The sequence below is a fragment of the Dongia sp. agr-C8 genome, assembly GCF_054658695.1.
Map to the genome: position 1 here is coordinate 57,672 of NZ_BAAGHZ010000005.1, position 55,266 is coordinate 112,937.

The 55,266-nt window shown below is 66.4% G+C and carries 58 protein-coding genes, 1 tRNA gene and 2 riboswitches (2 of these 61 running past the window's edge); of the genes, 31 read left to right on the forward strand and 28 right to left on the reverse strand.

Translation table 11 applies throughout. The features are described 5' to 3' along the window. Positions 1–445 carry the 5' portion of a 4'-phosphopantetheinyl transferase family protein gene (locus tag ACYQ4T_RS24540; RefSeq protein ID WP_459859257.1) on the reverse strand. The gene continues 239 nt to the left of window position 1, outside the view, so the window shows 445 of its 684 coding nt (coding positions 1–445); the start codon lies at positions 443–445; its stop codon lies beyond the left edge, outside the window. Between the two features lie 246 nt (positions 446–691). Between ACYQ4T_RS24540 and ACYQ4T_RS24545 the strand changes: the two genes are divergently transcribed. The 12 genes from ACYQ4T_RS24545 to ACYQ4T_RS24600 are packed head-to-tail and all read left to right on the forward strand — an operon-like array spanning position 692 to position 10,652. Beyond that, a complete protein-coding gene (locus tag ACYQ4T_RS24545; protein WP_459859258.1) occupies positions 692–1,381 on the forward strand; it encodes a beta-ketoacyl synthase chain length factor in 690 nt (229 codons plus the stop codon). Beyond that, positions 1,371–2,147, forward strand: a complete 777-nt coding sequence (locus ACYQ4T_RS24550) for a lysophospholipid acyltransferase family protein (protein WP_459859259.1) — start codon at positions 1,371–1,373, stop codon at positions 2,145–2,147. The genes ACYQ4T_RS24545 and ACYQ4T_RS24550 overlap by 11 nt, the downstream gene beginning before the upstream one ends. Next, a complete protein-coding gene (locus ACYQ4T_RS24555) occupies positions 2,140–2,424 on the forward strand; it encodes a phosphopantetheine-binding protein (protein WP_459859260.1) in 285 nt (94 codons plus the stop codon). The genes ACYQ4T_RS24550 and ACYQ4T_RS24555 overlap by 8 nt, the downstream gene beginning before the upstream one ends. Then, on the forward strand, positions 2,411–2,659 hold the full coding sequence (locus ACYQ4T_RS24560) for an acyl carrier protein (RefSeq protein WP_459859261.1): 249 nt from the start codon (positions 2,411–2,413) through the stop codon (positions 2,657–2,659). Before ACYQ4T_RS24555 ends, ACYQ4T_RS24560 begins: the two co-directional genes overlap by 14 nt. Continuing rightward, on the forward strand, positions 2,640–3,221 hold the full coding sequence (locus ACYQ4T_RS24565; RefSeq protein ID WP_459859262.1) for a COG4648 family protein: 582 nt from the start codon (positions 2,640–2,642) through the stop codon (positions 3,219–3,221). Before ACYQ4T_RS24560 ends, ACYQ4T_RS24565 begins: the two co-directional genes overlap by 20 nt. Then, on the forward strand, positions 3,218–4,909 hold the full coding sequence (locus ACYQ4T_RS24570) for an AMP-binding protein (RefSeq protein ID WP_459859263.1): 1,692 nt from the start codon (positions 3,218–3,220) through the stop codon (positions 4,907–4,909). The genes ACYQ4T_RS24565 and ACYQ4T_RS24570 overlap by 4 nt, the downstream gene beginning before the upstream one ends. After that, on the forward strand, positions 4,906–6,603 hold the full coding sequence (locus ACYQ4T_RS24575; protein ID WP_459859264.1) for a glycosyltransferase family 2 protein: 1,698 nt from the start codon (positions 4,906–4,908) through the stop codon (positions 6,601–6,603). Before ACYQ4T_RS24570 ends, ACYQ4T_RS24575 begins: the two co-directional genes overlap by 4 nt. Continuing rightward, positions 6,600–7,007 (forward strand): acyl-CoA thioesterase, encoded by a 408-nt coding sequence (locus ACYQ4T_RS24580; RefSeq protein ID WP_459859265.1) that lies wholly within the window; start codon positions 6,600–6,602, stop codon positions 7,005–7,007. Before ACYQ4T_RS24575 ends, ACYQ4T_RS24580 begins: the two co-directional genes overlap by 4 nt. Positions 7,008–7,034: 27 nt before the next feature. After that, entirely contained in the window at positions 7,035–8,219 is a 1,185-nt protein-coding gene (locus ACYQ4T_RS24585) for a beta-ketoacyl-ACP synthase (RefSeq protein ID WP_459859266.1), read from the forward strand. After that, the gene (locus ACYQ4T_RS24590) at positions 8,216–8,707 is read left to right on the forward strand and encodes an ApeP family dehydratase (protein WP_459859267.1); all 492 of its coding nucleotides are present in this window, start codon (positions 8,216–8,218) and stop codon (positions 8,705–8,707) included. Before ACYQ4T_RS24585 ends, ACYQ4T_RS24590 begins: the two co-directional genes overlap by 4 nt. Beyond that, positions 8,704–9,429, forward strand: a complete 726-nt coding sequence (locus ACYQ4T_RS24595) for a 3-ketoacyl-ACP reductase FabG2 (protein WP_459859268.1) — start codon at positions 8,704–8,706, stop codon at positions 9,427–9,429. The genes ACYQ4T_RS24590 and ACYQ4T_RS24595 overlap by 4 nt, the downstream gene beginning before the upstream one ends. Next, positions 9,426–10,652, forward strand: a complete 1,227-nt coding sequence (locus ACYQ4T_RS24600) for a beta-ketoacyl-ACP synthase (RefSeq protein WP_459859269.1) — start codon at positions 9,426–9,428, stop codon at positions 10,650–10,652. The genes ACYQ4T_RS24595 and ACYQ4T_RS24600 overlap by 4 nt, the downstream gene beginning before the upstream one ends. 2 nt (positions 10,653–10,654) lie before the next feature. Here the strand turns inward: ACYQ4T_RS24600 and ACYQ4T_RS24605 are convergent, their stop codons facing one another. The 9 genes from ACYQ4T_RS24605 to ACYQ4T_RS24645 form a co-directional block, all read right to left on the reverse strand. Continuing rightward, positions 10,655–11,251, reverse strand: a complete 597-nt coding sequence (locus ACYQ4T_RS24605) for a DUF3261 domain-containing protein (RefSeq protein ID WP_459859270.1) — start codon at positions 11,249–11,251, stop codon at positions 10,655–10,657. After that, a complete protein-coding gene (locus ACYQ4T_RS24610) occupies positions 11,244–13,490 on the reverse strand; it encodes an MMPL family transporter (protein ID WP_459859271.1) in 2,247 nt (748 codons plus the stop codon). The genes ACYQ4T_RS24605 and ACYQ4T_RS24610 overlap by 8 nt, the downstream gene beginning before the upstream one ends. Beyond that, positions 13,487–14,014 (reverse strand): LolA-like protein, encoded by a 528-nt coding sequence (locus ACYQ4T_RS24615; RefSeq protein ID WP_459859272.1) that lies wholly within the window; start codon positions 14,012–14,014, stop codon positions 13,487–13,489. The genes ACYQ4T_RS24610 and ACYQ4T_RS24615 overlap by 4 nt, the downstream gene beginning before the upstream one ends. Before the next feature lie 423 nt (positions 14,015–14,437). After that, positions 14,438–14,740, reverse strand: a complete 303-nt coding sequence (locus ACYQ4T_RS24620; RefSeq protein ID WP_459859273.1) for an HU family DNA-binding protein — start codon at positions 14,738–14,740, stop codon at positions 14,438–14,440. Positions 14,741–15,013: 273 nt separating this feature from the next. Then, positions 15,014–16,324, reverse strand: a complete 1,311-nt coding sequence (locus ACYQ4T_RS24625; RefSeq protein WP_459859274.1) for a PQQ-dependent sugar dehydrogenase — start codon at positions 16,322–16,324, stop codon at positions 15,014–15,016. Positions 16,325–16,437: 113 nt separating this feature from the next. Continuing rightward, positions 16,438–17,238 (reverse strand): BtpA/SgcQ family protein, encoded by an 801-nt coding sequence (locus ACYQ4T_RS24630; protein ID WP_459859275.1) that lies wholly within the window; start codon positions 17,236–17,238, stop codon positions 16,438–16,440. 146 nt (positions 17,239–17,384) lie between these two features. Next, positions 17,385–18,455, reverse strand: coding sequence for an alpha/beta fold hydrolase (locus tag ACYQ4T_RS24635; RefSeq protein ID WP_459859276.1), 1,071 nt, complete (start codon positions 18,453–18,455; stop codon positions 17,385–17,387). A gap of 48 nt (positions 18,456–18,503) precedes the next feature. Further along, positions 18,504–18,580 (reverse strand) — tRNA-Arg (locus ACYQ4T_RS24640). A gap of 70 nt (positions 18,581–18,650) precedes the next feature. Next, on the reverse strand, positions 18,651–19,220 hold the full coding sequence (locus ACYQ4T_RS24645) for a TIGR00645 family protein (protein ID WP_459859277.1): 570 nt from the start codon (positions 19,218–19,220) through the stop codon (positions 18,651–18,653). 134 nt (positions 19,221–19,354) lie between these two features. On the opposite strand from ACYQ4T_RS24645, the gene ACYQ4T_RS24650 reads away from it, so the two are divergent. Together ACYQ4T_RS24650 and ACYQ4T_RS24655 are read left to right on the forward strand one after the other, a co-directional pair. Further along, the gene (locus ACYQ4T_RS24650) at positions 19,355–19,648 is read left to right on the forward strand and encodes a DUF3572 domain-containing protein (RefSeq protein ID WP_459859278.1); all 294 of its coding nucleotides are present in this window, start codon (positions 19,355–19,357) and stop codon (positions 19,646–19,648) included. Positions 19,649–19,657: 9 nt separating this feature from the next. Beyond that, the gene (locus ACYQ4T_RS24655) at positions 19,658–20,455 is read left to right on the forward strand and encodes a M55 family metallopeptidase (RefSeq protein ID WP_459859279.1); all 798 of its coding nucleotides are present in this window, start codon (positions 19,658–19,660) and stop codon (positions 20,453–20,455) included. Positions 20,456–20,555: 100 nt separating this feature from the next. Here ACYQ4T_RS24655 and ACYQ4T_RS24660 read toward each other — a convergent pair whose 3' ends face one another. After that, on the reverse strand, positions 20,556–21,512 hold the full coding sequence (locus ACYQ4T_RS24660; protein WP_459859280.1) for an ABC transporter ATP-binding protein: 957 nt from the start codon (positions 21,510–21,512) through the stop codon (positions 20,556–20,558). Between the two features lie 142 nt (positions 21,513–21,654). Between ACYQ4T_RS24660 and ACYQ4T_RS24665 the strand changes: the two genes are divergently transcribed. Then, entirely contained in the window at positions 21,655–21,837 is a 183-nt protein-coding gene (locus ACYQ4T_RS24665; RefSeq protein WP_459859281.1) for a zinc-finger domain-containing protein, read from the forward strand. A gap of 16 nt (positions 21,838–21,853) precedes the next feature. Continuing rightward, on the forward strand, positions 21,854–24,694 hold the full coding sequence (polA, locus tag ACYQ4T_RS24670) for a DNA polymerase I (protein ID WP_459859282.1): 2,841 nt from the start codon (positions 21,854–21,856) through the stop codon (positions 24,692–24,694). A gap of 549 nt (positions 24,695–25,243) precedes the next feature. Here the strand turns inward: polA and ACYQ4T_RS24675 are convergent. The 5 genes from ACYQ4T_RS24675 to ACYQ4T_RS24695 all read right to left on the reverse strand — a co-directional run bounded on the left by ACYQ4T_RS24675 (position 25,244) and on the right by ACYQ4T_RS24695 (position 29,406). Then, a complete protein-coding gene (locus ACYQ4T_RS24675; protein WP_459859283.1) occupies positions 25,244–25,531 on the reverse strand; it encodes a GIY-YIG nuclease family protein in 288 nt (95 codons plus the stop codon). 155 nt (positions 25,532–25,686) lie between these two features. Further along, complete coding sequence (locus ACYQ4T_RS24680) at positions 25,687–26,772, reverse strand: M48 family metallopeptidase (RefSeq protein ID WP_459859284.1); 1,086 nt, start codon at positions 26,770–26,772, stop codon at positions 25,687–25,689. Between the two features lie 6 nt (positions 26,773–26,778). Then, positions 26,779–27,369: a LemA family protein gene (locus ACYQ4T_RS24685; protein WP_459859285.1), complete on the reverse strand. Its 591-nt coding sequence runs from the start codon at positions 27,367–27,369 to the stop codon at positions 26,779–26,781. 348 nt (positions 27,370–27,717) lie between these two features. Continuing rightward, on the reverse strand, positions 27,718–27,921 hold the full coding sequence (locus ACYQ4T_RS24690) for a GIY-YIG nuclease family protein (protein WP_459859286.1): 204 nt from the start codon (positions 27,919–27,921) through the stop codon (positions 27,718–27,720). Between the two features lie 255 nt (positions 27,922–28,176). After that, positions 28,177–29,406, reverse strand: a complete 1,230-nt coding sequence (locus ACYQ4T_RS24695) for a polyhydroxyalkanoate depolymerase (protein WP_459859287.1) — start codon at positions 29,404–29,406, stop codon at positions 28,177–28,179. Positions 29,407–29,551: 145 nt separating this feature from the next. Between ACYQ4T_RS24695 and ACYQ4T_RS24700 the strand changes: the two genes are divergently transcribed. The 9 genes from ACYQ4T_RS24700 (at position 29,552) to ACYQ4T_RS24740 (ending at position 38,284) form a co-directional block, all read left to right on the forward strand. After that, entirely contained in the window at positions 29,552–30,205 is a 654-nt protein-coding gene (locus ACYQ4T_RS24700) for a glutathione S-transferase family protein (protein ID WP_459859288.1), read from the forward strand. Positions 30,206–30,303: 98 nt separating this feature from the next. Next, complete coding sequence (gene rlmH, locus ACYQ4T_RS24705) at positions 30,304–30,771, forward strand: 23S rRNA (pseudouridine(1915)-N(3))-methyltransferase RlmH (protein WP_459859695.1); 468 nt, start codon at positions 30,304–30,306, stop codon at positions 30,769–30,771. Positions 30,772–30,793: 22 nt separating this feature from the next. Then, positions 30,794–31,240, forward strand: coding sequence for a hypothetical protein (locus ACYQ4T_RS24710; protein ID WP_459859289.1), 447 nt, complete (start codon positions 30,794–30,796; stop codon positions 31,238–31,240). Positions 31,241–31,385: 145 nt separating this feature from the next. Continuing rightward, positions 31,386–32,975 carry a 2,3-bisphosphoglycerate-independent phosphoglycerate mutase gene (gene gpmI, locus ACYQ4T_RS24715; RefSeq protein ID WP_459859290.1) on the forward strand — a complete coding sequence of 530 codons (1,590 nt, stop codon included), beginning with the start codon at positions 31,386–31,388 and terminating at the stop codon, positions 32,973–32,975. Continuing rightward, complete coding sequence (locus tag ACYQ4T_RS24720) at positions 32,965–34,275, forward strand: murein hydrolase activator EnvC family protein (protein WP_459859291.1); 1,311 nt, start codon at positions 32,965–32,967, stop codon at positions 34,273–34,275. The genes gpmI and ACYQ4T_RS24720 overlap by 11 nt, the downstream gene beginning before the upstream one ends. Positions 34,276–34,289: 14 nt before the next feature. After that, a complete protein-coding gene (locus ACYQ4T_RS24725; protein WP_459859292.1) occupies positions 34,290–35,744 on the forward strand; it encodes a S41 family peptidase in 1,455 nt (484 codons plus the stop codon). Between the two features lie 40 nt (positions 35,745–35,784). Continuing rightward, on the forward strand, positions 35,785–36,846 hold the full coding sequence (locus ACYQ4T_RS24730) for a divergent polysaccharide deacetylase family protein (protein ID WP_459859293.1): 1,062 nt from the start codon (positions 35,785–35,787) through the stop codon (positions 36,844–36,846). Between the two features lies 1 nt (position 36,847). Further along, positions 36,848–37,363 (forward strand): RNA pyrophosphohydrolase, encoded by a 516-nt coding sequence (locus tag ACYQ4T_RS24735; RefSeq protein ID WP_459859294.1) that lies wholly within the window; start codon positions 36,848–36,850, stop codon positions 37,361–37,363. Between the two features lie 48 nt (positions 37,364–37,411). Then, complete coding sequence (locus ACYQ4T_RS24740; protein ID WP_459859295.1) at positions 37,412–38,284, forward strand: hypothetical protein; 873 nt, start codon at positions 37,412–37,414, stop codon at positions 38,282–38,284. A gap of 53 nt (positions 38,285–38,337) precedes the next feature. Here ACYQ4T_RS24740 and ACYQ4T_RS24745 read toward each other — a convergent pair whose 3' ends face one another. After that, complete coding sequence (locus ACYQ4T_RS24745) at positions 38,338–39,882, reverse strand: GMC family oxidoreductase (protein WP_459859296.1); 1,545 nt, start codon at positions 39,880–39,882, stop codon at positions 38,338–38,340. Between the two features lie 151 nt (positions 39,883–40,033). On the opposite strand from ACYQ4T_RS24745, the gene ACYQ4T_RS24750 reads away from it, so the two are divergent. Then, positions 40,034–42,361: a Tex family protein gene (locus tag ACYQ4T_RS24750; protein WP_459859297.1), complete on the forward strand. Its 2,328-nt coding sequence runs from the start codon at positions 40,034–40,036 to the stop codon at positions 42,359–42,361. Positions 42,362–42,367: 6 nt separating this feature from the next. Here the strand turns inward: ACYQ4T_RS24750 and ACYQ4T_RS24755 are convergent, their stop codons facing one another. From ACYQ4T_RS24755 to ACYQ4T_RS24780, 6 genes are all read right to left on the reverse strand, one after another. After that, positions 42,368–42,661 (reverse strand): hypothetical protein, encoded by a 294-nt coding sequence (locus ACYQ4T_RS24755; RefSeq protein ID WP_459859298.1) that lies wholly within the window; start codon positions 42,659–42,661, stop codon positions 42,368–42,370. A 39-nt stretch (positions 42,662–42,700) separates the two neighbouring features. Continuing rightward, a complete protein-coding gene (locus ACYQ4T_RS24760) occupies positions 42,701–42,919 on the reverse strand; it encodes a hypothetical protein (protein WP_459859299.1) in 219 nt (72 codons plus the stop codon). After that, positions 42,916–43,404, reverse strand: coding sequence for a copper chaperone PCu(A)C (locus tag ACYQ4T_RS24765; RefSeq protein ID WP_459859300.1), 489 nt, complete (start codon positions 43,402–43,404; stop codon positions 42,916–42,918). The genes ACYQ4T_RS24760 and ACYQ4T_RS24765 overlap by 4 nt, the downstream gene beginning before the upstream one ends. Before the next feature lie 74 nt (positions 43,405–43,478). Then, positions 43,479–44,876 carry a PepSY-associated TM helix domain-containing protein gene (locus ACYQ4T_RS24770; protein ID WP_459859301.1) on the reverse strand — a complete coding sequence of 466 codons (1,398 nt, stop codon included), beginning with the start codon at positions 44,874–44,876 and terminating at the stop codon, positions 43,479–43,481. A gap of 42 nt (positions 44,877–44,918) precedes the next feature. Then, positions 44,919–45,305 carry a hypothetical protein gene (locus ACYQ4T_RS24775; protein WP_459859302.1) on the reverse strand — a complete coding sequence of 129 codons (387 nt, stop codon included), beginning with the start codon at positions 45,303–45,305 and terminating at the stop codon, positions 44,919–44,921. After that, positions 45,302–46,237 carry a DUF1289 domain-containing protein gene (locus ACYQ4T_RS24780; protein WP_459859303.1) on the reverse strand — a complete coding sequence of 312 codons (936 nt, stop codon included), beginning with the start codon at positions 46,235–46,237 and terminating at the stop codon, positions 45,302–45,304. The genes ACYQ4T_RS24775 and ACYQ4T_RS24780 overlap by 4 nt, the downstream gene beginning before the upstream one ends. 65 nt (positions 46,238–46,302) lie before the next feature. After that, positions 46,303–46,531, forward strand: a riboswitch (cobalamin riboswitch). A 32-nt stretch (positions 46,532–46,563) separates the two neighbouring features. Between ACYQ4T_RS24780 and ACYQ4T_RS24785 the strand changes: the two genes are divergently transcribed. The 3 genes from ACYQ4T_RS24785 (at position 46,564) to ACYQ4T_RS24795 (ending at position 48,200) form a co-directional block, all read left to right on the forward strand. Further along, the gene (locus ACYQ4T_RS24785; RefSeq protein ID WP_459859304.1) at positions 46,564–46,887 is read left to right on the forward strand and encodes a hypothetical protein; all 324 of its coding nucleotides are present in this window, start codon (positions 46,564–46,566) and stop codon (positions 46,885–46,887) included. Positions 46,888–46,954: 67 nt separating this feature from the next. Next, a riboswitch (cobalamin riboswitch) is annotated at positions 46,955–47,186 on the forward strand. Positions 47,187–47,228: 42 nt separating this feature from the next. Beyond that, the gene (locus tag ACYQ4T_RS24790; protein ID WP_459859305.1) at positions 47,229–47,420 is read left to right on the forward strand and encodes a CbtB domain-containing protein; all 192 of its coding nucleotides are present in this window, start codon (positions 47,229–47,231) and stop codon (positions 47,418–47,420) included. Between the two features lie 12 nt (positions 47,421–47,432). Continuing rightward, positions 47,433–48,200, forward strand: coding sequence for a CbtA family protein (locus ACYQ4T_RS24795; RefSeq protein WP_459859306.1), 768 nt, complete (start codon positions 47,433–47,435; stop codon positions 48,198–48,200). 33 nt (positions 48,201–48,233) lie between these two features. Here the strand turns inward: ACYQ4T_RS24795 and mobB are convergent, their stop codons facing one another. From mobB to ACYQ4T_RS24820, 5 genes are all read right to left on the reverse strand, one after another. Next, a complete protein-coding gene (gene mobB / locus ACYQ4T_RS24800) occupies positions 48,234–48,737 on the reverse strand; it encodes a molybdopterin-guanine dinucleotide biosynthesis protein B (RefSeq protein WP_459859307.1) in 504 nt (167 codons plus the stop codon). Further along, entirely contained in the window at positions 48,734–49,306 is a 573-nt protein-coding gene (pgsA, locus tag ACYQ4T_RS24805; protein ID WP_459859308.1) for a CDP-diacylglycerol--glycerol-3-phosphate 3-phosphatidyltransferase, read from the reverse strand. The genes mobB and pgsA overlap by 4 nt, the downstream gene beginning before the upstream one ends. An 84-nt stretch (positions 49,307–49,390) precedes the next feature. Continuing rightward, on the reverse strand, positions 49,391–51,457 hold the full coding sequence (uvrC, locus tag ACYQ4T_RS24810; RefSeq protein ID WP_459859309.1) for an excinuclease ABC subunit UvrC: 2,067 nt from the start codon (positions 51,455–51,457) through the stop codon (positions 49,391–49,393). Between the two features lie 426 nt (positions 51,458–51,883). After that, complete coding sequence (gene folB / locus ACYQ4T_RS24815; RefSeq protein ID WP_459859310.1) at positions 51,884–52,240, reverse strand: dihydroneopterin aldolase; 357 nt, start codon at positions 52,238–52,240, stop codon at positions 51,884–51,886. 299 nt (positions 52,241–52,539) lie between these two features. After that, positions 52,540–53,313 carry an SDR family oxidoreductase gene (locus ACYQ4T_RS24820; protein WP_459859311.1) on the reverse strand — a complete coding sequence of 258 codons (774 nt, stop codon included), beginning with the start codon at positions 53,311–53,313 and terminating at the stop codon, positions 52,540–52,542. A gap of 157 nt (positions 53,314–53,470) precedes the next feature. Here ACYQ4T_RS24820 and ACYQ4T_RS24825 point away from each other — a divergent pair, with 157 nt between their 5' ends. Both ACYQ4T_RS24825 and rbbA read left to right on the forward strand, forming a co-directional pair. Further along, entirely contained in the window at positions 53,471–54,472 is a 1,002-nt protein-coding gene (locus tag ACYQ4T_RS24825; protein ID WP_459859312.1) for an HlyD family secretion protein, read from the forward strand. Continuing rightward, on the forward strand, positions 54,459–55,266 hold the 5' portion of the coding sequence (gene rbbA / locus ACYQ4T_RS24830) for a ribosome-associated ATPase/putative transporter RbbA (protein WP_459859313.1). The gene runs 1,916 nt beyond the window's last position; the window shows 808 of its 2,724 coding nt (coding positions 1–808); its start codon is at positions 54,459–54,461; the stop codon falls past the right edge of the window. Before ACYQ4T_RS24825 ends, rbbA begins: the two co-directional genes overlap by 14 nt.

Consider the following 55,266-nt stretch of genomic DNA (forward strand, 5'->3'; position numbering starts at 1 on the left):
GCAGCGTCCAGATCGCGTAGAAACGGGGCGAGCCGAAACGACCGACCGCCTCGCGCTCCTGCCGGCCGAAGGCGCGCTCGGCAATTCCGCCGAGGTCTCGTCCGCCGCGGGCTTGCTCGACATCAACGCCGATTGCGCCGGCAAATGTGGCAGCGATGGCCACCCAAGGTCCGGAATGCGAGAGCGAGATCGCCGGCGCGGGTTGCCCGCTCCGGTGCGCGGCGACGGGCGCGCCTGATCTCCCTTTGGAGAACCGCCATGCATCGGGGGGCGACTGGGTGATTTCCGCGAGCATGCCGCGGAGCAGGGCGCGGCAGAGGAGACTGGCCGGGCGCACGCTGCTGTGACGGTCTTCGTCAGTGCTCCAGCGCGGAATCGCTTGCAAGGCTGCCGGGGAATCCACGCGCATCAAGCCCAGGTGCAGGCCTGAAACCGCGCTAAACAACCATTCCCACAAGCATGGCGTGTCTTAACTGTGAATTGTTACCGCGCGCATTGCCGCTGTCGGCCAAAGACACTATACAGGGCATCAACAAAAACGAAATGGTGCTTGGGCCAAAGTGGGGATGGTTAACGCTGGGAAAGGGCGGATCGATCGTGCCGCGTCCGCACGCGCATCGATTTTCGAGCAATCCTGAACGTGACGGCTCTTAGTTTCACGATTGCCGATTGGCGGGCATGGGCGCCGGGCTTGGAGACCCACGAGGCCTGGCGAAATTGGGCCGGTGCGGCGCATGCGCATTCCGCGCGCGCTGAATGGGCCTCGGCGACGCTGCCGGCAATGTTGCGCCGCCGGATCGGCACGTTCGCGCAGCGCGCGATCTCGGCCGCGCTCGGCTGTGCAGGTGCCACGCCGAGCCGATACATTTTTGCATCCCGGCACGGCGAGCTCGGCCGGACCGTCGGCATCCTGGGAGCGATCGCCGCCGGCGAAACACCCTCGCCCACGGAATTCAGCATGTCGGTCCATCATGCCCTGGCCGGCCTGCTCTCCATTCACACCGGCAATCGCGAGGGCCATACCGCCGTCGCCGCGGGCGTGGATACCTTCGGCTTCGGCTTCATGGAGGCGGCCGCTTACGTCGCCGCGGACGCGAAGCCCGCATTGCTGGTCTATTACGACGACGCCCTGCCGGAGGAGTATCGCGCGCTCGACGCACCGGACGACGCGCTGCCCCTGGTCGTCGCGGTACGGCTCGAGCCTGCAGGCAGCGGGAAGCCGCGTTGTGCCTTTGCGCCCGCTCCCACCACTGCACCGCCCCGGTCCGGGATATCGACGACGGCGGCGGCGCTGGATTTCCTGCGTTTCCTGCTCAGCGGCGAAGCTGCGGCGGTTTCCATCGGCCGCAGAATGACCTGGCGGTGGCTCCGTGCTGATTGAGCGCATCGACAAGACCTGGCGGGCGCTCGCGACCGGGTTCTCCTTTGCCGTCTTCTTCGGCGGCGGCGCGCTGGCCGCCTTGACGCTGTTTCCCCTGCTCGGCCTCCTCACGCCCGATCCGGCGCAGCGGCACAGGCGGACGCGGCGCGTCATCCGCCGGCTGTTCCTGTGCTATCTCGGCATGCTGAAGGCGCTGCGGGTGCTGGAGATCGACGTCAGCGGCACCGACGCGCTGAAGCGGATCGAAGGCCATGTGGTGGTCGCCAACCATCCGACCCTCCTCGACGTCGTGCTGCTGATGGCGCTGATCCCGCAGGTCCAGTGCATCGTCAAGCACCAGCTTTGGAACAACCGCTATCTCGGCGGCGTCGTCCGCCATGCCGGCTATATCCGCAACGATCTCGAGCCGGATGCACTGCTGGCGGCCTGCCAGGCGGCCATGCGCGACGGCGCCAACCTGATCATATTCCCGCAGGGAACCCGCTCGCTGCCCGGCGAGCCGTTCCACTTTCACCGCGGCGTCGCCAACATCGCCCTGCTGAGCGGCGCCGACATCCAGACCGTGGCGATTCGCTGCACGCCCCTGTATCTCACCAAGAGCGACAAGTGGTGGCGCGTCCCGTCGCGCCGGCCGCATTTCTCTGTGACAGTCGGCGATATAGTGAGTATCAGGGATATCGGTGAAGGCCTGTCGCGGCCGCTCGCAGCGCGGGCGGTGGTGAAACGCCTGGAGACCTATTACACGGGGATTCTGTCGCGTGGATGAATTGGCATTGCAGCAGGAAATCAAACAGCTGATCGTCGATGCGCTGAAGCTGGAAGAGCTTCGGCCGCAGGATATCGACAGCGATGAGATTCTGTTCGGGGACGGCTTGGGACTGGATTCGATCGACGCCCTGGAGCTGGGCGTTGCCATTCGAAAGAAGTACCGGATCAAGATCGAGAATATTACGGACGAAGTTAAGGCGCATTTCAGGACCGTAAGAAGTCTTGCGCTGTTCATCCGTGCTCAGCATGGGGATGGGGCGAATGTTGTCGGCTGACGAGCTGTTCGAGAAGCTGAAATCTCACCTGCATGCGATGTTCGAGATTCCGGAAGAGAAGATCACGCCGGAGGCGCGGTTGTACGAGGATCTCGACCTCGACAGCATCGATGCGGTCGACCTGATGGTGAAGCTGCAAGAGATCACCGAGCGCAAGCTCAAGCCAGAGGAATTCAAGACCGTTCGCACCGTCGGGGATGTTCTTGACCGGGTAAATGCGATTCTGGCCGAGTAAGGCGCGGATCCTCGCGATCGGACCAGCCGCTGCCGCCGGTATCGCCTATCCCTTTGCCGTCTATTTCTATCGCGACCGTCTGCCCGCCAGTGCCTTCGTGACCGCCGCCTTGTTGCTGCTAGGCTTGCAGATCATGGTGCTGCGCCCATCGGTGGCGCGGCTCTGGCGGGTTCCGCTGCTGATCTCCGCGGCGCTGACGGTGGCGATCGCCCTCCTGGATCAGAATGTAGCGCGGGAAGCCTATCCGGTGGTTTGCAGCCTGGCCGCCGCATCGGTCTTCGGCTGGACTCTGGTCTCGCCGCCCAGCTTGATCGAGCGCTTCGCCCGCCTGACCCGGCCGCATCTGCCGGAAACCGCCATCCGGTACTGCCGGAACGTCACCGTCATCTGGGCGGTCTGGCTGGCAGCCAATGCGGCGATCGCAACGGCTTTGGTCGCGCGTGGCGATTTGATGGGCTGGGCCATCTGGACCGGCCTCCTCTCCTACCTCATCTCCGGGCTGCTCTTCGCCGGGGAATTCGGCTATCGCCTTCTCTTCCTGGAAGGCCGGAAACGCCCATGAGCTTCCTTCCGCTCTCGAGACTGCTGGCCGAAGGTCGCGATGCCGGGACGGTCATCGCTTCCACCTCGGGAAGAGCTGTGACTTTCGGCGACTTTCGCCGGGATGTCGCCCACAATGCGGCGCGGTTGCGCGGCCTGGGCTGCAAGCGCGGGCTGCTCGCCGCGCAGGACTGCTATTGGGCGGCGGTCGGGCTGTTGGCCTTGCACCACGCGCAGGCGACCGCGATTTTCCCGCCCAACCTGCAGCCGGACAGCCGCGATCGATGGGGCGCCGATTGCATCCTCGCGGAGACCGGGGCGGGCTTCGGTCTCGAGCCCGGCAAGGAATCGCCCGCGGGTCTCGATGCCCTCGATCCCGCCGCCACCCGGCTCGAACTTTACACCGCCGGATCGACCGGCGAGCACAAGCGCATCGGGAAGACCCTGGCCGATATGGAAGCGGAAGCCGGGGAGATCCAAGCGACGCTCGGTTCGTCGCTGCGCCCCGCCACCATCGTCTCGACCGTGCCCTATCATCATCTCTATGGCCTGACCTTCCGGCTGGTATGGCCGCTCTGCGCCGGTTGGCGCATCGGCGGCGCGACCCATCAGTACTGGGAGAGCGTGGCGGCGGATCTCTCGCCGGATACGATCCTGGTGACGAGTCCGGCCCATCTCACGCGCCTGCCGCCGGCGCCCATGCCCGCCGATCGCAAGCCGCAGCTGGTGCTCTCGGCCGGCGCCGCGCTTTCCGACGAAGCGGCCTCCGCCGCGGCCGCCTGTCTCGGCACCCCGGTGACCGACATCTTCGGCAGCACCGAGACCGGCGTCATCGCCTACCGCCATCGCACCGGGCCGCTTCGCCCCTGGCAGGCCTTCGCCAATGTGGAGATCAAGCAGCGCGAGGATGGCCGGCTCGCGGTCCGGTCGCCGCATATGCATGGAAATGCGGCGGATGGATGGCTCGAGACCGAAGACATGATGGTGCCGGCGGGCGAGCGATCCTTCCATCTGCGTGGCCGTGCGGATCGCGTGATGAAGATCGAGGGAATCCGCGTCAGCCTCTCGGAGCTGGAGCGGAAGCTGCTCCAGTCACCCCTGGTCGCCGATGCGGCGGTGATCGGCCTGCAGACCGAGCCGGAGAGCCTGGGCGCTGCGCTCGTGCTCAGCGCCGAGGGCAGGCACATCCTGAACGAGATTGGCAGTTTCCGGCTCGGGCGCCGGTTGCGGGGCGAACTCGCCCGCACCATCGCGCCGAGCGGCTTGCCGCGGCGCTGGCGCTTCCTCGAGAGCCTGCCGGAAGCCGTGCTCGGCAAGCGCAGGCAGGAGGACATCCGGGCGCTGTTCCAAGCCATTGCCGATCCGACCGAGCCCGATCTCACCGGAATGCGCGCCATCGACGGCGGCGTGGAGCTCGATCTCTTCATTCCGGCCGAGCTGGTCCAGCTGCGCGGCCACTTCCCGGATTTTCCGGTGCTGCCGGGCGTCGCCCAGATCGATTGGGCGGTCCGCTATGCCGCGCGCTATCTCCAAGCGCCGATCGACGTCGGCAAGGCCTTTCAGATCAAGTTTCGCCGGATCACGACGGCGCCCTCGTCGATCACGCTGAAGCTGCTCCGGAATCCGGATCGGCAGCAGGTCGAGTTCGAGTACCGGCAGGACCAGAGCATCTTGAGTTCGGGCGCCTTGAAGCTCGAAGCGCCCGAATGAACGCCGCCGCACCCGATTTCCGCCCTTGCGCCGTCATCCCGACGCATAACCACTGGCGGGCGCTGCGCACGATCATCGCCAGGCTCCAGGCCGATAAGCTGCCGGTCATCGTCATCGATGACGGCAGTGACGCGATCACCCGCCGCGAGCTCGCGGCCCTGCAATCCGCCAGCGAAGGCGTCGAGCTCGTCCGCTTCGAGAGCAACCGCGGCAAGGGCGCGGCGGTGATGCATGGCCTCGCCGTCGCGGCAGCGCGCGGTTTCACCCACGCCCTGCAGCTCGACGCCGACGGCCAGCACGGCCTCGACGCGGTTCCGCAATTTCTCGCGCGTGCCCGACAACGGCCGGATGCCGTCGTCACCGGCCAGGCAGTCTACGACCGTTCGGTGCCGCTGGGGCGCAAGATCGGCCGCTGGATCACCCATTTCTGGGTCTGGGTCGAAACCCTGTCGCTGCGCATTCCCGACACGATGTGCGGCTTTCGCATCTACCCGCTGGCGGCGGTCGAGAAGCTGTCGGCGCAGGGGACTCGCGTCGGCGCGCGGATGGAGTTCGATACCGAAATCGCGGTCCGCCTGTTCTGGGCCGGCGCGCCCTTCATCTCGATCCCGGTGCGCGTCATCTATCCGCCGGAGAACAGCTCGAACTTCCGCATGCTGCGGGACAACCTCCGCATCAGCGCAATGCACACGCGCCTGGTGTTCTCCTTGCTGTTCAACCTGCCGAAGATCCTCGCCAACCGTCCGCCCGCGATCGAGACGCCGCGGCACTGGGCCTGGATGATGGAGCGCGGCGCCTTTCTCGGACTGCTGTTCTGCGCCGCCGCCTATCGCCTCCTCGGCCGCACCGCTTGCCTGGTGGCCCTGGCACCCATCGTCTTCTATTTCTACTGCACCGGGTCCGAGCAGCGCCGTGCCTCGCGCGACTTCCTGCGCCGCGCCTTCGCGCGCTCGGGCCGCGCGCGATCGCCGGGCTTCTGGGACGGCTACCGGCATTTCTTCTCCTTCGCCACGCGGACGCTCGACACCTTCATCGCCTGGACCGGGGGCGCCGGCGCGGAGATGGTCGTCCGCGGCGAGGCGGCGGTCCTGGCCGAAGCGGAAGCGAGCCCTCATGGCGCCATATTCGTCATCTCTCATCAGGGCAGCGTCGATCTGGCCAGGGCTGTACTCGATGACGAAACGCGCAAGCGCCTCACCATCCTCGTCCATACCCGCCATGCGCAGAACTACAGCCGGCTGCTCGGGCGGTTTCGACCCGAGGCGGTGGTCGATATGATGCAGGTCTCCGAGCTCGGCCCGGCAGCCGCGATTGCCCTGCGCGAAAAGGTCGAAGGCGGCAGCTGGATCGTCATCGCCGGCGATCGTACGCCGATCACCGGCGATCGCCATGTCTCCATGGTGCCCTTTCTCGGCCAACCGGCCGGCTTCGCTCAGGGTCCTTACGTCCTCGCTGCGCTTCTCGACTGCCCGGTCTATGCGCTATTCTGCCTGCGAACAGGTCGACGCTACCGGCTGGATGTCCACAAGCTGGCCGACCGAATCGTCCTTCCGCGAGGGGATCGCGCCGGCGCCTTGCAGAACCACACTGCGGCGTTTGCCCGGCTGCTCGAAGACTATGCGCTGAGAGATCCATATCAATGGTACAACTTTTTCGACTTCTGGGCGGAGCACAAGGCGGTGCGGCAGCAATGATTTCCGCGGAGATCACCATCACCACCCAGTTCGGCGACGTCGACCCGATGCGCGTGGTCTGGCACGGCACCTATGTCCGATACCTCGAGCAGGCGCGGTCGGAGCTGATGGACAAGATCGGCTACAATTATCCGGAAATGAACGCATCGGGCTATGTCTGGCCGATCGTCGACCTGCGCATCAAATACGTGAAACCCATCCGGCTGCTGCAGAGGGTCGCGATCGCGGCGGAGGTCGTCGAATACGAGAACCGGCTGAAGATCGCCTATTTGTGCCGCGACGCGGGCACGCGCGAGGTGCTCACCAGGGCGACCAGCGTTCAGGTCGCGTTGAAGGCGGAGAGCTTCGAGCTTTGCTTCGAATGCCCCGCCGCGTTGACCGACAAGATCCGCGCGCTGATGTGATGCCGGCATGCCGCGAGTGACCCCGCCTTGACGTCCGCGCCTGGAATTCCGGCCCTCGGCATCGCCGCGCCGATCGGGATCGGCAAGGCCGCGGTCGCGGCCGGCTTGTTGAGCGGCCGCCGCGGCCTGGTCGAGCGCGCGGACCTGGTCCCCGGCCGCGTGCTCTGGGTGGGCGCGGTACAGGCGGAACTCCCCGCAATCCCGCAATCGCTCGCGGCCCTGGATTGCCGCAACAACCGGCTGATGCTGCTGGCGCTCGCCGAAATCGCCGGCGAGATCCGGCAAGCGATCGGCCGGTTCGGCGCGGATCGGATCGCCGTCATCCTCGGCACCAGCACCGCCGGCATCAGCGACGGAGAGGACGCCTACTTGGAGCAAGCCCGGCAGGGCGTCTGGCCGTCGGGGTTCCGCTATACCCAGCAGGAGACCGGCAACCTCGCCGAGTTCGCCGCTTCCGTTCTCGGCCTGACCGGCCCGGCCTATACCATCGCCACGGCCTGCTCCTCGACCGGAAAAGTATTCTCCGCGGCGCGTCGCCTCATCCAGACCGGCCTCTGCGATGCGGCGATCGTCGGTGGTGCCGACACGCTGGGGAGGATGACGGTCGGCGGTTTCTCGGCGCTCGAGGCGGTCTCCGCCCGGCATTGCAACCCCTTCAGCCGCAACCGCGACGGCGTCAACATCGGCGAGGCCGGCGTCGCCTTCCTGCTCACGCCGGACTCGTCTGAAGTGCGACTGCTGGGCGTCGGCGAAAGCTCGGACGCCTATCACGCCAGCGCGCCGGACCCGAACGGGCGCGGCGCCCATGAATCCATGACCGCGGCGCTCGCGGATGCGGCGCTCGATCCCGGGCAGATCGCCTACATCAATCTCCACGGCACCGGCACGGCGCTCAACGATCCGATGGAAGGCCGTGCCGTCCATGGCCTCTTCGGCGGCGAGGTGCCCTGCAGCTCGACCAAGGGAATGACCGGCCATACCTTGGGCGCCGCCGGCGCCTGTGAAGCCGCCTTCCTCTGGCTCACTTTGCATCCCGGCTACAATGCCGGGCGGTTGCCGGTCCATGTCTGGGACGGCGTGCCGGATCCGGAGATTCCGCCACTCAACCTGGTCACGCCGCAGCTCGGGAACACCCTGGGCGTCGGTCCCATGCTCAGCAATTCCTTCGCCTTCGGTGGCAGCAACGTCGCCGTGATCCTGGGAACGGCATGACCGACCTGAAGCCCTGCCCCTACGCGATTGATCGCCTGCTGCCCCATGCGCCGCCGATGCTGCTGCTGGACGAGGTGCTCGGCTGGAACGCCGAGCGGATCGTCGCGGGCGTGACGGTGCGCCCCGATGCGATGTTCCTCGAGGACCAGGGGCTGCCCGCGCATGTCGCCATCGAGTGGATGGCGCAGACCTGCGGCGCCTGGGTCGGCGTGCAGGCGCTCGAGGCCGGGCGGCCGGTCCGGATCGGCTTCCTGCTGGGAACCCGCGACTTCAAGTCGTGCATTGCACGGTATCAGATCGGCGACCGCATCGCCGTCACGGCCGGCGTGGTTTTGAGCGACGGGCAAATGGCGGTGTTCGACTGCACGGTCGCACGCGGCGCCGAGGTCTGCGCCACCGCCCGACTGAACGTCTTTCAGCCCGCCGACCTCGATGCCATGCTCAAGGAACAAGGCGTCACGATGCTAAGAGATTCGGCTCGATCATGAAGAAGCGCATCCTCGTCACCGGCGCGAGCAAGGGAATCGGGCGGGCGGTCGCCGTCCGGCTGGCCCGCGACGGATTCGACGTCACCGTGCATTACGGCAAGGACCAGGCGGGCGCCGAGGCGACCCTGGCGGAGATCCACGCCGCCTCCGGCGCGGCGCATGCGGTCGCCTTCGACGTCGCCGACCGCGACGCCTGCCGCAGCGCGCTCGACGCCGAGATCGCCGCGCACGGCGCCTATTGGGGCGCGGTGCTCTGCGCCGGGATCACTCGGGACAATGCCTTTCCGGCCCTGACGGACGACGACTGGGATGCCGTTCTCGACACCAATCTGGGCGGCTTCTACAACGTGCTGCGACCGATCGTCATGCCGATGGTCTCGGCGCGGCAGGGCGGGCGCATCGTCGCCCTGTCGTCGGTGTCCGCTCTCACCGGCAACCGCGGGCAGACCAACTACAGCGCCGCCAAGGCCGGGATCATCGGCGCGGCCAAGGCCCTCGCCGTGGAATTGGCCAAGCGGAACATTACGGTGAACTGCGTGGCGCCCGGATTGATCGAGACGCAGATGACCGAGAGCCTGCCGCTCGACCAGGTGATGGATGCCATCCCGATGCGCCGGCTCGGTAAGCCCGCGGACGTCGCCGGCGCGGTTGCGTTTCTCTGTTCGGAAGATGCGTCCTATGTGACGCGTCAGGTGATCTCGGTGAATGGTGGCATGATATGAGCCGGCGCGTCGTCGTAACGGGAATGGGTGGCGTCACGGCTTTGGGGTTCGACTGGCCGGCGATCCGCGCGCAGATGGCCGCCGGCGCGACCGCGACGCGATACATGGAGTCTTGGGAGCGATACAACGGCGTCAACACGCGGCTCGCCGCCCCGGTGGTCGGATTTTCCGTGGAGGGCCGCTATCCGCGCAAGAAGATCCGGACCATGGGCCCGGTGGCCCTGATGAGCACCTTCGCCAGCGAGCGGGCCATCGCGCAAGCCGGCCTGGTCGACGCGCCGGTGCTCAAGGAAGGCCGGACCGGCATCGCCTATGGCTCGTCCTTCGGCAGCCCAGAGCCGGTCATCGCCTTCGCGGAGCTGAAGATGCAGGGCTTTTCCCGAACCCTGAACGCGAGCTCCTACATCCAGATGATGAGCCACACCGCCGCGGTGAACATGGGATTGTTCTTCGGCATCACCGGCCGGATCATCCCGACCTCGAGCGCCTGCACCTCCGGGAGCCAGGCGATCGGCTATGCCTATGAGGCGATCCAGGCCGGCAAGGCCGATGTCATGATTGCGGGCGGCGCGGAAGAGCTCGACGTCACCCAAGCCGCCGTGTTCGACACCTTGTTCGCCACCAGCACCAGGAACGACCATCCGGCCACCACGCCCAGACCCTATGACCGGGATCGCGACGGGATCGTCATCGGCGAAGGCGCCACGACCCTTATACTGGAGGACCGCGACCATGCGATCGCGCGCGGCGCGCCGATCCTGGCCGAGATCGTCGGCTTTGCCTGCAACGCCGACGGCGATCACATCACCCAGCCGAAGGCGGAAACCATGGCGACGGTGATGCGCCTCAGCCTGGAAGATGCGCGGCTCGGTGCCGGCGCGATCGGGTTCGTGAGCGGGCATGGCACCGCCACCGAGGACGGCGACATCGCCGAGAGCAAGGCCACCAGCTCCGTCCTAGGATCGAAGGCGCCGATCCACTCGCTCAAGTCCTATTTCGGCCACACCCTGGGCGCCTGCGGCGCGCTCGAAGCCTGGCTCGGCATCGAGATGATGCGCGAGGGCTGGTTTCCGCCCACCGCCAATCTCGTGAACGTGGACGAGCGCTGCGCGCAGCTCGACTACGTCATGGGTGCGCCGCGCGCGGCTGACATCGAGTATTTCATGTCGAACAACTTCGCCTTCGGCGGGATCAACACGTCGCTCGTCTTCAAGCGCGTCTGACGCTAAGGCTGGGTCGGCTGGCTGTTGATGGCGAGGCGATAGCCGAAGGCGAGGTTCTCGAGCACCGTGCGGCCGTTCCAGGGATTGGCGCCGGTTGCCGTCGCATAGGTTACCCGGGCGATCGGCCGGCCGTCCCTGGTCAACTCCCGCGATCCATCCGGCTTCACCGCGAGCTCGGCGCCGCCGAGGGCCCGGCGCAAGGCTTCCGGTGGCGCATAGACCGTCATGATGTCGGCCAGCATATGCTCGGCGGTCAGGCCATTGGGCGCGATCGACTCGTACTTGGCCTTCAGCCCATCCTCGCGCCATTCGAGGCTCATGATCCGCGGGCCGTTCGGCACGGTCATGATGAGCGTGAGACCATCTTCATTCGAGGCGATGACCGCCTGGAAGACCTCTTTCCGGTCGCGGTAGACCGCCTGGACCAGCTGCACCGCATTGGCGTCGCGACCGAACGGCGGACGATCGGGCAAAGTGAGCGTCACGCCGGGCGCGATATCGACCTTGCTCCGGCTGGATTCGCTCGTCGTCGCACAGCCGGCGAGCAGGCCGAGCAGCAAGCCGAGGAAGCAAGCGCGCAGCCGTCCGACATCAGGCATTCGACCGCTCCGCGGGGAAACCCAGGGCGACCAAGGGCGAGAAGGCAAGCGAAAGAAGGACGCCGAGCGCCACCGTCAAGCCGAAGGCGGCGACCGGATAGATCGAGCTCAGTCCCAGGAGCCCCAGCGAAGTGCAGGTCATGATCGCCGCCAGCGTGATGCCGAGCCTGGTCCAGTTGCCGCGCGCGCCGCGATGCTCCCATTGGAAGATGCTGTAGTCCACCCCGGCGCCGACGACCAGAAACAACGCCATCGCCGAGAAGAATGAGTAAGGAACGCCGGCGAGGGCCAGGATTGCAGGCGCGGCCAGCATCGCCAGCACGGTCGGGAGCAGGATCCAGAGCGCGGCCAAGCGGCGATAGACCAGCAGCAGGATGGCGCCGGTCAGAACGGCGCCGCCGATCAAGCCGACCGTCGCGTTCCAGCGATACCGCGCCAGCAGCTCGCTATACTCGGCCGCGGGCTCGACCAGCTTCCAGGCCTGGCCGCTTCTGAACGGCGCGGAAACTTCGGCCGCCGGGACCGCCAGCGGCACGATCGACCAGAACACGACGCCGGTCTGGCCGCGCAAGGCGCTCACTACGCTGGGCATCGCCGCGTCGGCGTTTGCTGCCGCTTTATAGGCCGCCGTCGCGTTGAAACCCAGCTTGTCGAGCAAGGGCTGCAGATTCGCCTCCAGCAGGTTCCGCTGCAGCAGCGCTGCCTGCAGCTTCGCCGTCTCGGCCGAAGGATCGAGGCGGCTCGCGGCCAGCAGCACGGTCGGCTGGTCCGGGGCCGCTTGGAGCGCCTCCAGCAAAACTTCCTCGTTGCGCTTCTGCGCGTCGGCGGTCTCGCCTGTCACCAGGAAGAAGGCGCTCGGCATGGCGAAGCCGGTCACCTGCCGGATATGCGCTTCCTCCGCTGCGAGTTCCGCCGAAGGCACCTGGAATCGCCGCACGTCGTCGAGCGGCGCCGTCCACGCCCAAGCCGCCAGCGTGACCAGCGCGACAGCCACCACGGTCAGCGCCGCGATCGCCGGTCGCGGCGTCCAGGTCAGCGCGCGATGCACCCGCCGTTGCGCTTCAGCGGCGAAGGGCGTGACCACGCGCCGGCGCCCTTCGAGCAGCGGTAGCAGATATAGAGCTAGCCCCCAGGCGGCGAACAGCCCGACCCCACCCAGCACCGCCACCTGGCGGAAGGCGGAGATCGGCGACAGCAGCAGCGCCGCGAAGGCACCGACCGAGGTTGCCATGCCGAGGGTCAAGGGCTGGAAGATCGAGCGCCGGCGCGCCGCGGCGCTGTCGCCGGGATGCGCGATCCCGGTGATCAGGTAATAGGTGCTGTAGTCGACCACCATGCCGATCAGCGCGGTCGCGAACACCACGACCATCACGTGGATGCGATCGAAGACCAGGAAGGTCACCGCGAGACCGAAGGCGAGGCAGCTCAGGATCAGCAGGATGGCCAGGAAGGCCGGCCGGATGCTGCGGAACACCAGGCGGTAGATCAGCAGGATCAGCAGGCCGGTCGCGACGCTGATCAGCGACATCTGCAACCGCGCATTCTTGGCGGCATGGTCGGCATGGAAGACCGCGCCGGCATGCGCGACCCGCAGCGGAATCTTGGACCACGCGAGACGCCAATCGCCGAGCACCGCGTTGAGGCGGTCCTGGGTGTCGGTCGCAAAGACCGGCGCGGTGATGCGGCCGGAGACGATGGCCGTCGCTTCGTTCGGCGCGGCGCCGGCGAGCGGCTGCAGAAAGCAAGACATCAGGCGCGGCGTCAGCAGCAGCGGGTCCGACTTGGCCAGGGCCGAGTCCGAAACCGCGAAAGGCGAATACCAGCGCAGCAGCGCGTCCCGCGCGAGCGCCGCGCCCTGCCCTTGCTCGAGCAGCTTGCGATCGGCCGGGCAGAGCAGCGTCGTCCGGTGGGCGAACAGCCATTTCCATGCCGCGACGCCCTCGTCGGCGCTCGGCTGGAAGATGCCGGCCGCCGTCAACCTGTTGGAGAGATCCACCGCGGCCTCCTCGCGGACGGACGGCGTCCCGTGGTCGATCGCCACGACGATCCGGCTGGAGGCCACGCTGTTCAGGCGATCGAGGGCGGCCGCCAGGCTGGGATCTTCGCGGCTGGCGGGAAGCAGGGAGAGGATGTCGGTATCGACGGCGTTGCCGCGCGCCAGCTTGAAGCCGACGAAGCCGGTAGAAGCGATGATGACAACAAGGCAGAGCAGCGGGAAAAGCGGTTGTCGCAGCTTCATGGCGTCGATGTGCCGCCCCGACCGAAGCGGATCAGCTCATAATCGCCGTTCTTGTGATTGATCCTTATGGTCGAGATGTCGACGCAGCCTTCGATATCGATCTGGCTGACCGCCTCCTGAAGCTTCGGATCGGTCGTCTGCAGCGAGACGGCCCAAGGCGCGCCTGCGGCCCCCGGCTGCTTGACGACATTGAAGACCGTGTTGAGCTCGGCCCAGCGGCCGTGAAGCAGGTTTCCAAATAGAGTGGCGATCTTCGGTCCGAGCCCGGCGACATCGCCGGTCGGCTCCGCCGGACCGCCGTCGATCGATTGCGTGATTCCCTGCGGCGTGATGACGGTCTCGACGTCGAACGGCGCGGTCATGTGCCAGCTGATTCGATCCTTGTCGAGCTTCAGCGCACCCTCGGACTTCAGCGGGCTATCGACTCCGCTGAGGTGACGCTCCTGGGAGAAATGCTTGTCGACCGCGTCGATCTTCAACTGATCGGGGGCAACACAGGTCTCCGCCATCGCGGGCGATGCCATCAGAGACGCGGCACACAAAGCTGCAAAGCCAATCCGGCGCGCCGAAATCGCAGCAGCCCATTGCCGAACCTCCACCCTCAGCTCCATGCCGCCATTTCCCGTTGCCGCCGCAGAACTTACCCATTTTCGGGAGGGTGAAGAAGCCTGAAAGCGCCGACCACGAGGGCCTCCGCGGCAGCGAGAGAGCAAGGGGGCAAATTGGAAAGGATGAGGTCCCGCAGTCATGCCGCGCACGCCGTCGATGAACCCGTTGGCGTCGCCGTCATCGGAGATGGAAATGGCTATGCGTCGAACGCGGGATTGCCGGACTCAAAGAGTCGCTCGACTGCGCTCGGGGATCCGGGCCGGGGAGGCCAGGAGTAGTTCGCCCCCGGATCAGGATCTGACCCGGGGGCGTGAAAGCTAGGGGTCTAGGCCAGCTTTCTAGATCGAGTCCTTCAGTTCCTTGGCGGCGCGGAAGGCGATCTTCTTCGACGCCTTGATCTTGATCGCTTCGCCGGTCTGCGGATTGCGGCCCATACGCGCGGCGCGCTTGCGGACCTGCAGAATGCCGAGGCCGGCAATGCGGATCTTCGATCCCTTCTTCAGTTGCTTGCCGATCGACGCGACCACGTCACCGAGGATCGCTTCGGCCTGCTTCTTCGGGAGTTCATGCTTTTCCGCGACCTCGGCAGCGAGATGCTTGAGCGAAATGACGACCTGCGCGGCGGCTGCAGCCTTTGCCATGTTTCCTATCCTTAGCTGGTTTAAACCGCGACTCGCGGCCTGTTCAAAGTTTGCCCAACAAATGAGCCATCGAAAGCAGCACAATTCAAGCCTTACCGCAGGGCAAAGTCCGAGTCGCGCAACTCCAGAGCCAGTTTTTTCGCCTCGGATTGCCGACGCAGAGGTCTGCTTGCCCGCACCGCGCCGATTCCCCGCCTCCCCGGCCGCGGGGGGAGCCGGGCGACAAAGGTCAGCACGGCCCGATTCGGCGCCGTGCTTGAGGGCGCGCTCGATCTATTGCCCGGCCGTCACGCGCCAGATCACATCGCCCACGTCGTCCGCCACCAGCAGCGATCGATGATCGGGGCCGATCGTCACCCCCACCGGTCGTCCGTAAGACTCGCGCTCGTCCGGCGCCAGGAACCCCGACAGGATGTCGCGCGGCGGTCCCGCCGGGCGGCCGTTTTCGAACGGCACGAAGATGACCTTGTATCCGCTGAGCGTGCTGCGATTCCAGGAGCCATGCTGGCCGATCGCCATGCCTTCCGGGAATCCGGGGAAGAAGCCGGCGGGGAGCCAGCAGAGGCCGAGCGATGCGGTATGCCCGCCCAACGCGTAATCCGGCGTGATCGCCGTGGCCACCTTGGCCGGGTCCTGCGGCACCCGGTCGTCCACCGTCTGTCCCCAGTAGCAATAGGGCCAGCCATAGAAGCCGCCGTCGCGCACCGAGGTCAGATAGTCGGGCGGCGTTTCGTCGCCCAATCCGTCGCGCTCGTTGACCACGGTCCAGAGCATGCCCGTGCTGGGCTCGAAGGCCAGGCCCACCGGGTTGCGCAGGCCAGCGGCGAAAATCCGGCTCCGGCCGCTGGCCAGATCGAGCTCATGGATTGCCGCACGGCCCGCTTCGGCTTCCATGCCCTCGTCGGCGATGTTGCTCAGCGATCCGACCCCGATGAAGAGCTTTTGCCCATCGGCGCTCGGCAACAGGCTCCGCGTCCAATGGCCGCCCGGCTTCAGCGTGTTCAACTGCCGCCCCGGCGCCGTGATGCGCGTGGCACCGGTGGTGTAGGGGTAGGCCACCACGCCATCGGTGTTGCCGACGTAGAAGGTGTCGCCCAGCAGCGCCATGCCGAAAGGCTGCTTCAGGCCTTCCAGGAACCGCTCCTGGATCTCGGCGACGCCGTCGCCATCCGCATCGCGCAGCAGGGTGATGCGATTGGGGCTCACCCCCACGGCGGCGGCGCGCTTCATGGTGCTGACCATGGCGTAGTCGAAGAGATTGCTGATCCCACCGGGCAGGAACAGGGCTTCCGCGACCGTGACGTCGCCATTGGGCAGCACGGTTATCCAGCGCGGATGCTTCAGCCCGGTCGCAAAGGCATTGACCTTGAGTCCGGGCGCGGCAACCGGCGTCTGTCCCGGCGCCCAGCCCCTTGCCGTCGGCATCTTGAGTGTCGGGATGCTGCCCTGCGGCCTCGCCGCGGGGATTGCGGGATTGCTTCCGATCGCCGGTGCGTGTGCGCCGCCGCCCTGCAGCCGCCGCCAGAGAATCGCGGCCGCGCCAATCAGCGCGACAAGCCGCGCGAACATATCCGATAAACCCATAACATCTCCCTGTGCCTGCGCGCCGGCAGTCTAGTCGAAGCCGACCGGCGTTGGAACCGAGGAGGCGCGCATGGATCGAATCAGGACGCCAGCCGTGGGAACAGCGTCTGCAGCTATCGCAGCTTGCGTACCTTGTCCATGAAGCGCTTGACGCGGTCGCCATCGACCGCCTTCCAGGTGTCGCCGCCCTTCTTGAAATGCGTGCCGATGACGACGCCGTCGCCGATCTTCAGAATGTCCTGAACGTTGTCGAGATTGACGCCGGTATTGGCGAAGACCGGAGTGTCGGGCAGCACGTCCTTGGCGGCCTGGAGGTCGCTGGTCGCGGTCGCCTCGCCGGTCATGACGCCGGAGACCAGCACCACGTCGGCCAAGGAGGCGAAGACGGCGCTCTTGGCGCGCTGTGCGATGGTGCGGGTGCCCATCGGCGAGGCGAACTCGGCGTTGATGTTGTACATGAGCTTGATGTCGTCGCGGCCGAGATTGTGCCGCAGCCGCACCGCACCGGCGCAATCCGGCGCCCAGATGCCCATGTCGGAATCATAGACCCCGGTCATGATCTCGCGGCCGAACTTGGCGCCGGTCGCCACGGCCAGCCCCACCGTCGCCACCGGATCCCAGAGATAATTGACGCCGAACGGAATCTTGATCTCGGATTTCAGCGCCGTCACCGCCGCCGCGTAGGCAGCGAGCGATTCCGGCGTGGCCTTGAGGATATAGGGCCGGTCACCCTCGTTGCCGAACATGACCGCGTCCACGCCACCTTTCTGCAGGGCGGCGATGTCCCTCGATGCGGATTCGATGATCCAGTTCATGCCGCGCTTGGCGTCGTAGAGCGGCGACCCCGGCAGCGGCGGGAGATGCACCATAGCGATGATCGGTTTGTCGGCGCCGAACGTGTCCTTCAGTTTCATCGGAGAGTCTCCGTCAGAGGGTGCGCGGCCGCTGCAGGGCCTTTGCCGTGGATTTATCGAACAGATGGATCTGGCTCAAGTCGTCGTGCAGGTCGAGCGGCTGCCCCGGCGCGGCGGCGAAGGCCGACGGCAGTTCAAAGGAGGCGTCAGTTGCCGAGGTGGATGACCCTGGCCTTGCCGGGCTCGACGACCAGCTTCCGCACATTCTGCGCGCTCTCGCTGCGGACCAGATCGGCCGTCGGCCTGCCGGTCTTGATGAAGCTCGCGATATCCGCCGCGACCATTGCATCCGCGGCCCACTGAAGATTGTGCCCGAGGTCGGTCTCCTGGGCGCCGGAAGCCGGCAGCGGCAGGCTGCCGTATTGCTTCCAGTAGATGCCTGCATTGCCGTTCGCGGCAGCAACCCTCAGGGCAGCGACCATCGCATCCTGGTCCGACTTGAGGAAGATCGAGTCCTGCGTTGCCCACAGGATCAGCGTCGGAACGGAAAGCCGCTTCAGGCGCTCGGTGTTGTCCTGCGCCAGCAGGGCCCTGGTCGCGCCGATCCAGGTGCCGAGCTTCACCTTCGCCGTCTCGGGAACATAAGGCTTCAGGAAATCCGGATCGGCAGCCGGATCGACGACCCAGTATCGGGCGAGCCAGTCGGTCACATCGGGATCGGCGTCGGTCGGCGTCAGCGCATAGAAGTCATCGGGATACTTCTTGCCTTCCCCTTCCAGCTTCTTCTTCCAGGCGCCTTCGACCGGTTCCTTCAGGATGGCGCCGGTCAGGGCGGTGTTGCCGACCGAGCTCGCCGCCGTCGCCACCAGGATCGCATGGGAAACCCGCTGCGGATGCGCGAGCGCGATCTCCTGAACGATGAACGAGCCCAATGAGTGCCCGGCAAGGTCCGCCGTCTCGAAACCCTGCAGATCCATGAAGGCGAGGATGTCGGCGGCTTGGTGAGCCAGGGTGAAGCATTGCTCCGGCGCGCTTGCGCATCGCCTTGCATCCGGCATGCTGCTTGCGCCATGGCCGCGCAGATCGACGGCGACGATGCGCCGTGCCGGATCCAACCGGTGCAGCTCGGCCATGGCCAGCGACCAGGACCTGATATTGTCGGTCAGACCGTGAATGAGCAGGACCGGCTTGCCGTCCGCGGGACCGACCTCGAGATAAGCCATGTCGATCCCGGTCGCGAGCTTCGCCACGCCTTGCCGGGCGTTTGGCATCTGCATTCTACATCGATTTCAACGATTTAGCAGGCAGTCCGCTCTGGGGAAATCTGGCGCACCCGATACGATTCGAACGTACGACCTTTGCCTTCGGAGGGCAACGCTCTATCCAGCTGAGCTACGGGTGCATTGGGCCAGATCGGTTGGGCGGGACCATACAGGAGCCTCTCGGGAGCTTCAACCCCGTGGCTCTCCCCTTCAGGCCGCCGCCTTCTCCGGGATCGGCGGCTGCGAGATCCGGTCGATCCAGGCGATGCCCAGCGCCGAGAGGATGAAGACGGTGTGGATCACCGTCTGCAGGATGATGCCGGTGACGGTGTAGCGGGTCCCGTCCGTGCCGACGCTGCCGGCCTCGATGAAGGTCCTCAAGAGGTGGATCGAGGAGATGCCGATGATCGCCATGGCGAGCTTGATCTTCAGCACGCTGGCATTCACATGGCTCAGCCATTCGGGCTGGTCGGGATGGCCCTCCAGCCGCAGGCGGGAGACGAAGGTCTCGTAGCCGCCGACGATCACCATCACCAGCAGGTTGGAGATCATCACCACGTCGATGAGGCCGAGCACGACCAGCATGATCTGCTGCTCGGTGAAGGTGGTCGCATGGCTGACCAGGTGCCAGAGCTCCCGCAGGAACTGGATGACATAGACGCCCTGCGCCACGATCAGCCCGAGATAGAGCGGCAGCTGCAGCCAGCGCGAGCCGAAGATGATCGCCGGCAGGGGCTGGAGATTGAGACTGCGGGGAGACCCGACGGGCGCTTTGCTCATGGACACCGTTTCAGAGGATTTGCGGAAAACCGCTCTTTAGATAGGGAAACCCCGCCGATCCGCAAGGCGTGCGGCGCGATTTGGCCCTAAGGTTTCACCTGGGATGCGCCCCCGCGGCCGGATAGATTGGCGCGATGCCGCCCAAGACGCCCCTGCCCGATCCCGAGACCCTGGCGCTCCAGGCCCTGGCCTTCATCGCCGGCGACGACGACCGGCTGGAACGCTTCATCGGGCTGACCGGCATCGATCCCGCCCAGCTGCGCGCCCTGGCCCAGGACCCCGCCGGATTGGGCTCGGTGCTCGACTATCTGCTCGGCTGGGAGCCGCTGCTGCTGGAATTTGCCGAGGCCCACGCGCTGAAGCCCGAAAGCATCGCCGTCGCCCGGCGCAAGCTGCCGGGCGGCGAGAACAGCTACGACCCCAGTTAGGCAGGAATCATGAAAGTTTATATCAGCGCCGATATCGAAGGCACCACCGGCATCACCCATTGGGACGAGGCCGAGAAGCCGCATGCCACCTACCCGGAGTTCCGCGAACGGATGACCGACGAGGTGGTCGCCGCCTGCGAGGGCGCGATCGAGGCCGGCGCCACCGAGATCCTGATCAAGGACGCCCATGACAGCGGCCGCAACATCATCGCCGGCCGCCTGCCGGAATGCGCGCGGCTGATCCGCGGCTGGAGCGGCCACCCCTTCAGCATGGTGCAGGAGCTCGATGCGAGCTTCGATGCCCTGCTCTTCGTCGGCTACCATTCCAAGGCCGGCAGCGACGACAACCCGCTCGCCCACACGCTCCGGCTCCGGGTCGCGCATCTCGCGATCAACGGCGAGATTGCCTCGGAATTTCAGATCTACTCATACGCCGCGGCCTTGGTGAAGGTGCCGGGCGTCTTCATCTCCGGCGATGCCGGGATCTGCGCCGATGCACGCAAGCTGGTGCCCGCCATCGTCACCGTGCCGGTCAGCCGCGGCATCGGCCCCTCGACGGTCAGCATCGCACCGAGCCTCGCGCTGAAGGAGATCCGCGAAGGCGCGTCGCGCGCGCTCCGCGGCGATCGCGCCAAATGCCGCATCGACCTGCCGAAGCACTTCACCCTGGAGATCAAGTTCACCACGCCGGTCGACGCCTACCGCGCCTCCTGGTATCCGGGCGCCAAGCTCGCTGAGCCGCGCGTGGTGCGGTTCCTATCCAACGACTATTTCGAAGTGCTGCGCGCCATCAAGTTCATGGCTTAGTTAAATCGTCATGCCCGGGCTTGACCCGGGCATCTGGTTCCAATTGGCGTGAGATTGCCGGGTCAAGCCCGGCAATGACGAGCAGAGGGATCGCGTCGCGTCAGGCGCCGCGCCGGGTCAGCTGCAGGAAGATGTCTTCGAGATCGGTCTCGACGGTGGAGAGATCGGCGATCTCCAGCCCCGCCTCCTCGACCGCGTTCAGGATCTGCGCGAAGGGCGTCTGGTTCGGGCGGTAGTGCAGCTTCAAGAGCCGCGCACCGGTCAACTCCGGCTTGAACGGTGCCAGCGCTTCGGGGATCTGGGTGAGATCGCGGGTCAGGGTCAGCAGCAATTCCTTGGCGTCGATCCGGCCCAAGAGCTTCGCCTTCGGCTCGCAGGCGATCACCTTGCCGTGGTTGATGATGGCGATGCGGTCGCAGAGCTCCTCCGCCTCCTCGAGGTAATGCGTGGTGAGGAGAACGGTGACGCCGTCGTCGTTGAGCTTCCGGACATAGGACCAGAGCTGCTGGCGCAGTTCCACATCGACGCCGGCGGTCGGCTCGTCGAGCACCAGGATCGGCGGGTTGTGCACCATCGCCTTCGCCACCATCAGCCGCCGCCGCATGCCGCCGGAGAGCGAGCGGGCATAGGCATCCGCCTTGTCGGCGAGGCTCAGCGCTTCGAGGATCTCCAGGGTGCGGCGCTCGCGCTTCGGCACGCCATACATCCCGGCCTGGAGATCCAGGAGCTTCTTCGGCGTGAAGAAGGGATCGATGTTGAGTTCCTGCGGCACGATGCCGATCGCCGCCGCCACATGGCGCGGGTCCTGGTCGAGATCGATGCCCCAGATCGCGACCTTGCCCTCGGTCTTGATCACCAGCTGGGCCATGATGTTGATCATCGTGGACTTGCCGGCGCCGTTCGGGCCCAGCAGGCCGAAGATCTCGCCGCGCGGGATGTCGAGGTCGACATGATCCAGCGCCAGCTTCGCTTCGGCGCCCTTCGCCTGATAGCGCTTCACCAGGCCGCGAATCGAGACGGCCATCTCGGGCAGCGGCGGTGGGGAAGCGTCAGGCATGGGAGCGGGCGAAGGCCTTCGTTTTGAAGCGGTTAGCCGCGGTTGATTTGCCGCCGCGCATGGGTATCATCGCGGCCCATCAGGGTCAATCGGCGTGCCCTCGCGCGGCCGAGTCCCCAATCCGCCTGAGGATATTGCCCCCATGTCGACCCAACCCGTCGAAACCGTTGAAGTCAGCACTGCCAGCGTCGCCTGCGACGGCGGGCCGGGTGCGGCCGGCCATCCCAAGGTCTATCTCAACCTTGCCAAGGACGGGGCCATCGACTGCCCCTATTGCGGCAAGCGCTTCGTGCTGAAAGCCGGCGCAAAAGCCGCCGCGCATTGATTTGGCAAACCAGCCTTTGAACAGTCCCGCCGTTCCGGTCAAGCCGCGCCACGTCTATCTGGTCGATGGCTCCGGCTATATCTTCCGCGCCTATCACGCGCTGCCGCCGCTCACCCGCAGCGACGGCACGCCGACCAACGCCGTGCTCGGCTTCACCAACATGCTGTGGAAGCTTCTGGAGGAGACCGACGCCGATCATGTCGCGGTCATCTTCGACGCCTCGCGCAAGACCTTCCGCGACGCGATCTACAAGGAATACAAGGCCAACCGCACCGAGACGCCGGAAGACCTGATCCCGCAATTCCCGCTGATCCGCGAGGCAGTGAAGGCCTTCAACCTGCCCTGCATCGAGATGGAAGGCTATGAGGCCGACGATCTCATCGCCACCTACGGCGACCAGGCGGTGGCGCAAGGCGCCGATGTCACCATCGTCTCCTCCGACAAGGATCTGATGCAGCTCATCCGTCCCGGCATCAAGATGTGGGACCCGATGAAGAACCGGCCGATCGGCCCCGAGGAAGTGCAGGAGAAGTTCGGCGTCACACCGGACAAGGTGATCGACGTCCAGGCGCTGTGCGGCGATTCCACCGACAACGTGCCGGGTGTCCGCGGCATCGGCGTGAAGACCGCGGCAGAACTGATCAACACCTACGGCACGCTCGAGAAGCTGCTCGACTCCCTCGCCGACATCAAGCAGCCGAAGCGCCGCGAGACCCTGCAGACCAACGCCGAGCTCGCCCGGATCAGCAAGCAGCTGGTCACCCTGAAGCACGACGTGCCGGTCGAGCAGCCGCTTTCCGGCTTCGCCAAGCGCGGCTTCGACCCGGAGACCTTGTTCGGCTTCCTGCGCCACAACGAGTTCCGCACCACGCTGGCCCGCGTGCAGCAGAAGCTGGCCGAGCGCGGCGGCGTGCAGGTTGTGCCGGGCGCCGCGCCCCGTCCGGCGCCGGTCGTGAAGATCATCAAGAACCAGGTCACCGAGAAGGCCGCCCCGCAGGCGCATGACCGCACGAACTACAGGCTCATCACCGACGAGGCCGCGCTGGCGAAATGCATCGCCGATGCGATCCATGCGCGCAAGGTGGCCTTCGACACCGAGACCACCTCGCCGCAGGTGGCGAGCGCCGAGCTGGTCGGCATCTCGCTGTCGATCGCGCCCAATGACGGCTGCTACATCCCGGTCGGGCACAGGGGCGCCGCGGGCGACCTGCTCGGCGGCGCCATCGCCGCGCCGGACCAGCTGCCGCTCGCCAAGGTGCTGGCGATGCTGAAGCCGCTGCTGGAGGACCCCTCGGTCCTCAAGATCGGCCACAGCATCAAATACGACGTCGCGATGATGGCGAAGCACGGCATCAAGCTGGCGCCGATCGACGACACGATGCTGATCTCCTATGTGCTGGAAGGCGCGCTGCACGCCCATAACCTGGACGAGCTGGCGAGCCTGCATCTCGGCATCGACACCATCAAGTATGCCGACGTCACCGGCACGGGCAAGGCGCAGATCACTTTCGACCAGGTGCCGGTCGAGAAGGCGCGCGACTACGCCGCCGAGGATGCCGACGTGACGCTCCGGCTGCACAACCTGCTGAAACCGCGGCTGGTGACCGAGCGCCTTTCGACCGTCTACGAGACCATCGAGCGGCCGCTGATCGCGGTGGTGGCGGCGATGGAGCTGGCCGGCATCAAGGTCGACGTCAACGAGTTGAAGCGGCTCTCCAACGATTTCGGCGGCCGCTGCGTGGCGCTCGAGCAGGAGATCCACAAACTCGCCGGCACCGAGTTCAACATCGGCTCGCCCAAGCAATTGGGCGACATCCTGTTCGAGAAGCTGAAGCTCGGCGACGGCGGCAAGAAGGGCAAGACCGGCGCCTATTCGACCGGCGCCGACATCCTGGAGGAGCTCGCCGCGACCTCGGGCCATCCGCTGCCGCAGAAGGTGCTGGACTGGCGCCAGCTCACCAAGCTGAAGAGCACCTATACCGACGCGCTGCAGGACGAGATCAACCCGCGGACCGGCCGCGTCCACACCTCCTACGCCTTGGCCGCGACCTCGACCGGGCGCCTCTCATCCAACGATCCGAACCTGCAGAACATCCCGATCCGCACCGAGGAAGGCCGCAAGATCCGCCATGCCTTCGTCGCCGAGCCCGGCCACAAACTGATCTCGGTCGATTACTCGCAGATCGAGCTCCGGCTCGCCGCCGAGATGGCCGACATCCCGGCGCTGAAGCAGGCTTTCCAGGACAACATCGACATTCACGCGCTGACCGCGAGCCAGGTGTTCGGCGTGCCGGTCGAGGGCATGGATCCGATGGTCCGCCGCCGCGCCAAGGCGATCAACTTCGGCATCATCTACGGCATCTCGCCCTTCGGTCTCGCCGCCCAGCTCGGGATTCCGCAGGCGGAAGCGAAGGCCTATATCGCCGCCTATTTCGCGCGCTTCCCCGGCATCCGCGACTACATGGAGCGCACCAAGCAGATCGCCCGCGAGCAGGGCTATGTCACGACCCTGTTCGGCCGCCGCTGCCACGTCCCCGGCATCAACGACAAGAACCCGGCCCGCAAGAGCTTCATGGAGCGCGCGGCGATCAACGCGCCCTTGCAGGGCACCGCCGCCGACATCATCAAGCGCGCCATGGTCCGCATTCCCGAAGCCTTCGCCAAGGCCAAGCTCGACGCCCGCATGCTGCTGCAGGTGCATGACGAGCTGGTCTTCGAGGCGCCGGAATCCCAGGCCGAGGAAACTGCCGACCTCGCCCGCAAGGTGATGGAAGGCGCCGCCCTGCCCGCGCGGCAGATCTCGGTGCCGCTGATCGCCGAAGCCGGCATCGCCGACAACTGGGCCGAGGCGCATTAGCCGCGGGCGCCGGGCCATCTCGGCCGACATCTCGTATGGGTCCGGTATGTGCTGCAGGTGCAGCATCGCGAAGCGGACACCCGGTGGGCGCAGAGAGGCTCAAGCCCTTGGTGGTGAATATTTTTCCCGCCGTCGCCGGGGTGTAGATTTTGTGTTTCGTCCGTGTCCGGTCTGCGATGCAGTGCAGCACAGACGGCGGTGCGCGGCGCGCTGAGGAATTGTCCCGGTCTGCGTCCGGTCTGCGTTGTCCGTTGGCGCGCGCAGGCTTTCGTCTCACGCGCGGGGGCGGGCGGTCTTCATTCCGTACATGCACTGTCAATGCACAGCGAAGGCGGCGCCTGTCGGCCGCGATCGCTCGTACCGCATTCACAAAATCAAACAGCGGCCTCCGACGCGCTGCGCGCTTCCGCCTTCGCTGGAGGGCAATCATCGATATTACCACAAGAAGCACTGGAAGTCAGGCGCGAAGGCTAGCGCGTGACGGCTCAAGATGTCGTCATCGCCGGGCTTGACCCGGCGATCTGGTGCCGCCGCTCGGTCCACTTTCTTCTAGACGAGAGTCTCGAACAGATCCTTCCAGTCCGAATTCATGCTTTGAATGAGCTCGATCTTCCACGCACGCGGCCAGTGCTTGATGTTCTTCTCGCGTTGAATGGCGAGTGTGATCTCGTCATGCCATTCGAAGTAGACCAGGAGTTTGAGGCCGTAGCGCTTTGTGAATCCTGCGACGACGCCTTCACGGTGTTCCGAGGCACGCTTCGGCAGATCGCTGGTGACGCCGACGTAGAGAACGCCGTCTGGCTTATTCGTGACGATGTAGACGAAGCCGCCCTTCATGGAAATAGCGTGTCGGCGCTAGACCCGCAGGTCAATCGCCGCGATCAATTCCAGCGGATGATGGCTCAAAGAAGTGGAGCCTCACGCGGCACGAGATCCCCGGGTCAAGCCCGGGGATGACGACTGAAATAAAGCCCGCGGGTGACGACCCTTCTTTACGCCTTCCCTAAATTCTGCAGGCGCTGAATGCGCTCCTGGATCGACGGATGCGTTGCCATCAGCGCGCTGGCGTGGTCGCCGAACTTCTTCAGCGGGTTGACGATGAAGAGATGCTGGGTCGCGCGGTTGCCGATCTCCGGGCCCTTGGTGTTGCCGGCGTCGAGCTTTTCCAGCGCGCCGATCAGGCCGACCGGGTTGCGCGTCAGCTGCACCGAGGTGGCGTCGGCGAGATATTCGCGCTGGCGCGAGACCGCGAAGCGCACCAGCTGCGCGGCGATCGGCGCCAGGATCAGGAACACGATCATGATGGCGAAGACGATGATCGCCGCGCCGCCGCCGCCCTTGCTGTCGCTGCTGCTGCGCCGTGAGCTGCTCGAGCTGTTGCTGCCGCTGAAGCGGAAGGAGCGCAGCACCAGGTCGGAGACCAGCGCGATCAGACCCACCATGATCCCGACCGCGACCATGTAGCGGGTGTCGAGATTGAGCACATGGCCCATCTCATGCGCCACCACGCCCTGGAGCTGTTCGCGGTTCAGCGTGTTCAGCAGGCCGCGGGTGACCGCGATCGCCGATTTCTGCGGCGAGAGACCGGTGGCGAAGGCGTTCAGCGCCTCAGTTTCCATGATGTAGACGCGCGGTTTGGGCAGGCCGGCGGCGATCGCCATTTCCTCGACCACGTTGTGCAGCTTCGGCTCGGCTTCCGCCGTCACCTCGCGGGCGCCGTTCATCGACAGCACCACCTTGTCGCCGAAGGCGAGCGTGACACCGGCGGAGATCACGCCGATGCCGGAGAGAGCGGCTCCGCCGAGCACACCGAGACCGCTGACCGCGAAGAGCTGGAAGCGGTTGGCTCCGGTGCTCCAGGCTTCGAGCGCCCAGCCCAGCACATAGCCCAGCAGGAAGCCGATGATGATCAGCGAGAGGATCAGCACCCAGGTCTTGGCGCGGTTGTCGCGTTGCGCGGCCAGGAAGTCGGTGCCGTTGACCCGCGCTTCGGTGACCGGCGCGTGTGGCTGCTCGACCTCGGGCGCGGGCGCTGCTTCGGAAGGCGCCGCCTCGGCCTGGCCCCAGGGACCGCTCATGGCGCGTTAGCGCAGGCTGACCTTGGGAGCGACTTCGACCGCGGCGCGCTCGGCCTCGGAGACGCGCCAGAGCTCGGCATTCTGGAAGCCGAACCGGCCGGCGATGAGATTGCCGGGGAAGCTCTGCACCGCGGTGTTCAGATTGGTTGCGGTGTCGTTGTAATACTGGCGCGCGAAGCCGATCTTGTTCTCGGTCGAGCTCAGCTCTTCCATCAGCTGCTGCACCGACTGGTTGGCCTTGAGATCCGGATAGGCCTCGGCCAGCGCGAACATGCGCCCGAGCGAGGCTGTGAGCGCGGTCTCGGCGGCGATGGTCGCCGCGGTGGCGCCGGTCGCGGGCGCGCTGCCCGGATTTGCGGCGACCGCCTTGTTGCGGGCCTCGATCACCTGGCGGAGCGTGTCCTGCTCATGCCCCATATAGCCTTTGACGCTCTCGACCAGGTTGGGGATGAGGTCGTAGCGGCGCTTCAGCTGCACGTCGATCTGCGCCCAGCCGTTCGCCACCTGGGTGCGCAGGGCGACCAGCCGGTTGTAGGTCATGATGACCCAGCCGATGACCAGGACGACGAGTACGACGATGACGATGAGCGCGGTCATGGGTGTTCTCCCCTTGGCATCCCCGGCGGGAAGGGTGCCGGAAAGCGGGGGTGGCGGCAAGGAGCCTCTATGCCGTCACCCGCGGGCTTGACCCGCGGGTCTCTTGCAAGAGTTCCTCCTGGAACAGATGGCCGGGTCAAGCCCGGCCATGACGACTCCGTTTGGCCGTCACCCGCGGGCTTGACCCGCGGGTCTGGTGCCGCTGCTCGGTCCTCTTTCTACCCCAGCGTCTCGAACAGGTCGTTCCAGTCGGGATTCAGCGCCTCGATGAGGTCAATCTTCCACGCACGCGGCCAGTGCTTGATGTTCTTTTCGCGCTGGATGGCGAGAGTGATTTCATCGTGCCATTCAGTAGACCAGCGACTTCAGGCCATAGCGCTTCGTGAACCCCGCGACGACACCTTCACGGTGTTCCCAGGCTCGCTTTGGCAGATCGCTCGTCACACCGACGTAAAGCACGCCGTCGTGCTTGTTGGTCACGATGTAGACGAAGCCGCCTTTCATAAAGGAAGCGTGACCGGCGGGAGACCCGCGGGTCAAGCCCAGGATCATGTTCGGGGACGCGGGTGACGATTCTGAAATTAGCCGTCATCGCCGGGCTTGACCCGGCGATCTGGTGCGGAGATTCACGCGGTACGAGATCCCCGGATCAGGCCCGGGGATGACGACTGAAGGAAACGGGAGATTCACGCGGCATGAGATCCCCGGGTCAGGCCCGGGGATGACGACTGAAGGAAACGGGAGATTCACGCGGCACGAGATCCCCGGGTCAAGCCCCGGGTCAAGCCCGGGGATGACGGTCATTGGTCAGTCGTTGGCGCGGATGAAGTCGCGGACCAGGGGGAAGACCTGGCCTTCCCAGCGCTTGCCGCTGAAGACGCCATAATGGCCGGCGCCGGGCTGCAGGTGGTGGCGCTTCATATAGGGCTTCAGGCCCGGCAGCAGGTCATGCGCGGCCACGGTCTGGCCGACCGGGCAGATGTCGTCGCGCTCGCCTTCGACCGTCAGCAGCGCGGTGCGGCGGATCGCGGCGGGGTTCACCGGCTTGCCCTTGTAGGTCATGGTCCCGCGCGGCAGCGCATGTTCCTGGAACACGCTGCGCACGGTCTCGAGATAGAACTCGGCGGGAAGATCCGAGACCGAGAGGTACTCGTCGTAGAAGGCCTTGATCGTATCGGCCTTCTTCCAGTCGCCCCGGGCGAGGCTGTGGAAGAGATCGGTATGCGCGGTGATGTGCCGTTCCAGGTTCATCGACATGAAGGACATCAGCTGCACGAAGCCCGGATAGACCTTGCGCCGCGCGCCGGCATAGCGATAGGGCACGTCGCTGATCAGGTGGCGTTCGAACCAGTCGATGGTCTGGCTGCAGGCCAGCTCGTTGACCTTGCCGGGGTTGATCCTTGTGTCGATCGGGCCGGCCATCAGGGTCATGCTGCGCGGCTGCGCGCGGTTCTTCTCCGCCGCCATCACCGAAACGGCGGCCAAAGTCTGCACGCAAGGCTGACAGACCGCGATCACATGCGCGGGGCCGATCTCTTCCATGAAGGCGATAAGATGCTCGACATATTCGTCGAGGCCGAAGCGGCCGTGATCCAAGGGCACGTCGCGCGCGTTGTGCCAGTCGGTCAGGTAGACGTCGTGCTCGGGGAGCAGCGTCTTCACCGTCGCGCGCAGCAGGGTCGCGAAATGGCCGGACATCGGCGCCACGAGCAGCACCTTGGGCTGCACCGCCTCGATGGGCTTGCGGAAATGCAGCAGGGTGGCGAAGGGTGTCCGGAGCAGCGCCTCTTCGGTCACCGGCAGCTCGCGGTTGCCGACCGGGACGGTGTGGATGTCGAAGCTGGGGCGTTTGTGGCTCATGCCGCTGCGGGCGAAGATCTGGCAGCCGGCCCAGAAGCTCCGCAGCCAGGTCGGTCCCTCGCCGCCGCCCTCGATATGGCCAGGGGCCAGATGCGGCAATGCGTCCGCCATGCTCCGCGCCAGGGCCCGGAACGGGTCCAGCAGGTCGGCGGACGTCTGGTAACTCAAATAAATCATAGGCTTCCGTCCCGGTTCGGGCGCGAGCCGCAACCCCCGCAGACTCGAAATCCCGCTCCGTTAACACGAAGCCTAGTGCATTTGTTGCTGCACTGCGAGAAGCTTAATCCGGCATCGTGATTAAGGATGAAATGGGGAATTCGGCATGACGGCGACGCTGACCATCAGCAGCAAGAACTACTCCTCCTGGTCGCTCCGCGGCTGGCTGCTCTGCCGGCTGGCGGGGCTCGATTTCGAGGAGAAGCGGGTCTCGTCGGATGACCCCGCGACCCGCGCCGAGCTGCTGCTGCTCTCGCCCTCCTTCCTGGTGCCGGCGCTGGAGCATGACGGGATCAAGGTCTGGGACACCTTGGCCATTGCGGAATATCTCAACGAGACCTTCCCGAATGCCGGCCTGCTGCCCGCGGACCGCAAGGCGCGCGCGCATTGCCGCGCGATCTCCGGCGAGATGCATTCCGGCTTCGCCAATCTCCGCGGCTCGCTGCCGATGAACCTGAAGGCGCGGCACCAGGGCTTCAAGCTCTGGGCCGGCGCACAGGGCGACATCGACCGCGTCACCGCGATCTGGCGCGAATGTCTCTCGGCCTATGGCGGGCCCTATCTGTTCGGCGATGCGATCACTGTGGCCGATGCGATGTACGCGCCGGTCTGCGCGCGGTTCCATACCTATGACGTGAAGCTCGATGCAGATTGCGACGCTTATGCCAAACGCATCCTCGCTCTGCCGCAGATGGTGGAATGGACGACGGCGGCCTGGACCGAGCCGGAGGAGCTGCAGGAGCTGGAAGTTGAGTTTTGACAAGGGATCGTCATCCGCGGGCTTGACCCGCGGATCTCGTGGGGAGTTCGCACTGGAGAGAGATGCCCGAGTCAAGCCCGGGCATGACGGTGATTGAAGTGAAATTCCGCATCATCGCTGTCGGCCGCATCAAGGCCGGGCCGGAGCAGGCGCTCTACGAGCATTACGCGGCGCGGGTGAAGCCGGCGATTGTCTTGAAGGAGGTCGAGGAGAAGCGGCCGCTCTCCTCGGCCGAGCTGAAGGCGCGCGAGGCGGAGCTGCTGCTCGGCGCCCTCGACGAGAGCAAGGCCAAGCGCGCGGTGGTCGTACTCGACGAGCGCGGCAAGCCGCTCGGCAGCCGCGATTTCGCGGCGCGGCTGCAACGCTTCGAGGATGACGGCGCCGGCGAGATCGCGTTCCTGATCGGCGGCGCCGACGGGCATGGCCAGGCGGTGTTGGAGCGTGCCGACCTGAAGCTCTCGCTGGGCGCGATGACCTGGCCGCATATGATGGTCCGCGCCATGCTGGCCGAGCAGCTGTTCCGCGCCCAGGCGATCTTGAGCGGGCACCCCTACCATCGCGCCTGAACCGCTGGTAGAATTTCCGGCGATGGGGAAGCATTTCATTTCGGCATTGTTCGCGATCGCCTGCCTGCTGCTGGCCGCCTGTGCCCAGCCAGGCGATCCGCCGCGCGTGCCGGTGCAGGCGAGCAACGCCATGTCCTGGGAATGGCAGAGTCAGGGCGCGTTCCAGAGAACCGTCGTGCTGACCCTCTATCAAGACAGCACGGCCCTCTATGAGACCTGGGGCCCGCTCGACTCCTCGGACCCGAACGCGGCCTCCTACCGCAGCGAGACCGGGAGGATTCCATGGCCCGGCTGGGAAAGAGCTATCGAATTTGACGACGGCCAGCAGGCGCCGCTTCGGATCAAGATCGAGACCGACGGCACGTTGTCGGCATGGTGGCTCCCGGCGGGCGACTTGGACGCGCCGGACATGGCGATGCGGCCCATTCGCGGCCACGCCAAGGGAATCCGGCCGATCGACCTGCTGTAACCGACGCCCCAATCCCGCCGCATTTCGGCAATATTTCCGGGCCGATTCAACGGCTTGAGGCGCCTCAAAAGCGCTGGCGAGCGCCCTCGAACCCGGTTATCACTGACACCATATATGTCCTCCCAGACTTGACCGAGGCTCCGGCATGGCCACCGCTCACCGCCCCAAACCCGTCGTGCTCTGCATCCTGGACGGATGGGGTCATCGCGAGGCGACCGACCACAACGCGATCGCGCTGGCCAAGGGCGCCAACTGGGCGCGGCTGATCAAGGAATGCCCCTGGAGCCTGGTCGATGCCTCCGAGCTCCATGTCGGCCTGCCGCACGGGCAGATGGGCAATTCCGAGGTCGGCCATATGAATCTCGGCGCCGGCCGCGTGGTGATGCAGGACCTGCCGCGGATCGATCTCGCCATCGAGGACGGCTCGCTGGCCAGGAAGCCGGAGCTGGCCGCGTTCATCGCCAAGCTCAAGGCCAGCCCCAATGGGTCCAAGGGGGGTGCCTGCCATATGATGGGCCTGCTCTCACCGGGCGGCGTGCATTCGCACCAGGACCAGATGGCGGCGGTCGCGCGCATCATTGCCGATGCCGGCGTGAAGGTGGTGGTGCACGGCTTCACCGACGGCCGCGACACACCGCCCTCGAGCGCGCGCGGCTTCGTCGCCGATTTCGAGAAGAAGATCGCCGGGCACAAGAACATCTCTTTCGGCACCATCGGCGGCCGCTATTACGGCATGGACCGCGACAAGCGCTGGGAACGGGTCGAACTGGCCTACAACGCCTTCCTCGGCGAATCCGAGTTCAAGGCGCCGACCGCGGATGCCGCGGTCGCCGCGGGCTATGCGCGCAAGGAGACCGACGAGTTCATCAAGCCGACCCTGGTCGGCGGCTTCAGCGGCATCCAGGACGGCGACGGTATCTTCATGGCCAACTTCCGTGCCGACCGGGCGCGGCAGATTTTGATGGCCTTCCTCGATCCCGGCTTCAAGGATTTCGCGCGGAAACGCGTGGTCAGCTTCGCGGCGGTTCTGGGCATGGTCGAGTATTCGAGCGCGCTGGCGAAGCTGATGCCCTGCCTGTTCGAGCCGCAGGAGATGCGCCACACGCTGGGGCAGATCGTCTCCGAGGCTGGGCTGAAGCAGCTGCGCATCGCCGAGACCGAGAAATACGCGCATGTCACCTTCTTCTTCAATGGCGGCGAGGAAACGCTCTTCCCCGGCGAGGAGCGGATCCTGGTGCCCTCGCCCAAGGTCGCGACCTACGACCTGCAGCCGGAAATGTCGGCGCCGGAGGTGACCGACAAGCTGGTGGCGGCGATCGAGGCCGATACGTTCGACCTCATCGTCGTCAATTTCGCCAACGGCGACATGGTCGGCCATAGCGGCAATCTCGAAGCCGCCGAGAAGGCGGTGCTGGCGGTGGACAAGAGCCTCGGCCGGCTGCGCGACGCGGTGGTGAAACAAGGCGGCGTGCTGCTGATCACCGCCGACCACGGCAATTGCGAGCAGATGACCGATCCCGAGACCGGCGAGCCGCACACCGCCCATACCCTGAACCAGGTGCCCTTCATCCTGGTGAACGGGCCGGCCTCCAACAAGAAGCTCGCCGGCGGCCGGCTCTCGGACGTGGCGCCGACCATCCTGGAGCTGATGGGCCTGGACCAGCCGAAGGAAATGACCGGCCATTCGCTGCTGCACGAAACGAAAGACGAAGCGCTGCGCGCCAGTGCCCAATAAGCGCAGCATCCTCCTGATCGCGACGGCGCTGGGCCTGCTCGGCGCCCATGCCCATGCGCAAACCACGCCGGCGCCGACGGAACTCGACGCGATCCAGAAGCAGATCGAGCAGAGCAAGGCGCAGCAGGAGGCGCTGAAGGCCAAGGCCGAACAGCTCGACAAGGAGATCGCCGACCTGCAGGCCGAGGCGGTCAAGGCGGCCCATGACGTGCAGGACACCGAGAGCCAGGTGACCGAGCTCGAGGACACGCTGGCGGCGCTCTCCGACGAGGAGAAGGAGAAGTCGGCGGCACTGGAGCAGGAGCGCGCGCGGCTGACCCAGGCGGTGCTGGCCTTGCAGCGGCTCTCGACCCAGCCGCGCGAGGCCCTGCTGTTCTCCTCCGAGACGCCGATCGACGCGGCGCGCACCGCGCGGCTGCTCGGCATCATCACGCCGGAGCTCGACGCCCGGGCGCGGTCCCTGCAGAGCGACCTCAACGAGTTGCATGAGATGCGCGAGCAGATGGCGCAGGAGCGCGACCAGCTCGCCAAGGCTGTCACCAAGCTTGCAAAGGAGAATGACCGGCTCGCCGGCCTGATCCGCAAGAAGGGCCAGGCGCAGAAATCGACCTTGGCCGAGAGCGCCTCGGCCGAGGCCAAGCTGCAGAAGCTCGCCGGCCAGGCCAAGAACCTGCAGGATCTGATCGAGCGCTTGAACAAGGCCAAGGCCGAGACCGGGCCCGCGGCCTCACCCCCGGGCACGGACCAGCAGCTCGCCTCGGTCACGCCGGGGACCGGCAGCGCCGCGCCGACAAGCGCGCAGCGGATGCAGCAGCCGGCCAGTTTCCGCAATTTCCCCGATGCCGGGCGGATCGATGCCAAGAACCCGATTTTCGCCCCGGCCCGCGGGCGGATCCTGACACATTTCGGCGATGCCACGGATACCGGGGGCGCCTCCAAGGGTTTGGTGCTGGAAACCCGTCCCGGGGCGCAGATCGTGGCGCCGTTCGACGGCCGGATCGCCTTCGAGGGACCGTTCCGCTCCTATGGCCAAATATTGATCATTGAACATGGCGGCGGGTATCATACTGTGCTCGCCGGATTGGACCGGGTCGATGCCGTGGTCGGTCAGTGGCTGCTCGCCGGCGAACCGGTGGGCTCCATGGCCCCCGTCGGAGCGCCGCAAGGAAGCGGCGACCTATCGCCGGCCGGTCGCCCGAAACTCTATCTGGAGCTGCGCCGGAACGGACAGCCGGTCGATCCCGTTCCCTGGTTCAGCACCGCAGAAATCAAAACCGACAGTCAAGCCGTCAAACAATAAAGGTCAATGATCCGATGTTCCGCACTTCGCTCCTAGCCACGGCCGCCCTGATCGGCGGGGTGGCGATCGGTGCCTTCGCCTTCCGCCCGGACCTGGTCTCGGCGCAGTCCGTGACCGCCGAGAAAACCGGCGACACCAACACCTACGAGCAGCTCAACCTGTTCGGCGAAGTGTTCGAGCGCATCCGCTCGTCTTACGTCGAGCCGGTGAAGGACGACCAGCTGGTCGAGAGCGCGATCAACGGCATGCTCTCCGGCCTCGACCCGCACTCCTCCTACATGAACGCCAAGGACTATGGCGACATGCAGATCCAGACCAAGGGCGAGTTCGGCGGCCTCGGCATCGAGGTCACCATGCAGGACGGCCTGATCAAGGTGGTGTCGCCGATGGACGACACGCCCGCCGCCAAGGCCGGCATGCAGCCCAACGACCTCATTTCGCATATCGACGGCGACCCGGTGCTGGGCTTGAGCCTCAACCAGGCGGTCGACAAGATGCGCGGCGAGGTCGGCTCCTCGATCACCGTGACGGTGATCCGCGGCAACCAGGAGCCGTTCGACGTCACCATGAAGCGCGCGGTCATCACCTTGAAGTCGGTGCGCTGGGAGATGCAGGACAACAACATCGGCTATATCCGCATCACCAGCTTCAGCGAGCAGACCGACAGCGGGCTGAAGAGCGCGATCGCCGCGATCAAGACCGCCGCCAAGGGCAACCTGACCGGGCTGGTGCTCGACTTGCGCAACAATCCGGGCGGCCTGCTCGACCAGGCGATCGCGGTCTCCGACGATTTCCTGGACAAGGGCGAGATCGTCTCGACCCGCGGCCGCAACCCCGACGACGGCCAGCGCTGGAACGCCGAATCCGGCGACCTGCTGGACGGCAAGCCGGTGATCGTGCTGATCAACGGCGGCTCCGCCTCGGCCTCGGAGATCGTCTCCGGCGCGCTGCAGGACCATCACCGCGCGATCCTGATGGGCACCAAGTCGTTCGGCAAGGGCTCGGTGCAGTCGATCATCCCGATCCCGAACCACGGCGCCATCCGGTTGACCACGGCGCGCTACTACACGCCGAGCGGCCGATCGATCCAGGCCAAGGGCATCGATCCGGACATCATCGTCGAGCCCGCGAAGATCGAGACCCAGGACGACAACGGCAAGCACGAGGCGGATCTGCGCGGCGCGCTCGCCAACCCGGACGACGCGCAGAAGAAGGCGCCGGAGATCAACAGCCAGGAGGGCAACCCCCAGCCCGGGCCGGAGAGCCAGAACGGCGAGCAGAAGAAAGAGGACCAGGCGCCGGCCAACGTGCAGCCCGGCACCAATGTCGACCAGGCGCAGCAGAAGCCGCATGTCGGGTCGGAGAAGATCGCGATCACCGATCCGGAGAAGGACTATCAGCTGGCGCGCGCGCTCGACCTGCTGCAGGGCCTGGCCCTGGTGAAGAACGGCGCGAGTTCCGCCGACTGAGGATGCCGGCCGGGCGGACCCGTTCCGCCCGGCCGCTTTCATGATGCGGCCTCACGTCGATCGCGAATCCGGAGGAACCGGCCGCTGGCTTCTGCCGGCGGCCGTTCTCGTTGTGGGCGGCGCCGCGGCCGCACTCTATTTCGCCGGCGACCGGATTTCCGACCAGATTCATTACCTGCTGGCCAGCAGCAGCGGCGGCGATCTCGCGCCGGTGCCGCAGCCGCGCAGCAGCGGGACCCAGAATCCTGCCGCCGCCGATCTGGCCGAGATGCCGGCGCTGGTCGCGACCGACGGTGCGGCGCCGGAGAGCTGGCCGGCGCTCGCGCCGGCCGATCTGCTGGCGCAGAGCACGGCGCTGGGCGACCGCGCGCTCCAGGACACCGCCTTCGACCAGCCGCCCTGGCGCCGCTTCGCCCGGCCGTTCGCCGCGCCGGCGGGAAAGCCGCTCATCGGATTGCTGGTGACCGGGCTCGGGCTCGACCGCGCGGCGACCGCGGCCGCCATCGCCGGCCTGCCGCCGGAGGTCTCGCTGAGCTTCAGCCCCGCGGCGAAGGACCTCGCCCAGTGGATCGCCGCGGCGCGCGCCTTCGGCCACGAGGCGCTGGTCGACCTGCCGCTGCAATCCAAGGACCGGCGCGATCTCGGCGCGGACGGCATCCTGATCGGATTGAACGCCGGCGAGGCGGCGCGGCGCCTCCAGGCGATCGCCGATTCCGCGCCGGCGGTCTTGGGCTTCGCCGGGGCGGGCGGCGACGCGCTGCTGCTGGACGACGGCACCACGGCGATCCTGGCCGGCGAAATCGCCCGCCTCGGCCTCGCCTTCATCGACACCAGCGGGGAGCCGATGAGCCAGATCCTGCCCGCCGCGCAGGAAAGCGGCCTCGCCGCCGCGCGCAGCACCGTGACCTTCGACCTGGGCATGTCGCGGGCGGCGATCACAAGACAGCTTGCGACGGCGGCCGAGGTCGCGCAAGAAGAGGGACATGCGCTGGCGGTGGCGCCGGTCTCGCCGACCACGGTCACCCTGCTGGCCGATTGGCTGCGCGAACTCGGCGCGCCGGATCCGCTTCCGGCGCCGGCCAGCGCGCTGTTGCAGAGATGAGATGATGGGCAAGGACAAAGCGAAGCAGAAAGCGAAAGACGGGCCTTGGGACTATGACGCCCTGCCCTATCGCCGCGGCGTCGGCATCGCGCTGTTCAACGCCAAGGGCAAGGTGTTCGTCGCGCAGCGCCTGGATTCCCCCGGCCCCGCCTGGCAGATGCCGCAGGGCGGGATCGACAAGGGCGAGACGCCGCTCGACGCGGCCTGGCGTGAGCTGCACGAGGAGACCGGTGTAACCAGCGCCGAGCTCATCGCCGAAACCACGGGTTGGCTGACCTACGACCTGCCGCCGGAGCTCGCGAAGACCTTATGGAAGGGAAAGTATCGCGGCCAGGAGCAGAAATGGTACGCCTTCCGCTTCACCGGCCCGGAGAGCGAGATCGACATCGCGGGCGAGCACCCGGAGTTCTCGGAATGGAAGTGGGCGGATTTCCGCATGGTGCCGGAGCTCATCGTTCCGTTCAAACGGCCGCTCTATCAGAAGCTGGTGCTGGAGTTCGGGTACTTGGCGCGGTGACCGCCGCGGCCTTCAGAAAGCCATAGTCGTTTGCGATGCTGCCCCCTCATGACCTGGAGAGGCCTTGTCATCGCGCTTGCCGGCTTCGTCGCCCTTTTCGGCGCGCAGCGCGCCTTGGCACAGCCGATCGAAATGATGTCGCTGTGGGAATCGCCGGGCAAGGACGATCCCGCCAGCGCCTGGCCGGCCGGCCTCAGAATCGTGATCTATGACGACGGGCAGGTGCTGAAGCTCGTGCGCGCGGCCACGCCGACGGCCGAGGCGCAGGTTGTGACAGGGCACGTCTCTCCGGAGGGCGCGAAGGACCGCGCCGCCGCGACCTTCGCGATGCTGTCCGGAGCCCCCGCGCCCGAAGACATCAAGGCTGATTTTCCGGAACGGCGCTGGACCGTGCTGCAGGTCTGGGATGCCGCCCGCAAGGACCATGCGAAATGGTCGGTCGTCGGCCATCCCTGCGCCGGCCTTGAAGGAAGCGCGCCTGACCCTTTGGATGAACAGGTGCGCGCCGCGCTGGACAAGCGATTCCGCGACGCCTGCGACATGCTGGCCAACACCCGGGTGCCGGATGCGGTCGACTGGTCGCCGCAGACCCTGCGGATATATCTGACCGGGTCCGATAAAGCGACAGACAACGCCGCGCCCTGGCCGCTGGATTGGCCAGTAGAAATCCGCCAGGGGAGTTACTTGTCGGTCTGCCTCGACCGGCAGGCCGCCACCCAAGAGCTGACGCGCAAGCTCATGTCGCTGGATAAGAGCCTGCAGCAATCGGCGGTGGGCATGCTGGTCAAATCCCCCGACGGCACGAACTGGCGTGTCGCAGGCATCGGCTATGCGCTTCCCGGGCCGATCTTTCATGTCGACCGGGGCAGTGACTACGTGAACATCGGCTCCGTCGCCGAAGGGCCCTGCTGGCGGCCGTAGTTCAAGCGCGTGGTCAGCATCACGCTGTTGCCGACCAGCAACTCCCGGGAGGACTATGTGACCGCGCGGCTCCCCTGCAGCGCCGCGGCGGCGATATGCTCGGCGACCCGCACCGCCTGAGCGACCACAGTCAGCGACGGGTTGAAGCCGGTCGAGCTCGGCAGGAAGGACGCATCCACGACGTAGAGGTTGTCCATGTCCCAGACCTTGCAGTAGGGATCGAGCACCGAGGTCGCGGGATCGGCGCCGAAGCGCGCGGTGCCGCATTGGTGCATGGCGACGGTGATGTCCATCTTCTGGGTGATGACGATCGGATAGCCGATCGCGCGCATCAGTTTCGACCAATGCCGCACCAACTCGTTGTGGGACTTCAGGTTGTTCGGCGTGTAGACGACGCGGATCGTCCCGTCGCCGTCCAGCGAGACCCGGTTCTCGGGATCGGGCAGGTCCTCCGACATGATCCACCAATCGACTGAGCGTTCGGCGAAGCGATCCATCAGCCATTCCAGCAGGAAGCGCGCGCCAGCGGTCAGCATGCCGCCCTGCAGCTTGCCGAGCCCTTGCACATTGCCCAGAGGATAGGGCCGAACCGCATTGGCCAGATAGAAGTCGTTGATGCAGAGCGACTTCTGGAACACCACCGGATTGCGGCGCAGCGGGTTGATCGCCATCATCGCGGTGTTGTTATGCGCCATGTAATTGCGGCCGAGCTGGTCGGACGCGTTGTTGCCGAGGCCGCGCGGATGCTTGTCGTTGGCCGAGCGCAGCAGCAGGGCAGTCGAGTTGATGGCGCCCGCGGCGGCGATGAAGAGACCGCCCTTGACGGTGAGCGGCGTGCCGCCGCTCTTGACCGCGACGCCGGTGACCTTGCGCCCCGAGGGATCGGTCAGCAGCCGCTCGACCTTGGTGTCGAGGATGAGATCGACCTTGCCACCGGCGAGCGCCGGGCCGATCAGGCGGATCTCCGCATCGTTCTTGGCGCCGAGCTTGCAGGCAAATCCGTCGCAGGTGGCGCAGCGGATGCAGCTGCCGCCGTCATGCCGGTCGACCGCGATCGGCAGCGGAAAGGGTCGCAGCCCTTTCGCCCGCAGCTTCTCGGCGATCGCCGCGATCACCGGCTCATGGCCGATCGGCGGATGCGGCATCGGCCCGGAACGCGGCGGCTCGATCGGATCGGCGCCGGCCAGGCCATGCGTGCCCATCAGCCTTTCCGCCACGTCGTAATAGGGCGCCAATTCCGCGTAGCGGATCGGCCAGGCGGGCGCGACGCCGCCTTCATGCTGCAGCGCTTCGAAGTCCGCCTCGCGGAAGCGCACCGTGGCTGCGCCGAAGAATTTCGAATTGCCGCCGACATAGTAATAGGTCGAGGGATTGAACGGCTTGCCGCTGCGGTCGCGCCAGGTTTCCTTGGCGGTGTATTTCTTCTCGTGGAACACCGCCTTCACCGACCAGTTGTCGGCCTCGCGCGGCAGATAGTTGCCGCGCTCGATCACCAGCACCGAGGCGCCGGCTTCGGCCAGCCGATTCGCCATCGCGCCGCCGCCGACTCCGGCGCCGACGATCACGACGTCGTAGGACTCCTTGATGATATTCGTCACAGCGCCCCCCGCGGATTGGCATAAGATTGCCCCGGACTCCGCGGTCCATCAAGCCGGCATCGGTGTCAACCCGCCTTTCGTCTTGAGCCGCATCGGAGGTCGCGATAGAAGGGCGACCCTCATTTCGCCGACACAGATTACGGGTGTTGCTTTGACGCTTCTTTCCATCTCCGCCCGCATCGCGCAGGAACTGAACGTGCGCGAGGCTCAGGTCACCGCCACCGTCGAATTGCTGGACGGCGGCGCGACCGTTCCCTTCGTGGCGCGCTACCGCAAGGAGGCGACCGGCGGATTGGACGACACCCAGCTGCGCACGCTGGACGAGCGGCTGAAATACCTGCGCGAGATGGAAGAACGCCGCGGCGCGATCCTGAAGAGCATCGAGGAACAGGGCAAGCTCACCGAGCCGCTGAGGGCGCAGATCGACGCCGCCGATTCCAAGGCGCGGCTCGAGGATCTCTACCTGCCCTATAAGCCGAAGCGCCGCACCAAGGCGCAGATCGCGCGCGAGGCCGGGCTCGAGCCGCTGGCCGACCTGCTGCTCAGCGATCCCACCAAGAAGCCGGAAGACGAGGCCGCCGCCTTCGTCGATGCCGAGAAGGGCGTCGCCGATGTGAAGGCGGCGCTCGACGGCGCGATGCAGATCCTGATGGAGCGATTCGCCGAGAATGCCGACCTGGTCGGATCCTTGCGCGATTTCGTTTGGAGCCATGCCAAGCTCACTTCGAAGCTGGTCGAAGGCAAGGCGGAAGCCGGCGCCAAGTTCTCCGATTATTTCGACGCCTCGGAGCCGATCGCCAAGATCCCCTCGCATCGGGCCCTCGCCTTGTTCCGCGGCCGCAACGAGGAGTTCCTGACCTTGTCGCTGGTGCTGGACGAGGAACCGAAGGGGAAGGAACTCGGGCCCTGCGAGCGCACGATCGCCACGCGCTTCGGCATCATCGACAAGAACCGGCCGGCCGATGCCTGGCTGCAGGAAGTGGTGCGCTGGACCTGGCGGGTGAAGCTGAAGCTGCAGATCGACGTCGAGCTGATGACGCGGCTGCGCCAGGCCGCCGAGACCGAGGCGGTGCGGGTCTTCGCCGGAAACCTGAAGGATGTGCTGATGGCGGCACCCGCCGGCGGCCGCGCGACGATCGGCCTCGATCCCGGCCTGCGCACGGGCGTGAAGGTCGCGGTGGTGGCGGCGACCGGCAAGGTTTTGGAGACGGCGGTGATCTATCCGCACGAACCGGCGCGGAAGTGGGATGAATCGATTGCAATCCTGGCTGCTTTGGCGGCGCGGCACAATGCCGAGCTGATTGCGATCGGCAACGGCACCGCCTCGCGCGAGACCGACAAGCTCGCCGCGGACCTGATCAAGCTGCACCCGCAGCTGAAGCTGACCAAGATCGTTGTCTCGGAAGCGGGCGCCTCGGTCTATTCGGCCTCGGAATATGCGTCGAAGGAGCTGCCGTCGCTGGACGTCACCCTGCGCGGCGCGGTCTCGATCGCCCGGCGGCTGCAGGATCCCCTGGCCGAGCTGGTGAAGATCGACCCGAAATCCATCGGCGTCGGCCAGTACCAGCACGACCTCAACCAGTCGCAGCTGTCGAAGTCGCTCGACGCCGTGGTCGAGGATTGCGTCAACGCCGTCGGCGTCGATGTGAATCTGGCTTCGGCCAAGCTGCTGGAGCGGGTGTCGGGCCTCAACGAGGGCCTGGCGCAGAACATCGTCGCCCATCGCGACCAGCACGGCCCGTTCCAGTCTCGCCAAGACCTGCTGAAGGTGACCCGGCTCGGGCCGAAGGCCTTCGAGCAATGCGCCGGCTTCCTGCGGGTGCGCGACGGCGCCGATCCGCTGGATTCGTCCGGCGTGCATCCCGAGGCCTATCCGCTGGTCCGCAAGATTCTCAAGCACTTGAAGTCCGAGATCCGGGCGGTAATCGGCGATGCCAGCGCGCTGCGCGGCATCCAGCCGGAGCAGTTCGCCGACGAGACTTTCGGCGTGCCGACCGTGACCGACATCCTGAAGGAGCTGGAAAAGCCCGGCCGCGACCCGCGCCCTGAGTTCAAGACCGCGCATTTCAAGGATGGCGTCGAGGAGATGAAGGACCTGCAGCCCGGCATGCTGCTGGAGGGCGTGGTCACCAACGTCGCCAATTTCGGCGCCTTCGTCGATATCGGCGTCCATCAGGACGGGCTGGTCCACGTCTCCGCCCTGGCCGACCGCTTCGTGAAAGATCCGCGCGAGGTGGTGAAGCCCGGCGACATCGTGAAGGTCAAGGTGCTGGAGGTGGATCAGAAGCGCAAGCGCATCTCCCTCACCATGCGCCTCAGCGACGAGGCGATGAAGCGGCCCGCCGGGCCGGGCGATCGGGCGCTGACCCAGCGCGACCGCCAGCATATGACGGAAAAGCCGAAGGCGGCTGCTGCCAAGGCGCCCGACGGCGCGCTCGCGGCCGCGTTCAGCAAGGCGGGATTTGGTGTACGGAAATAGCCGCGTTCAGGATCCGGCAGCGCAGGTTTCCGGGCCGGATATCGCCACCCGGTAGATGATGTCGAGATCGTTGGCCCAGGCCGACATCATGCAGTCGGTGTTCGGCTTCCTGAACTGGTAGAAGATCGTGCCGTTGAGGAAGCGCGTCTTGCTGACCGGCGTGCCCCATTCCTCGCGCGTCGTGAAAACGGCCGAGCCGATATACTTATGGCTCTGCATGGCGCCGTACTGGGTCGACGGCGTGCAGGCCGTCACGGCCAACGCCAGGATACCGATTGCAATCCACCGCCGCCGCTTCACGCACCGCTCTCCGTTTCAGCCTGGGCCTTAATCTACACCCTAACGGGCAGCCTGACTCACCGCCTCGCCGGAAAGCCATACACCCTTGAATGAGGGCCGGTTGATTCCCCAGCCTTCTGGCCCGACGCCCCCTGCCGGCAACGGGCCGAAGAAATGCAGGCTAATGGTGGCGGCCGCCGCGACGATGATCGCCGCGGCGGCCAGCACGCGCAGGATACGGCCGAGCGGCCGCCGCCGTTTCGGGGCTTCCAGGCTCACGGCTGGGGCGCCTGGCTCGCACCCATGGCGCCGACCGGCATCTCGATCTTCAGCTTGCCCGCTTTCTCGAAGCTGAGCTCGACCTCGACCAAGTCGCCCGCCTTCAGCGGATGCTTCAACTGCATGAACATGATGTGGAAAGATTTCGGCTGCAGCTTGACGCTGCCGCCGGCGGGAATCTCCAGGCCGCCGGCGAGTTCCCGCATCGCCATGACGCCATCCTTCATGGCCATCTCATGGATCTGGGTGACGCCGGCGATGTCGCTGGCGGCGGCGACCAGCCGGTCTGGCGCGGCACCGGCATTGTTGATCTGCATGAAGCCCGCCGCGACCTCCGCCCCGTTCGGCGTCGCGCGCGACCAGGGCGCGGCGACGGTGATGTCGCCCAGCTTGAAGTCCGCCGCCTGGGCGGCCGCGGCGCCCGCGAGCAGCAGCAGGACCAGAATGAAGCAGCGCTTGGTTGCTTGAGTGATCGTCCGAATCATCGAATGGCTCCTATCGTGAAATGCTTTGGTGCAGTGGCGGGCCGCGGCGCGAAGGCCGCGGCCCGATCGCCCAGCTAGGCGGCGGTAACCCGCGCTTCCTTCAGCCGCTTGGGCAGCAGGAGATCGATCACCGCGAAAGCGACGATCGCGATCCCGGTCAGCGGGAAGGCGATCGCGACCGCGAGGCCGATGACCAGGATCCCGCGCGGGATCCGGTAGTCGCTGGGATAGCGCGGCGCGCCGAGCGTGCCGGCCGGCCGCCGCTTCCACCACATCACCATGCCCGAGACGCACATGAAGACCACGAACAGGCAGTAGACCGTGTTCAGGATGGTGTTCCAGAGCCCGAGGTTGCCCTGGTGCAGGGCGATGCCGACCGCCATCGCCTTGCCGCCGAGGCTGTAATCGGCGTAGCGCACGTCGGCCAGGATCTTGCCGCTGTACTGGTCGATATGCACGGTGCGATCGCCCATCGGGTCATGGGTGTCGCCATCCATCGAGTCCGCGGAGATCGTGTAGACGCCTTCCGGCCCGCTCGGCAGGTTGATGCGGAACTGCTCGTCGAAGCCGATCGACTTCGCATAGGCGGCGACGCTGTCGAGATTGACCATGCCCATCGGGATGCCCTGCTTGCCCGCCTGCGAGCCGGATTCCGGCATCGGTGTCTGCTCCAGCGCCCAGGGCACCTCCTTCATGGCGCCGTGGTTCATGCTGGCATGAGTCTCGTCGGAAAGCGGGACATTGTCCCACTTCGCCGCCGGGAAGGTGCTCCAGGCCTGCACGAACTGCGCGCCCCAGACTCCCGCCCAGGACAGGCCGGAGATCAGGAAGAACAGCAGCACGATCGAGAAGTAGAAGCCGCCGGTCATGTGCAGCTGCTTCCACAGCAGGCGGCCGCGCAGCGAAAGGTTCGGCACCAGTGCATCGGCCCAGCCGCGCGCGTTGCGCGGCCACCAGAGATACAACCCGGTCAGCACCAGCACGATGCCGAGCCCGGCCGCGATCTCCTGCAGCCGGTCGCCGAAATCGCCGAGCAGCAAGGTGCCGTGGATATGGTCGGCCCAGTAGAACCAGGTGTCGTCCTTGACGATGATGCCCAGCACCTTGCCGTCATGGGGATCGAGCGAGACGACGTTGTCCTTGTCGTCGGCATTCACCAGGAACACGCTGGAACGGGTGTCTTCCGCCGGGCTGACGAAGAGCCGCGTGGTGCCGCCGGGGATCGCCGCCTGCGCCGCGGCCGCCTGGTCGACGATGCTCAGCCGCTCGCCGCCGGGGGCGACGTGATATTTCTTTCCGAGGAAAGTCTCGACCGAGTTGCCGTAGACCATGATGAGGCCGGTGACGGCGAAGACCAGCAGGAAGGGCACGACGACGAGGCCGGCATAGAAATGCCAGCGCCAGATCGCGCGATAGAGCATAGGCAGGGACGGCGCCATGGCGGGCGCGGTCCCGGTGCGTTCGGGATTCATCTCTCATCTCCAAAAAAAGAAGGGTACGAAGCAAAGCGGCGATCAGGCCGCTTGCGGTGGCCCTTGGGAGAAGAGGTCGGAGGGATAAAGGGAAAGCGGTGCAGGGTCGGCGTCGCCCGGCCCTTGCGGCATGGCCATCGACGTCGCCGGCGGCGCGACGGTGATTCCACCGTCGGCAAGCGTCGCGACCGGCGCATGGCCGCCCATCGCGCAGCTCGGGCCGCAGAGCTGGCATTTCTGTTGATGCTCGGCCGGGCTGGCGGGCGCTTCGTCGTTCTGCGATCCGCTCGGCCCGCAGAGATGCGCCTCGAGCATCGCCTGCAGCGGATCGGCGACCGCCGCGAAGGCGGGCAGCAGCGTGCTCAGCAGCAGCGCATAGGCGGCGATCAGGCCGATCGCAAACCGGTGATGGCGAAACCGTGCGATCATGCGCGGCAGGCCCCGGGGCGGGGAGCGTCTTGCGGCGGGTTGCACGGGTAGAAGGTGGCGCAGAGTGTATAGGCCTCGGGCAGGTCGACCTCTGCCGGCGTCGCGCGCCGCAAGGCGAGCTCCCCGGGCAGCAGATGGGCATGCGGCCCGTCCGGCGACTGGCCGCCGGGTGCCGGGATCGGCGTCATCACTTCGATCCGGCCGAGCGGGGTTTCGACCACGCGGGTCGGGTTGTGCTGCAGCAGGGTTCCGCCGCAGCGCCGCAGCACGGCCTCGGGCGGCAGCCCGGTCGCACCGCGCAGCACCGCGTCGAGCGCCGGATCGGCGCTGCGCAGGAGGAAGCGCATGTGATCGCGGCCCAGGCCGAGATCGAACAAGGTCTCGCCGCGATGCGCGGGCTGGATCGCCGCCGCATCGGGACCGCAATCGGTCAGCAGCAATCCCGGCGCGGAAACGTTGCGCGGGCGCGGGATGACGACGAGGATCGCCCGCACCCCGCCCGCGACGCTTGCATCGCGCCATTGCAGCGCGCGGAGATCGCCGCGCGGCGTGAAGCGCAGGGCACCGCGCGCGGTGACCGCGCGCAGCTCGGTCTCGACCGAGACTTCGGCCGGCTCCTCGGCGTCGAACATGAACGCCGCGCTCGCGCCGTGGCAGCCGGCCACCCAGGTGCCGCTGCGCCGGACCAGCGTGTCGGCGATGAAGCCGGCAACTTCGTCGGGCAGCCAAGGGAGCCGCGTGACGGCGATGCCGAGTTGCACGATGCGCGGCGGCAGCGCGGCCCAGATCGCGCGCTTCCGCTCGTTGCCCGCCTTCGACCATTCGCCGATCTCGGCCGACGAACGCGCGCAGCCGAGACAATAGCCGCTCACGTCGTCGAGCGTGCAGATGCCGGTGCAGGGCGAGCCGATCGGTCGGACCTCGGTATTCATGGCGCGCAGCCTAGCGCCTGATAAGCCGGCCCGCGAGTCGCATCTTGACCGGCAGGCCGCGTCTCTCTACCAAGAGCGCCGATGGTTCCTCGCGACAAGGGGATGACCTTGGCGCGAGGATAATAGGGAACACGGTGCGATGCCGTGGCTGCCCCCGCAACTGTAAGCAGTTCGTCGAACATCCACGCGGCTCAGCGTTCAAGACCTGGGCCGCAGCCACTGAGCGAAGACTCGGGAAGGCGGATGTCGGCCAAGACCGCGAGCCAGGAGACCTGCCATCACCTGTGCAACCCTTCTTGCCGGCGGGGCGTCCGGAGAAAGAAACCATGATCCGCGCATCACTGCTCGAGCGTTCCGCCGACAGCCTGGCGGCGCTGTTCACCGCATCGACCAAGAACAACGGCGCACTGCGCCTCGACGTCCTGCGCTGGGTGCTCGACCTGCCGCCGGAGATCGACCCGGCGCTGGCCGCGCAGGTGCTGATCGGGCGGCAGTCGCGCGGGGAAGGCGAGCCCTTCTCCGATTTCGCCCAGGCGCTGATCGGCGAGATGGGCCGGGCCGACCGCGCCCGCCTCGCCGCCATCCCGCGGACCCGGCGCCGCCATGCGGCGCGAACAGAGCCGCCGGCGCCGCAATGCGGCGCGAACTGAACCGATTGAGTCGCTGCCGCGCCAAGTTCCGGCCTTCGCGCCGGATTGACGCTTTATAGGCCGAATCCCTATAATTCGCGGCGATGGTGCCCCGACGGATGAAGTCCAGGGGCTTAAAAGGGAACACGGTGCGGACGACCCAGAAGGGGCCAATGCCGTGGCTGCCCCCGCAACTGTCAGCGGCGAGCCGAGCGTCACTTATGACCACTGGAGGACCCTTAGATTCAAGAGGGGCCGGGAAGGTCGGCGCAAGGCGGAGACCCGCGAGTCAGGAAACCTGCCATCGGGAGTGAGACCTGCAACCGCGCGACGGGGATGTCGCGCCAGATAGGAGACTTTCGATGACCACGACCACGCAGACCCGCACCAACACCGCCACGATCTCCGCGACCCGCTCGAAGACCCTGATCGCCGCCAGCATGGCCGCCTTCCTCGGCGTGTTCATGATCTGGGGCGTTGGCTTCTCGCATATCGCGGCGGCGCATAACGCGGCCCACGATACCCGCCATTCCAACGGCTTCCCCTGCCACTAAGGGGCTAGTCACATGCAGATGTTTCGGCGGCTGTTCATCGCAGCCGCGAGCGCCGGACTATTGTCCGGGCTCTTCGTCACGCTGGTGCACAACGTGACGACAGTCCCCGTCATCCTCCAGGCCGAGGTCTTCGAGAAAGCTGCCGAGGCGCCGGCACCCGCTGCCGGCGCCGCGGCGAATACCGCAGCGACGGCGGAAGCGCAGGACCACGATCATGCCGCCGCGAATCATGCCGCCGAGGGCCATGCGCATGACGGCGACGCGTGGGAGCCGCGGGACGGGTTCGAACGCACCGCTTTCACCGCCTTGGCCGATCTGCTGACCGGCATCGGCTTCGCGCTGCTGCTGATCGCCGTCTATGCGGTCTCCGGCCGGGCGATCGATTGGCGCCAGGGCGTCTATTGGGGTCTCGGCGGCTTCGCGGTCTTCATTCTGGCCCCCAGCATCGGCCTGCCCCCGGAGCTGCCCGGCAGCGCCGTGGCGGATCTCACGGCACGGCAGATCTGGTGGGTCGCGACCGCGGTGCTGACGGCAGGCGGTCTGGGCCTGCTGTTCTATGTCCGGGAGCCGAAGCCGCTCTGGGTCGTGGTCGCCTTGGCCATGATGGTGGTGCCGCATGCGATCGGCGCGCCGCAGCCGGAGGAATACGCCTCGGCGGCGCCGGAAGCCTTGGCCCATCGCTTCCTCGCCGCCACGATGATCGCCCAGCTGCTGTTCTGGGCCGTCCTCGGCGCGCTCAGCGGCTACTGCTACAAGCGGTTCGTCGCGCCGGCGGCCTGATCGCGGGTAAGCCCCGGCACTTGGTGTCGGGGCTTACGCCTTTTCGAAGCCGCAATGCCGCATCACGAAATCGGCGATCGCGCCGATGTCGTTGAGGTCGATCACCGGCAGCCTCGTCTCCGGCTTCGGCCCGTCCACCAGCACGGCGACGATGTTCGGGTCTTCGGCGGCCAGCAGCGGCTTGCCGTTGGCCTCGCGCCAGATCTCCAGCTTGTCGTGGCCTTCGCGCTTGAAGCCCTCGACCAGCAGGAGGTCGACCTCACTCATATGCTTCATGAGTTCTCTCGAGTCCGGCTCCGGCGCGCCGCGGTGCTCGTGCATCAGCGCCCAGCGGTTGGCGGAAGCGACCAGCACCTCGGTGGCGCCGGCCTCGCGGTGGACATAGGAGTCCTTGCCCGGCGTGTCGACGTCGAAGGCGTGATGCGCGTGCTTCATGGTGGAGACGGTGATGCCGCGCCGGATCAGCTCGGGGATCAGCTTGGCCAGCAGGGTGGTCTTGCCTGCCCCGCTCCAGCCCGCCAGGCCTAGGACCTTCACTTCTTCGCGTCCGCGCGGTCGTCTTCGGCCATGTGCTTGATGCCGACCCGGAAATAATCATAGCCAGTGACCAGGGTCAGCGCCGCGGCCAGCCACATCAGGGCTTCGCCGATGAGCTGGACCGGCCAGCCCGGCATCACGTCGCCGACGATCAGGAAGCCGACGGCGACCATCTGCATCGTCGTCTTCCACTTCGCCATCATCGAGACCGGCAGGCGAACCTTCAGCTCGGCCAGGTACTCGCGCAGGCCGGAGACCAGGATCTCGCGGCAGAGGATGATCAGGGCCGGCAGAACGACCCAACCGGAGATCTGGCCATGGGCGGTCATCGACATCAGGATCGCCGCCACCACCAGCTTGTCGGCGATCGGGTCGAGGAAGCGGCCGAGCGCCGAGACCTGGTCCATCCGCCGGGCGATATAACCGTCGAAGAAATCGGTGATACAGGCGACCGCATAGAGGATGAAGGCGATCCAGCGCAGCCACGGCTGGTCGAAGAACAGCAGGGCCGCGATCAGCGGGATCGCGGCGATCCGCGACAGCGTGAGGATATTGGCGATGTTCGTCATGGTGCTTGGCGCACGTCTTCTTCTCGGTTCCGGGAGAAAATAGCAGGTCGGCTTCGCCCTGTCACAGGGCGGAAATGCGGCGAATTATCCGCCATGGAAGTGGTCGTAGATCTTCTTCGCCACCGCCTCGGAAACCCCCGGCACCGCCGAGAGGTCCGACAGCCCGGCCTGGGAAACCGCCCGGGCCGAGCCGAAATGCAACAGCAGGGCCTTCTTCCGCTTGGCGCCGATCCCCGGGACGTCGTCCAGTATCGAATGCCGGATCTCCTTGGAGCGCTTGGCCCGGTGCGCGCCGATCACGAAGCGGTGCGCCTCGTCGCGCAGGCGCTGCAGGAAGTAGAGTACCGGGCTCTTGGGATCGAGGCTGAACGGCTCGCGGCCCGGCATGAAGAAGCGCTCGCGCCCGGCATTGCGGTCCGGCCCCTTGGCGATCGAGGCCACGCAAACGTCGCCGATGCCGAGATCGGCCAGAACCTGCATCGCGGTGTTGAGCTGGCCCTGGCCGCCGTCGATCAGCACCAGGTCCGGCCAGAGGCCCTTGTCGCGGTCGGGATCCTCTTTCAGCGCGCGGTTGAAGCGGCGGGTCAGCACCTGGCGCATCATCGCGTAATCGTCGCCCGCCTGAACGGATTCACGGGTCACCGGCGGCCGCGCGGGATCGATGGTCTCGATCACCTGCTCCAGCGAGGCATTGGGCTCGACCTCGAAGGCCGGCATCGGCGCCTCACTCAAGCCGTCCGGTGCCGGCGTCTCGGCGTCGTCTTCCGCCTCTTTCCGCGTCACGTCGCGGATCGAGTATTTGCGATACTGGTTCTTCATGAAGCCTTCCGGCCCGGCGACGATCATCGCGCCATAGGGATTGGTGCCGGAAATATGGCTGTTGTCGTAGACCTCGATCCGCTTCGGCGGCTGTTCCATCTTGAACAGCTCGGCCAGCGCCGCGAGCAGCCGGGTCTGCGAGGCGGATTCCGCCATCCGGCGGGTCAGCGCATCCTTGGCGTTCAGCAGCGCATGGTCGAGCGCCTTGCGCTTGTCGCCGCGCTGCGGCGCCAGGATCTCGACCTTGCGGCCGGCGCGCAGGGTGAGCGCCTCGGTCAGCAGCTCCGCCTCGGCCGGGATCTCGTTGACCAGGATCAGCTTCGGCGGCGTCTTGTTCTCATAGAACTGGCCCATGAAGGCGGCGAGGATGTCCTTCACCTCGGCCTGGCGGTCATGGGCCGGGAAATAGGCGCGGCTGCCGTAGTTGCTGTTGTTGCGGAAGAAGAAGACCTGCACGCAGCTATGGCCGGACTCCTCCTGATGCGCGGCGATGATGTCGGCCTCTTCCACATTCTCCAGGTTGATGTCCTGGCGGCTCTGGATCGCCGCCAGGGCCTGAATCCGATCCCGGAGCCGCGCCGCCTTCTCGAACTCCAGCGCATCCGAAGCCTGCTGCATCTCGGACGAGAGACGCAGCTTCACCGCATCGCTCTTGCCGGTGAGGAAGGCATGCGCCTCCTGGACCAGGCCTTGGTAGTCGGCCTCGGTGATCCGGCCGACGCAGGGCGCCGAGCAGCGCTTGATCTGGAATTGCAGACAGGGGCGGGTCCGGCTGGCGAAGATCGAATCCGAGCAGGGCCGCAGCAGGAAGGCGCGCTGCAACGCGACGATGGTGCGGTTGACCGCGCCGGCGGAGGCGAAGGGTCCGAAATACTCGCCCGGCCGGTTGCGCGCGCCGCGATGCTTCGCAAGTTGTGGCGCCGGATGATCGCCGGTGATCAAGATATAGGGGAAGCTCTTGTCGTCGCGCAGCAGCACGTTGTAGCGCGGCATGTAGCGCTTGATCAGGTTCGCTTCCAGCAGCAGCGCTTCCACCTCGGTATGGGTGGTGACGAACTCCATCGCCGCGGTTTCGGAGATCATCCGTTGAATGCGATTGGCCTGACGATACGGCTGGGTATACGCCGTCACGCGCTTCTTCAGGTCGCGCGCCTTGCCGACATAGAGAACGTCGCCTTTCGCATTCATCATGCGATAGACGCCGGGGCTGTTCGGCAAGGTTTTGACCTTCTCGCGGATCACGCCGGCGCCTTGGGACAGCCGCCCGCGCGCGGCGCGCGGCGCTTCCGTTGAATCTTCAGGCGATTCCGTTTCGGTCCAATCGGTGCTCATGCTGTTCGGGATATAAGCTGTTCCAGAGCATTTTTCTGGCGGCAGCAAACCTCAACGTCGTTTTCCGGACTTTTACGCCGCGACTCCCGCGTTAACCAGGACGGATATCCCCCATTTCTGTGGATAAGTCTGTCGGTAATCTCCCGCCGGTTTGACGCGGCTCAGGGATTCCGCCGATCTCCGAGAAATGCACAGAAAACGGGCAGAAACGGCAAGGGCTTGATCTATATGACCTTATTCAGCCCGCCCTGAAATATCCTGGTCATAAAGCGGACTCCGCTCTTGACTCGCGGGGGCGTTTGGGACTCCCGCCGCCATGTGAACAACTTGGCTCAGGAATCTCCGATTAGGGGTCTGATACAATTAATTTTTCACTGTCACGGCGTTGTCGCGGTTCGGTCTTTCCCGCACCGCATCAACCGGCACTCAGCGCGGGTTGCGGACCCTTTCGATCTCCACGCCGACGCTCTCGGCTTCCGGGAAGACGTCGAGCTTCTCGATCCGCACTTTCGCAGATTGCACACGGCGATCGACCAGACAGGCTTGCGCGATGCGGTCGGCCAAGGTTTCAACCAGGTTGATATGGCCCTCGTCGACGATGGCACGCACCTGCTCGACGAGATCGGCGTAGTTCACGACGTTGTTGAGCTCGTCCTTGATCGCCGGGTGCTCGGTGGCGATGAGCTCGAGATTGATGCGCACACGCTGGGTGCCCAGTTTCTCGTGCTGATAGACGCCGATCCGCGCCGGCAACACCAGGTCGCGGACCAAGACCTTCATCATGCGGGATGCCGCAGTCGAGGGATGCGCGGCAATTTTCTCGGCCTGGGTCATGCGGTTAGAACCCTTCAGTCGCTCAGATGCTGCCGCACTCTGGGGCCGGCCCGACCATCGGGCGAATGGAGAAGCCGCACTCTGGGGCTTCCGTGCAGGGGCTGCCGGCCCGCTGCATGCCATCATTATAGTGTTTTGCCCCGCCCGAGTCCCGTCCACTGTCGCCCACGGTTATCCTCAAAGCGACCGGCTCCACTCTCATACCGGCGAATCGCCGATTACTCGCGCGGCATGAAGCCCCCGCCGCGCTATTCGCGCGGCATGAAACCCTTGCTGGATTGCTGCCAGCCCAGGTGCTCGCCGCCGTCGAGCGCGATCATCTGCCCGGTCATCGCCGGGGCGGAGAGGATGAACCGCACACCGGCCGCGATTTCTTCCGGCGTCGCGCCATGGCCCAGCGGCACTGCCTTGGTCTGGGCCTCGAACTGCTCTGCGGTCTGCCGCTCACTGGCCATAGTCGGGCCTGGCCCGATCCCGTTGACGCGGATGCGCGGCGCCAGCGCCAGCGCCAAGGTCCGGGTCAATGTCCAAAGCCCCATCTTGGCGACGGTGTAGGACAGGAAGTAGGGCGTGAGCTTCCAGACCCGCTGGTCCAGCATGTTGACGATGTTGCCTTCGGCGCCCTCGGGCAGCTGTTTCGCGAAGGCCTGGCTGAGGACCAGCGGCGCGCGCAAGCCGGTCTCGATATGCCGGTCCCAGCTGTCGCGTGTCACGGTGTCGACCTTGTCCATCTCGAAGACGGAAGCATTGTTCACCAGGCAGGTCAGCGGCCCGAGCTTCTCGCGCGCCCGCGGGATCAGCCTCTCGACCTCGGACTCCTGGCCGAGATCGGCCTGCAGCACGACGGTGCGGCAACCGAGCGCGCGAATGTCTTTCGCGGTCGCCTCGGCCTCGGCGAGCGAGCTGTGGCAATGCACGGCAACATCCCAGCCGTCGGCGGCGAGGCCGAGCGCGATGGCGCGCCCGAGACGCTTCGCCGCCCCGGTGACCAGGGCTGCCTTGATGGGGGGTGATTCAGGCATGGCCGGAGCATGGCGGGCGAAGCCCAGCGAGGCAAGCGGCAAAGCATGTTGAAATCGCTGGCCTTTCGGAGGAGGCTCGCCGGACCTGCTTGACGCAAGTCAAAGCACTCGACGGCGGATTCGGATCACATCGGCCGGACAACTGAGCGAGTACAGCATGCGTCTGGTCCCCTTCGTCATCCTGGCGGTGATCGCCGCCGTCGCCGCAGCCTTTTTCATCCGCTGGCAGGCCGATCAGGCCGACGCGATTCCCGCCGGCCTGGCCCGCGCCAACGGCCGGATCGAGGCGGAGCGCGTCGCCGTCGCCACAAAATATGCCGGGCGTGTCGCCGAGATCCTGGTCAAGGAAGGCGACTTCGTCGAGCGCGGCGCGGTGATCGCACGCATGGACACCGCCGAGCTGGTGGCCGAGATCGCCGCCGCCAAGGCCAGGGCGCAGCAGGCGGTGCAAGGCATCGGCCAGGCCAAGGCACAGCTGCTGATGCGCCAGGCGGAACTGAAGCTCGCCAATGTCGAGCTGCAGCGCGCCCAGACGCTCAGCAAACGCGACTACATCTCCGCCTCGACGGTCGACCAGCGCCAGGCGCAGCGCGATGTCGCCGCGGCGACCGTGACAGCGGCGCAAGCCGCGATCGGCGATGCCGAGGCGGCCCGCGATGCCGCCGATGCCTCGGTCGCGCAGCTGCAGGCGGTGCTCAACGACATGACCCTGGCGGCGCCGGTCTCGGGCCGCGTCGAATACAAGCTGGTGCAGGCCGGCGAGGTTCTCTCCGCCGGCGCCTCGGTCGTCTCCCTGCTCGATCTGACCGATGTCTATATGACGATCTTTCTGCCCACGCCCGACGCCGGCCGTGTCGGGCTCGGCTCCGAGGGACGCATCGTGCTCGACGCCGCGCCGGACTATGTGGTGCCCGCCAGCGTCTCCTTCGTCGCCGCCGAGGCGCAGTTCACGCCGAAATTCGTCGAGACCGAGAGCGAGCGCGAGAAGCTGATGTATCGGATCAAGCTCAGGATCGACCCGAAGCTACTCGAGACCTACCGCGACTATGTGAAGGCGGGTCTCACCGGCGATGCCTATGTGAAGGTCGAGGCTGCTGCGGCCTGGCCGGACGCGCTCGCGCCGAAGCTGCCGCCGGCACCCGGCAATGCCGCTCAATAGCACCGAGGCCGGCCCGGCGGCGCTGCGGATCGACGGCCTCTCGCATCGCTACGGCAAGACCGTCGCGCTCGACGCGATCGCGCTCGAGATTCCGCAAGGCGCGTCGGTGGCCCTGGTCGGGCCCGACGGCGTCGGCAAGTCGACCCTGCTCGGCGTGGTCGCCGGCGCCAAGCGGATCCAGGCCGGCCGGGTCGAAGTGCTCGGCGGCGACATGCGCGACCGCCGGCACCGGCGCAATGTCGGCCCACGCATCGCCTACATGCCCCAGGGCCTCGGCCGCAATCTCTACCCGACGCTGTCGGTCGCCGAGAACATCGACTTCTTCGCGCATCTCTTCGGCCTGGATCCCGCGGCACTTTCCGAACGTCGCGCCCGCCTGCTGGCGGCGACCGGCCTCGCGCCCTTTCCCAACCGCCCGGCCGGCAAGCTCTCCGGCGGCATGAAGCAGAAGCTCGGCCTCTGCTGCGCCCTGGTGCACGATCCCGACTTGCTGATCCTCGACGAGCCGACCACCGGCATCGATCCCTTGTCGCGCCGGCAGTTCTGGGAGCTGATCGCCACCATCCGCGAAATGCGCCCGAACATGACCATGCTGGTCGCGACCGCCTATATGGAGGAAGCCGAGGGTTTCGACCACCTGGTCGCGATCGACCAGGGCCGCCTGCTGGCCGCCGGCCCGACCCGGGCGGTGATCGCGGCCACCGGCGAAGCGCATCTCGATGCCGCCTATGTCGCTTTGCGCCATCGCGGCGCCGCCCCGCCGCCGCCGCTGGAGATCCCGCCCCGCGTCGCGC

Coding starts and splice junctions, on each gene's coding strand:
- ACYQ4T_RS24560 (WP_459859261.1), top strand. CDS start 2,411: ATGTTGTCGGCTGACGAGCTGTTCGAGAAGCTGAAATCTCACCTGCAT.
- ACYQ4T_RS24565 (WP_459859262.1), top strand. CDS start 2,640: ATGCGATTCTGGCCGAGTAAGGCGCGGATCCTCGCGATCGGACCAGCC.
- ACYQ4T_RS24570 (WP_459859263.1), top strand. CDS start 3,218: ATGAGCTTCCTTCCGCTCTCGAGACTGCTGGCCGAAGGTCGCGATGCC.
- ACYQ4T_RS24575 (WP_459859264.1), top strand. CDS start 4,906: ATGAACGCCGCCGCACCCGATTTCCGCCCTTGCGCCGTCATCCCGACG.
- ACYQ4T_RS24580 (WP_459859265.1), top strand. CDS start 6,600: ATGATTTCCGCGGAGATCACCATCACCACCCAGTTCGGCGACGTCGAC.
- ACYQ4T_RS24590 (WP_459859267.1), top strand. CDS start 8,216: ATGACCGACCTGAAGCCCTGCCCCTACGCGATTGATCGCCTGCTGCCC.
- ACYQ4T_RS24595 (WP_459859268.1), top strand. CDS start 8,704: ATGAAGAAGCGCATCCTCGTCACCGGCGCGAGCAAGGGAATCGGGCGG.
- ACYQ4T_RS24600 (WP_459859269.1), top strand. CDS start 9,426: ATGAGCCGGCGCGTCGTCGTAACGGGAATGGGTGGCGTCACGGCTTTG.
- ACYQ4T_RS24605 (WP_459859270.1), bottom strand. CDS start 11,251: ATGCCTGATGTCGGACGGCTGCGCGCTTGCTTCCTCGGCTTGCTGCTC.
- ACYQ4T_RS24610 (WP_459859271.1), bottom strand. CDS start 13,490: ATGAAGCTGCGACAACCGCTTTTCCCGCTGCTCTGCCTTGTTGTCATC.
- ACYQ4T_RS24615 (WP_459859272.1), bottom strand. CDS start 14,014: ATGGCATCGCCCGCGATGGCGGAGACCTGTGTTGCCCCCGATCAGTTG.
- ACYQ4T_RS24620 (WP_459859273.1), bottom strand. CDS start 14,740: ATGGCAAAGGCTGCAGCCGCCGCGCAGGTCGTCATTTCGCTCAAGCAT.
- ACYQ4T_RS24625 (WP_459859274.1), bottom strand. CDS start 16,324: ATGGGTTTATCGGATATGTTCGCGCGGCTTGTCGCGCTGATTGGCGCG.
- ACYQ4T_RS24630 (WP_459859275.1), bottom strand. CDS start 17,238: ATGAAACTGAAGGACACGTTCGGCGCCGACAAACCGATCATCGCTATG.
- ACYQ4T_RS24635 (WP_459859276.1), bottom strand. CDS start 18,455: ATGCAGATGCCAAACGCCCGGCAAGGCGTGGCGAAGCTCGCGACCGGG.
- ACYQ4T_RS24645 (WP_459859277.1), bottom strand. CDS start 19,220: ATGAGCAAAGCGCCCGTCGGGTCTCCCCGCAGTCTCAATCTCCAGCCC.
- ACYQ4T_RS24650 (WP_459859278.1), top strand. CDS start 19,355: ATGCCGCCCAAGACGCCCCTGCCCGATCCCGAGACCCTGGCGCTCCAG.
- ACYQ4T_RS24655 (WP_459859279.1), top strand. CDS start 19,658: ATGAAAGTTTATATCAGCGCCGATATCGAAGGCACCACCGGCATCACC.
- ACYQ4T_RS24660 (WP_459859280.1), bottom strand. CDS start 21,512: ATGCCTGACGCTTCCCCACCGCCGCTGCCCGAGATGGCCGTCTCGATT.
- ACYQ4T_RS24665 (WP_459859281.1), top strand. CDS start 21,655: ATGTCGACCCAACCCGTCGAAACCGTTGAAGTCAGCACTGCCAGCGTC.
- ACYQ4T_RS24675 (WP_459859283.1), bottom strand. CDS start 25,531: ATGAAGGGCGGCTTCGTCTACATCGTCACGAATAAGCCAGACGGCGTT.
- ACYQ4T_RS24680 (WP_459859284.1), bottom strand. CDS start 26,772: ATGAGCGGTCCCTGGGGCCAGGCCGAGGCGGCGCCTTCCGAAGCAGCG.
- ACYQ4T_RS24685 (WP_459859285.1), bottom strand. CDS start 27,369: ATGACCGCGCTCATCGTCATCGTCGTACTCGTCGTCCTGGTCATCGGC.
- ACYQ4T_RS24690 (WP_459859286.1), bottom strand. CDS start 27,921: ATGATCCTGGGCTTGACCCGCGGGTCTCCCGCCGGTCACGCTTCCTTT.
- ACYQ4T_RS24695 (WP_459859287.1), bottom strand. CDS start 29,406: ATGATTTATTTGAGTTACCAGACGTCCGCCGACCTGCTGGACCCGTTC.
- ACYQ4T_RS24700 (WP_459859288.1), top strand. CDS start 29,552: ATGACGGCGACGCTGACCATCAGCAGCAAGAACTACTCCTCCTGGTCG.
- ACYQ4T_RS24710 (WP_459859289.1), top strand. CDS start 30,794: ATGGGGAAGCATTTCATTTCGGCATTGTTCGCGATCGCCTGCCTGCTG.
- gpmI (WP_459859290.1), top strand. CDS start 31,386: ATGGCCACCGCTCACCGCCCCAAACCCGTCGTGCTCTGCATCCTGGAC.
- ACYQ4T_RS24725 (WP_459859292.1), top strand. CDS start 34,290: ATGTTCCGCACTTCGCTCCTAGCCACGGCCGCCCTGATCGGCGGGGTG.
- ACYQ4T_RS24730 (WP_459859293.1), top strand. CDS start 35,785: ATGATGCGGCCTCACGTCGATCGCGAATCCGGAGGAACCGGCCGCTGG.
- ACYQ4T_RS24735 (WP_459859294.1), top strand. CDS start 36,848: ATGATGGGCAAGGACAAAGCGAAGCAGAAAGCGAAAGACGGGCCTTGG.
- ACYQ4T_RS24740 (WP_459859295.1), top strand. CDS start 37,412: ATGACCTGGAGAGGCCTTGTCATCGCGCTTGCCGGCTTCGTCGCCCTT.
- ACYQ4T_RS24765 (WP_459859300.1), bottom strand. CDS start 43,404: ATGATTCGGACGATCACTCAAGCAACCAAGCGCTGCTTCATTCTGGTC.
- ACYQ4T_RS24770 (WP_459859301.1), bottom strand. CDS start 44,876: ATGAATCCCGAACGCACCGGGACCGCGCCCGCCATGGCGCCGTCCCTG.
- ACYQ4T_RS24775 (WP_459859302.1), bottom strand. CDS start 45,305: ATGATCGCACGGTTTCGCCATCACCGGTTTGCGATCGGCCTGATCGCC.
- ACYQ4T_RS24780 (WP_459859303.1), bottom strand. CDS start 46,237: ATGAATACCGAGGTCCGACCGATCGGCTCGCCCTGCACCGGCATCTGC.
- ACYQ4T_RS24785 (WP_459859304.1), top strand. CDS start 46,564: ATGATCCGCGCATCACTGCTCGAGCGTTCCGCCGACAGCCTGGCGGCG.
- ACYQ4T_RS24790 (WP_459859305.1), top strand. CDS start 47,229: ATGACCACGACCACGCAGACCCGCACCAACACCGCCACGATCTCCGCG.
- ACYQ4T_RS24795 (WP_459859306.1), top strand. CDS start 47,433: ATGCAGATGTTTCGGCGGCTGTTCATCGCAGCCGCGAGCGCCGGACTA.
- pgsA (WP_459859308.1), bottom strand. CDS start 49,306: ATGACGAACATCGCCAATATCCTCACGCTGTCGCGGATCGCCGCGATC.
- uvrC (WP_459859309.1), bottom strand. CDS start 51,457: ATGAGCACCGATTGGACCGAAACGGAATCGCCTGAAGATTCAACGGAA.
- folB (WP_459859310.1), bottom strand. CDS start 52,240: ATGATGAAGGTCTTGGTCCGCGACCTGGTGTTGCCGGCGCGGATCGGC.
- ACYQ4T_RS24820 (WP_459859311.1), bottom strand. CDS start 53,313: ATGCCTGAATCACCCCCCATCAAGGCAGCCCTGGTCACCGGGGCGGCG.
- ACYQ4T_RS24825 (WP_459859312.1), top strand. CDS start 53,471: ATGCGTCTGGTCCCCTTCGTCATCCTGGCGGTGATCGCCGCCGTCGCC.